Below are 57,671 nucleotides of genomic sequence, written 5' to 3'. Positions count from 1 at the left end.
GAAGTCCCGACCTATTCCAGCGACAAGGGCTTGGTCTGGACGGGTAAACAGCAGGCTTTCCGCGCTGCGGATCCAGACCAATGGAACCAGCAGTTCCTGGCCGCCATCGATCTGCTCTTGTCGCCGTCATATGCCGTGTCGGGATCCTCGGACAGTAAGGTCGCCGCCAATATTGCCGACGTGATTGCCGCTAAAGGTGGGATCGCGACCGGCATGTCCGGGATCGTCGCGCCGATTCTCGGGACCGACGGCACGGGGCTTGATGAGGCTCAGGCCACGCTCAAGCAACAGTTGCTGACGACCTTGAGCTCTGCATACTCAGTGCAGACGTTGGTCCAAATCGATCTCGATGTTCAGGGCAGGGGGGCTGGCGATGATCCAACCACGGCGCCACAGCTCTCCGGCAACCTGGTAGCCGGGGTCATCCGTACGCCGGATGATGCGGCTTCGGTCGCCAATCCGAACCAACCGTTCGCACCGCTGGCTGCCCGGGCCCAGGTTTCCCAGAGTTTCCTCGCGCAGACCATCTTTTATGTCCCAAACATCATTCGTCCGGGGCTGACAGTCAGTTATACCGGTGCCCCTGATACCTACACGACCACGGGCTCCGATACGCTCAATACGATTGCCGGGTTCTTCAAAGTCAAGCTGCCCGGGGATCTACCTGCCGGGATGACGCTGGCCGCCACCGATGAGTCGCTGTTCCTGGGTTCTACCGCGATCAACGTGACGTCTTATGGGGTGCCTGCCTCGCTCGCCACGATCACGGACGTGGCTGCATGGATGAACGTAGAGATTGCGGATGTGGTCGACGCCAACGCAGAGCGCACGGGTTTCTTCGCCGCAGGCAGTACGGTCACCATCGACAGCACCGCGTTCACGCCGAGCGCTACCGATACACTGGAAGTGATCGCCAACCATTTCGGTGGTCAGGAACAGTTCTCGGACAACCTGGCCGATATTGATGCGGGAACACTGCCTGGCAGCTACACGCTGAACAGCTTGGCGCCCCCGCGTGGCATTCAGAACGTACCGCAAATGAGCATTGCCACTGCCAAGGGTGCGCTTTCAACCAGCGGATCAAGAATTACCACGCTGTTCGGGGTCAAAGACCCGGCCATTCAGAAGTCGGTCGTGCTCAATCTCGACTATCAGGTCAGCCAGATGGAGTTCGATCTTCATTCGGTGGACGGTATCCAGGGATACAAGAGCTCGTCCTGGCTCAACTTCATCGTTCCCATTGTCAACGGTGCGGACACTGATGGAGAGGTCGGCCAGATCCAGGTACCGGTCCCCTTACGTGGTTATCCAGGGCCGGCGATCATCTCGGATCAGTCTGCGAGCAACGCGACGACGACCCCGGAACCGACCAAAGTGCTGGCCCAGTGGGATTACGGCTTCACTACGAAGCGGCAGTACGCGGCTCAGGATCAGATGACGCTGGAGGTTCGTTTCAACCAGACCAGCGATGACAGCGCCGACGCCCTGAGCTATGCGAACGCGCCTAAATACGAGAGCGTTATTGAAGTGTTGGCGGCTTTCTCGGCGGTCTGGCCGGCTATATCGGCTGACCTTGCGCAACTGCCGGATACGTCGGTCGGGACTGCCAGCCCGGCCGCTGCGAACGCGGTTGCCGCGCTCGCAGACCTGGCGGTCAGGCTCCAGAATGCCTGGAGCGGCGTGCCGGCCATGAAACTGTTCGCGGGCCTGCCCGAAAAGACTTTCACTTATCTGATGTCGACGTTGACCCGCGGGGTGCCTGCCCACATCAGCGGCGTCACACTGGATCGCACGGGGCAGATGACAGATTTTTCGGTAGACCCTGACGACTTCCTGTTTGTGACCGATGCAAGCTATCAGTTCGATCTGAACAATGGGGTTGTTCCAGCTGTGCTGGCGACCGAGTTCGAGGGGTATGGCTTCAAGCTTAGTGGCAAGCAGACGATCAAGCCTGCGGTCGCCGGGAGCGGTAACACCGACTGGTTGATTGTCGATCCGCAGGGCACGCAAACAATAATAGACGGGCAACAGAAGCCTCAAGTCTTTACCGCACCGCAGACCTACAGGCTGACGTTGTCGGGTACAGGGGCATCAGCGGTGATCAAGGTATACCGCCAGATACTGTGGCCGGGCCTGAAGTATGTGCCTGCCGGCAATGGGGAGGGGGCCTGGCTGAATGCCTCTCAGGCTGGAACCCGCTTGGCATTTTCGCTGGAAAAAGAGCAGGCGCTGGTCTCGGATCAGTTGGAACTCGATTACGACTTCTACCGGCTCAACCTGCTGTTGCTGCAAAACGCCAGCGGCGGAACGTCGATATCGCGCAACGCCAACTTGATTGCCGGTGCCCAGATAAACCCGCTGTTCATCTACAAGACACCGGTGGCGAAGTTTCCGACACGGATCACCCCGCTGCTCAGTCATATCGAAACGGTGCCGATGACGGGGCCAGACTTGACTTCCGCACTCAGCAATTTTTTCGAGACGCTCGTGGCATCACAGGCCCAGGCTCTGCCGGGGACGATACGCCAAATGCGCATCGGCGCTGCTTACTGGCAGTCGGTAGATGGCAAGACCGATCCGACAACGCCAGGCAGCCTTTCCTTCCGTAATCCTTTGGTGTTGGTACCGACCGTCCAGTTCAACGTCGACACCGACTGGCAGGCCTCTGGTCTTGTTGGGGCACTGGCTTCGGCGATGACAAACAGCGCCGCGCAAATGGGCATTACCGCCGCGGCGCCAGGGCAGTGGGTACTCGATGTGCTGGTTTACAGCTACGTTGATGGTGCCGACAAGCTCACCGGGATTCTGGATATTCAAAATCAGATCTACCCTGCCTGAGTAGCGCGCAGTTCAGGTGCAGCAGCTTTGTTTCACTTGCTGGAGAGCCGTTAGGTAGTAAATAAAGGGCCTTTCAGGGCCCTCGACTACTTGATGATCAGATTACGCAACATGCGGATCACCCATGAAAGGAAGGATCGAAAATGGAAACTTCGGACACTGTATTTGGAGTGGTATACAGCCCGACATGGACGACATGGTCTCCACCATATTCCAACTCCGGGGCACAAGCGCAGTTCTCTGATTCCGACTTCTTTAACGACAGTTTCCAGGCGCTTTGGAATACCGGGCAGGACACAAGCGGCAACGCCTACCGAAACGATATCGGAGTGATCGGCAGCTTCGGCTTTAACTTGGTTCGCCTCTATGACTGGGGCGCAACACGCGGCTGGAACGGAACGTATGGCACCGCGCATATCAACTTTCTGGACTATGCGCATCAAAGTGGCGTAAAGGTTGTGGTGCCCATATCCAATTATTTCCTGTCTGACGACACTTATGCGTGGAACGGTAATGACCCTGACGCCTCGTACAGCTTCGACAGCGCGCCGTCCGACATACAGAGCGCACTGAAGCAATTTGTCAGTAGCGTGGTGGTCAGCGGCGATATCCATCCGGCCGTCCATAGTTTCTCCGTTGGCAACGAGATCGATATCAATACGTTTGTCGGTCAGGGAAGCAGTGGGGCGGTTGGTCCGGGATCACGCCTGGCCAGGGTGATATGGTGGATCGTTAACCTGCAGCTGCAGATCAGTGCCGCCAAATATCGCTACGTGTTACTGACCAGCCCCATCTCGAACGCAGACCAGGGCGACCCATCGTCGGGTAATCCGCCGTTGAGCTACTGGTTTCAGGCTTTCCTCAAGGGTGTGACGACTAACACTAATCTGCCGGAGGGCACCACTGGCGGCGATGGCGCGACTTTCTCGGGCACCTGGGCCGGCATCGGCGATATCATCGGTTATAACAACCTCTGGTACTTCAACAGCGTCAATATCTATCAAGTCGGGGAGGGCTTGACCACGACGTTGGGGCAATACGACAGCTGGTCCAGTAACGCGACGACGAACAGCCTGAACTGACCCGGTCAGCAATTCAGCGTTCCCCTGCTGCTCAGTGAAATAGGGGTAACGCGGTCGGACAATGGAGCAAGCGGGCAGCAAGCACAGTTCACCACGGTCACCCTGGACATCGTACAGACCATTGTGAGTTATCTTGCCACCAATACCGGTAGCTACCTGATGGGCTTCTGTCTCTATGAGTTCAGCGACGAGGTGACTCTGAGTGCCAATTGGGGACTCTACATGGTAGAGCCGACGACTTACCCCAGTGGTAACGTGTTATTTAGCGATATGACCGGCGAGACGGCCGTCAGTTACGGAGAGTTTCCTAGCGTTAGCTATGCCGTGGACCAGCTTTTTCCTGTGCAAGATACATCGGGTACCACTCTGATGGCGGCGCTTCAGAGCATCATTACCTAAACCAAATGATAAGACACGATGACACCAACGATTAAGCAGACCCTGGTTGAATTTATAGAACGCTGGATGCAGATCACGTCATCATCCTGAATGGCTTCGTTAGCAGGACCAGCAAATCATTCACTCGGTGATTCGGACATGGAAAAGTACGATTCGATAGTCAGTATCCGTCTTGGCTCTCAACCCTCAAGGTCAACTCCATCAGGGCTGCCTCTAAGGCCAGCTGACGGGCAAACTCTCGCAATCGATAGATCGGTTTCGTCTCTGAAGCATTGGCTGGTGCTGGTCTTCGGATCAGCATCCGCCAGCCACTTCAAGTGTCCATCGGACGGACTTCCAGTGCCGGATAGGTATCGAGAGTATCCGGTGCCCAGGACACCGCTGCACCTTAGTAATGAAGGAAAAACAAGAATACTTCGTGCAAAATTGTCGGAAAAGCCTGTGTGAAGATTAATAATTAATTCATAAAAAAGTGCACTTCCCCTAACCTTTCAGTATCAATTACGGAGGTGCATCTATGTTGATTTTCGTTAAGTCAATGGTCATTGGGCTTTGTATTGCAGCCCCTGTGGGGCCCATTGGGCTGTTGTGCATACAGAGGAGCCTTATGCTGGGATGGAGAGCAGGTTTCGCGACAGGATTGGGGGCGGCTACAGCTGATTCGATCTATGGATTTGTCGGTGCGCTGGGGATTACAGCTATCATAGCGACGCTCATTAGCTTCAAACCATGGTTGTGTATTTTCGGGGGAGTGTTCCTCGCGTACATTGGTTATCAAACAATAAGATCGAAAGGGAGCACAACAGCCCTGGCGGGTGAGCGAGCCAACATGTTCAAAGCCTACTCGACTACACTGTTTTTGACACTGTCAAACCCAATGACCATCTTGTCGTTTATTGCGATATTTGCCGCCATGAGTGACGGCATGGTCAATGATCAAAGCAGTCAGCACTCAGTGTTGCCTATGGTGATCGGTATATTTCTAGGCTCGGCTGTCTGGTGGCTGGGGTTGAGCGGATTCTCCTCCATATTCAAGACCCGGATCTCCCAATCAAAGCTTAGGTTGATCAACTATTTTTCCGGGTCAACCATAAGCATCCTGGGTGCCTATCAGGTAGCCACTGGCGTTATGCTTGCCACAGGTACCTGAGCGGAAAGTCATACAAGGCTTGTTTCTCATTGACTGATCAACACGCCTTGGCATCAATCCCCAAGGCCCACGGGAGGATGCTTTACTGCATTCTAAATTCAATGTACGCCCTGAGGCGGCCTATCGCTTGTTGGATTTCTGATTCTGTCGCATTACTAAACGACAATCTGACCTGAGTAACAGCCTCATTCGTCAGTGAAAACAAGGAAGTGGGAAATACAATAACCTTGAAATTCCTGGCGCACTCGCACATTTCAGAATATTCAAAGGTGAAAGGCAACTGTACATTGATGAAAAAACCACCTGTCGGATGGTTCCAGGTGACAGTTCTTCGAGAATTATCCTTGAACGGGAATTCACGTTCAAGGCATTCAATCATGCAGTTTCTTTTTTTCGTGTAAGACAACACTCTTGGTTGGTTCAGGTTTTTTAAAGAGTAATTGTTCTCTATCAACAAACCTCCGACAACCGCTTGACACAGGGCAGGTGTATTGACCGTGATCAAGCTTTTGGCTTTGCATAATCTACTGCTAAAGGACATCACCCCGGCGCCCTCCGGAGCGACTAGATAGCCCATACGCAATCCCGGAAAAATCGACTTTGCAAAAGAGCCAAGAAGGAACACTCGACTACTGTCGATCGACTTCATCGAAGGGATTTTATCTCCCTCGTACCTGAAGTAGCTGTAGGCATTGTCCTCCAGGATTAAAAAGTCAATTTCATTGGCCAAGGAGAGCATAGCCTTCCTGTCTTCATAGGAAAGGCTGTCAGCAGTAGGGTTACTAAAATCTGAAATCGCGTACAGCGCTTTTATCTTTTCCCCCCTGGACTCCAGCTCCTTGGCGACCTTACGCAGGGCAGAGGGATCGAGGAAGGTGTCCATGGGGACGGGTACAATTTTTATTCTTAATAATTTCGCAATACCGGTTATCCCGGAAAACACAGGGTCAGGCACTAATAAAACACCGCCCCCTTCAAAAATGGCTAACAGTGTCAAGGTGGCAGCTTCTTGAAACCCCATACACACGACAATACTTTCAGGGGTGAAAATTTTTATCCCTTCATCCACCTGCAAATATTTGGCGATTATCTCATTGATAATCCCGGCGGTTTTTCCATATTGGCAAAGGAGTGTCGCAAGTGAATGTTCCGTATCGGCGATGTATCGTGCATAGCTGGCCAGCCCCTTATCGATGAGGGCGTGGTCGCATTGCTCATCATCAGGTCGACCGGAAGCCAGAGAAATAGCCTCTGGATTTTCATTGGAAATGGAGTTTAGAAGATGGATAACGTTCAGAGTAGGGTCTTCGAATATCGTTTTTTCGAATGCAATGGACAATTTCGCTTCTCCATAAAAAAAGCAACGAGCCGTTGAAAGCTCGTTGCTCATGATTAACATCAACTACGCAGGTTTAAGTGCACGTTCTCGATTCGCCATGTTTTCCATGTTTTCCATGGTTTCGAATGCTTGAAGCAGATCCTCTTTAAGATCCTCAAGGGCTTCTAAACCAAAACACAATCGAACCAAACCCTTTTCAATCCCCATGTCCGCTTTTTCCTGCTCAGTCATTGAGGCATGGCTCCCACTAAAGGGTTGAGCAACCATCGACGTGACACATGCCATTCCCGTGCCCGTTCCAAACCATTTGAGGGCGCTGGTGAAGATTTTGTAAAAGGGAACCAGATCGGGCCGAATATCAACAAACACAATGCCACCATATCCGGTCAGTTGTTTGCCATCGACTCGCGGATAATAAACATGCTCAATAAAGGGCAGTTCCTGCAGGTAGTTGAGCATGCTGGAGGTAGTGTTACTGTGTTTCTCCATGCGTAGGTTAAACGTCTGCATGCTTCTGCGAAGCAACCATGCGCTATAAGGGGCTAATATTGAGCCTGAATAAAAACGACCTTCGAGCAGGCGCTTATAAATCATTTCACTGTTGATAAGCACCAGGCCGCCCATGACATCGCTGTGCCCGGAGAAATACTTCGTTGCACTGTACAGAGAAATGTCGGCGCCAAAGTTTAGAGGTTTTTGAAAGATCGGAGTGGCCCAAGTGTTATCAACGACTACCAGGGCCTGTGGGTTGTTTTGCTTAACCGCCCTGCTGACCGCATGAATATCAATATCTTTCAGGAAGGGATTGGTCGGCGTTTCGAAAATGACCATATCCACGTTCGATGGCAACGCTTCCAACCCACTTTCTGTGGTGAGATCCAGAATCGTAAGTTGCGCACCGATACGTGCAGCATATCGCTGAAACAGTTTATAAGAACAGCCATAGATGTATTTGTTGATCACCAGCGACCCACCCGGTTTCAGCAGCTCCAAAACCATGTAGATGGCACTCATTCCGGTGCTGTAGGCCAAGGCGTATTCGCTGCCTTCCAAGGAAGCGACAACCTGTTCCAGCTCAGTCACGTTGGGATTGGCTTTTCTCGAGTAGAAGAACGCCGAGTCAGCGCTAAAAGCGCTGCACTGATAAATAGGCGTCACAGATGGATGGGCCTCTCGGTCATCGACCTTGATATGGAGTATTTCAGTAGACACATTCATGACTTGTTGACCAGTTTGATAATCTGCTCATACATGTTCTGTTTGCCTTCATAACCAATTGTCGGCGTGATGTCATTTTGCGAAATACCAATCTCTTCAATCGACTCGGTTGGGAAGTGAGCCCTGTCGAATACTTCATGAAGATTTGAGTTAACTCCCTTGGGAAGCCAGACCTCAGGGCCTGATTCATCAATTCGCGCCTTGGCGACAATGAATCGATAGCTTTCGTACGGCCGCAATGTCAGTGATTTCCAATCACTGTTAAGCCCATCGGTATAATTGCGCCGCAGGTAGACGGTCTGTTCAAAGCCTTCAGTATTCAGTACTTGGGCATGCAGCGATACGATATCCCCATGCCACTCGAACTTTCGCTTCTCGTAAGCGGTCAACGCATCCTCTTGCAGTTCAACAGGAATGTTCACTTTGTGTTCGCCAAGTAACTTGAAATGTGCATCGTGCCCACACTGAGTACAGCAACCATTGCTATCCAGTCCGATGATGTCAGCATTCAAACCGTAGCGGGTAACGAGTAGAGCGTTACAGTTATTGCAACTGGTATTGGTGCCCTCGACATCATTCACGTTTCCCAGATAAACATGCTCAACCCCCATGCTCCGAGCGATGTCTCGAGCCTTCAGGAGTCTGTCCACGGGGGTCCGGATGCTATTACTCATTTTATAATCGGGGTGAAACCTTACAAAGTGGAGCGGTACATTCGGGCCCAGTTCATCCAATACCCACTGGCTAATCTTCCTGGCGGTATCCTCATCGTCACTGATGTCGGTCACCATCAAAGTGCTGACTTCAACATATTTACCCGCATCGTATACTTTCTTGATGCCGGCCAGAACGGGCTCTACCCAGCCTGTTGTGACTTTTCGGTAGTATTCAGGGGAAATGGATTTTAGCGAAATGGAGAATATATCAATGACCGGCAATAGTTCATCAATGGCTTCTTCACTGATAAAAAATGCAGATTTATATAAGTTGATCAACCCCGCTTCCTTTGCCAGCTTTGCCGTGTCGAGGATGAACTCATGCCAGACAACAGGGTCGTTATAAGTCCAGGAGATGACGCGTATACCATGCTTTAGTGCAGTTTCCACCACCTGTTCAGGGGTATAGTAGTACACGTCTTTGTCTGTCACATATTTGGCCTGGGAGGTCTTCCAGTTGTGACAGTAGCCGCAGTTAAGCATGCAGCCGATATTGCCTAAGGAAAGGATTCGCTCTCCGGGAGCAAAGTGGAATACCGCCTCGGTTTCGATTGTCTCTTCGGTACTGTGAACGCCTTTACCATAATTCAATGTAACTAACCGACCCCCTCTGTTTCCGCGCACCTTGCAAAAACCTACCTTGCCTTCCTGGATGACACAGTTTCGAGGGGAAAGATGACACTTTACACTACCGTCAGGAAGTATTTCTTCCAGCTTTGCGGGCATGCTTTCCAAGGTCCAGTTTTTATTTTTTGTATTTTCCATTACTCACTCCTCATCTCGGAAGTTACTGTCAACATCACCGGTTAAAATAGTCGAGGCAAAATAATCCCACAGCCACGGTGGCCGCAATCCCTCTCGTCGTTATGGGTAGGCAGAAGAAGCGTTGGTTAATCCATAATTCTTAAGTGAAAAGCGCCTGGCATTTATATTCATGAATGGTTGTATGAGAGGGCCTATGACCAACAAAAATGCAATCGTTCCCACACCGAACGGCCCACCTAAAAGCCACCCGGTCGAAAAGATTCCAACTTCAATGATCATTTTAGCCTTGGTGAATGACCACGCCCATTTGGAAACCATGGTAAGCACCACAAGGTCCATGATTCTGATACCAATACCGCTCATGATGATCAGTGCGGATGAATAAGCACACACGATCAGTCCCATCGCTAATATCGTGTACTCATCCACTCTGACAATCAAATACTCTCCAAGCCCCAGCACAGACCAGAGGTCTATTAGCAGGCCGGTAAGCGTAGTTGTAATAAAGGGACTTATCGGAGGGTATTTCTTGTTCCACAGCATCCACCACAGCAGAAAGAATATAGCAACGATGCCCGAACAAACACCCATTCCGAGCATGAGTATTTTATTGATTGAAATGATCAGGACATCTAAAGGATCAGTTCCCAGTCGACTGACTATGAAAAACTTGGCACCGACCGAGAACAGGGTGACGCCAGCCAGATACATGAACACCTGATCCATCTTGAAGTTGCGAAAACCTAGGACTTCCGTTCCAATATACTTGGTGAATGATGGACAGGACTTTTTTGCACACTTTATTTTTTCATCTTCCATGCGAACACCATCCCTGAAGGAAATTTTTTATTATGCGGTGCGTAACGCTAAAGATTAGGGCTATTGATTTCCCTGATTCTTTTTAGGCTTTGTCGGGCTGTAAATAGACTAGCACTGCGCTTTATTTTGGTGCATTATTTTTTAATGAAAAACACATGCTTTTCATTAAAATTTATACTTTTTACTGGGGAAACGTACATGGATCGTATAGACACAAAAATCCTGGGAAAGGTGCAGGACTGTGGTCGCATTTCCATCACAGAGCTGTCCAGGCACGCGGGTCTTTCTATTCCCGCCACCACTGATCGGCTGCGAAAACTCGAAGACTCCGGGGTCATCAAGGGCTATAGCGCTCAGTTAGATCCAACCAAGCTAGGGTTTGGCATATCTGCTGTCGTCGGCATCACCACCCTCAAGCCGGCGAAATCCAAATTGATAGCGACGCTCAACGACATACCCGAAGTCGTTGAGTGTCTACACATCACTGGTAACGACTCCTACCTGATCAGGATCTATGCCAAGTCAATGGCCGATATCGAGAATGTCATTGCGAGGATCAACGCGTACGGTGAAACACGTACAAGCATTGTTTTGTCAGTCCCTATCGAGAGAAGAACGCTTACCCCTTGAGTTGCGCGACATCCTCTGACTATCTATTTTTTGCCAAGTAGAAGGACCTGCATCCGCCATTCCAGCCCAACGAATAGGCTTCGGCCATGTAGTCGTAGTTGCCGACGGTGCTGATCCAGCGCACCACCAGATCGCGACGCTCAGTGCTGAGGTTGGGCTGGCCCATCTCCTGGTGTTTGTATCCGGGCCGGCGTAGCGTTCGACCTATTTTTCCGCGTGAACCATCCTGACCCCCAGACCGTCCCTTATGCTCACCTTGTTGCAGGCCCGCGAGGCGGCCATGGCATTTTTCCGGCCGTTGCTCAATGAACATGATCTGACTGGACGCTGATGATTTCGCGGCTGGCGACGTGGCTTACGCGGGAGTTGATGCCGGCAGCCTGATGGTTGCTTCTGCGGCTGGATGTAGAAAGCACTCGGTAGCACGGTTTGGATTTGCCAATGCAAATCAGCCTGGTCTCAAATACCCCCATCACAAACAAAATCAATAAACGCTCGCAACTTCGGCGTCAGGTAGCGGCTTGACGGCCATACCACCTGGATGTCCAGCGTGCGCAGCACTTGATCGGGCAGTATCGACACCAGCTCTCCGGCCGCCAGTGCCTGGCGCACCGCAAACTCCGGGACGCAGGCAAGGCCCAGTCCTTGGCGGGCCATGTGGATCAGCATTTCAAGGTTATTGCAGACCATCGTGGCCGGTACTTTCAACTCGCTGCCTTCGGCAAGCCCCGACAGTGGCCATTTTTCCAGTTTGCCCGTGGAGGGCAGTTTGTAATGCAGGCAGTGGTGTTCCTGCAGTTGCTCGACATTCTGCGGGTAGCCGTGGTTCGCAAAGTAACTGGGGGCGCCAACGAGGTAGAAGCCGAAGCTGTCGAGTTTCCTGGCCATTAACCGCGAGTCGTGCAACTGGCCGGTGCGCACCACGGCGTCGAAACCTTCCTCGACCACATCCACCAGCCGATCGGTGAAGTCCAGTTCCAGCTGGATTTGCGGATAGTGCTGCATGAATCGCGAGAGCTGCATGAACAGGACGTCGCCCAGCAGCGGCAGGCTGATGCGCAGTTTTCCTCGTGGTGTCTCGCTGGAGCTGGAGAGTTCCTGCTCGGCGGCTTCCAGTTCGTTGAGCACCCGGCGGCAGCGCTCCAGAAACAACGAGCCTTCGCTGGTCAGGTTGATGCTGCGGGTATTGCGATGGAACAGGCGTGCGCCGAGTTTCTCTTCCATGCGCGCGATGCTCTTGCCCACCGCCGAGGCGGAGATCCCCAACAAGCGGCCGGCCCCAACAAAACTGAGGCTTTCGGCGACCTGCACGAACACCGTGATGCCATTGAGCTTATCCAACACTCACTCCTTTGATTGCGGACAAAAAGGTCCGTGGACCTCGGAATTGTAACCTCTGTTTCCCGACAACGGCCGGCTCTACCATCGAGACATCGAGTCATTCATTCAACTATTCAGGTCCGCCAATGTCAGTCAACGAACCGCTTCGCCCATTACAGTCTCTACGCTCGTTTGCACCCGTCCAGCTCGCTTCGCGCATCGACACGGTGCTGGAGCAGACCCTGCACGATCAGCGCCTGGTGGGCGCGGTGGTGCTGGTGGCTCACCGCGGCAAGCTCATTTACCAGCGCGCGGCCGGGTTGGCCGACCGTGAGGCGCAGTTACCGATGCGCGAGGATGCCTTGTTTCGGCTGTCTTCGGTATCCAAGCCGATCGTTTCGGTGGCGGCACTGGCACTGATCGGCCAGGGCAAACTCAACCTGGATGACGATATCACCCGCTGGTTGCCTTACTTCAAGCCAACGCTGAGCGACGGCCAGCCGGCGACGATCACGGTGCGCCAGTTGCTGAGCCATACCGCCGGCTTCACATATGGTTTTCTGGAAAGCGATCAAGGTGGCCCTTATCGCGATGCCGGTGTGTCCGATGGCATGGAGCGCAGCAACCTGACGCTGGAAGAAAACCTGCGCCGCCTGAGCCACGCGCCCTTGCTGTACAAACCGGGCAGCTCGTGGGGCTACTCGATTGCGACCGATGTGCTGGGCGGCGTGATCGCAGCGGTCACCGGTACTTCGCTGGCCGCCGCTATCGACACACTGATTGCCAAGCCACTGGGCTTGGGCGATGTCGGTTTCGGCGTGTCTGACGCCAGCCGCCTGAGCCCGGCATACCTGAATGATCAGCCACAACCGCGGCGCATGAAAGAACTGGAAGTGGTTCCGGTTTTTGAAGGCACTGCCGGCATCAAGCTGGAGCCGGGCCGAGCCCTCGATCCACAGGCTTTCAACTCTGGTGGTTCAGGCTTGATCGGCAGCGCCGGAGAATTCCTCCAGTTGCTCGAAACCCTGCGCAAAGGTGGCGCGCCGTTGTTGCCTAAAGCGCTGGTCGAGGAAATGACCAGCAACCAGACCGGCGAGCTTGAACTGGAAAACTGGCCCGGTCGCGGCTTCGGTCTGGGCTTTACCGTGCTCAAGGACCCGGCCGCCGCACAGACAGCCGAATCGGTCGGCAGCTGGCGGTTGGGCGGTGCCTACGGACACTCCTGGTTTGTCGACCCGGTCGAACAATTGACGGTCGTCGCCTTCACCAATACTGCTTTCGAAGGCATGTTCGGGCAGTTCACCGTTGACCTTTGCAACGCCGTTTACGGGGAATGACCTTCGCGCCGGTCCCTGCCCGGGGACCGGCCGCAAGCACAAGAAAAGCGGTTCTCCCAGCGTTCCGCCACTAGAAAAATGTCTGCATTCAGCCGTACCCCTGGGGTCAACGGACCCTCGCAACATTGCCTGCAATGCTCGCAACGCCGCTGAGACTGTCGTGTGTTTTTTTACAGGGAGCACGCCCCGGACACGCAGGTGTCTTGGGCGCGCCATGACTATTTGGGGATCGGGAAATGAAAAAAGCAGAGTTCTACCATTCGCATATCCACAGCAAACTCGACTCGCTCACCGGGATCCGTTTCTTCGCGGCGGCGATGGTGTTCATGTTTCACGCCTCACTGACCCGGATCATCGGTTTCAACCCCTATGCGGACACCGATGTGATCAATGCCTTCCAGCGGATCTTCAGCGGCGGTGGCTGGCTCGGGGTGTCATTCTTTTTTGTACTCAGTGGTTTCGTGATCACTTGGTCGGCCCGCAAAGGCGACAGCGTGACGGGCTTCTGGAAACGCCGTTTGTTGAAAATCTACCCAAACCATATCGCCACCTGGGTGTTGGCGATGGCGTTGTTTGCCGTGCCTGCCGCCAGCGTGGCGATCTGGTTGCCCAACCTGCTGCTGGTGCATTCCTGGATTCCACGGATGGACACCTTCCTCAGCGTCAACGGTCCGTCCTGGTCGCTGTGCTGCGAATTGTTCTTCTATTTGCTGTTCCCGCTGGTGCTCAAGCTGATCTGGAACATTTCCGAGGAGCGCCTGTGGCACTGGGCCTGGGCGATGGTCGCCGGCCTGGCCCTGACGCAAGTGGCGATACGCATGCTGGCGCCTGCGACACCACTGATCAATGAGTACCCGATTTCCCTGAGCCAATGGTGGTGGTCCTACTTCTTCCCGCCTGCGCGGATGTTCGAGTTCGTGCTGGGCATGCTCATGGCGCGCATTCTCATGGCCGGGCGCTGGATCGAACTGAGTGTGCCCTGGGCTTTCGCGTTGATGGTCGGCGGTTACCTGGCGGCCATGTGGGTGCCGTTCCAGTACAGCCTGAATCTGGTGACGCTGGTGCCGATCGCCGCACTGATCACGGCGATTGCGGCCAGTGACCTGAATGACCGCAAGGGGCTGCTCAACAGTCGCTGGATGATCTGGCTGGGGGAAATCTCCTTCGGTTTCTACATGATCCATTTGCTGATCATGACTTACGCGACGCAGCTGCTCGGCGGCCGACTGTTCGATAGCGCGACGGCCACGTTGATCGTCGCGGTCACCTTCGCGCTCTCCATCTTCGGTGGCTGGGTGTTGTTTAACTTTGTCGAGCGACCGGTCATGCAGCGCTGGGGCCGGACCGGGAAAGCCAAGGTGCCGGGCAGCCGTTTGGGCAGCCCCGAAACCGCGCCTTGATGCACCTTCGACAGACCGTTGCACCCCACGTCGCTTAATAACAGGGAAGTTGTTTTATGGACTCGAACCGACCCAAACGCTCGGGCAGTGCGCTCATGCTCCGTGCCAGTCTTGCTTGCGCTATCGTCGCCGCCCTGGTGGTCGTGCTACGCGGGGAGCCGTCCACTATCGCCAAGGCCAGCGTGGCGCCAGCGGCCGCCGAAGTCGATGTGGCCATGGCGCTGTCCAGGCCGGTGACCGACTGGCAGAATTATTCCGGGCGCCTGGAGGCGGTCGAAAAAGTGGTCATCCGGCCGCTGGTGTCCGGGACGATCGTTGCCGTGCATTTCAAGGACGGCGCGATCGTCAAGGAAGGCGACTTGCTCTTCGAAATCGACGCCAGACCGTATACCGCTCAGGTCGAACAGGCCCAGGCCAGTCTGGCGGCGGCGAAGTCACGAAGCCTGTACACCGCCACCGATCTGGGGCGGGCACAACGGCTGATCAACTCCAATGCCATCGCCATGCGCGATCTGGACGAGAAACAAAACGCTGCCAGCGAAGCGCAAGCCAATGTCCGGCAGGCCCAGGCGATACTCGACAGCTCCCGGTTGGATCTGGCCCACACTCGCATCACTGCGCCGGTCAGCGGACGCATGTCCCGTGCCCTGGTGACGGCGGGCAATATCGTCAGCGCCGGTGAAAATGCCGCGCCGTTGAGTACCCTGGTATCGCTTTCGCCGATCTATGCCGCTTTCGACGTCGACGAGCAAACGTTCCTGCGCTACCTCAATCACGGCAGTGCGAAGGGCAATGAAGTGCCGGTCATGCTCGGGCTGTCCAATGAAACGGACTATTCCCGCGAGGGCAAACTGGCGTCGATGGACAATCAGCTCGACGTGCAGTCGGCTACGTTGCGGGTGCGCGCCAGCTTCGACAATACCGACGGCCTGCTCAGGCCCGGCATGCTGGCCAGAATCAAACTCGGAGGCGGCCCGCCGCGTCAGGCAGTGCTGATCGACGACAGCGCAATCGGTACGGACCAGGACAAGAAGTTTGTGTTGGTGGTCACCGCCAATGATCAGGTCGAATACCGGCGCGTCAGCCCCGGCAACCTGGTGGGTGACCTGCGAATCATCGATTCCGGCCTGCAAGCCGGCGAGCGAGTCATGATCAACGGCCTGCATCGGGCGCGGCCGGGTGACACCGTCAGACCACTGCTCGCCCAACGCGTCGATGCGAGGGAAGGGCAATGAACTTTTCGCGCTTCTTCATTGACCGACCCATTTTTGCCGGAGCCCTTTCGACTCTGATTTTGCTGGCCGGGATCATCTCGCTGTTTCGCTTGCCTGTCTCGGAATACCCCGACGTGGTCCCGCCGCTGATCGTGGTCAATGCCCAGTACCCCGGCGCCAACCCGGCAGTGGTGGCGCAGACTGTGGCGGCGCCGCTCGAGGAGCAGATCAACGGCGTCGAGGACATGCTGTACATGCAGTCCCAGGCCAACAGCGACGGCAACCTCACGCTCAGTGTCACGTTCAAGGTCGGTACCGATCCGGACAAGGCGCAGCAACTGGTGCAGAACCGTGTCTCGCAAGCCTTGCCACGCCTGCCGGAAGACGTGCGTCGGCTGGGGGTGGTAACGATGAAGTCATCGTCGACCCAGACCCTGGCAATTCACCTGATCTCGCCGGATGACCAGTACAACGCCACCTACCTGCGCAACTACGGCATTCTCAACATCAAGAACCAGTTGGAACGCATCCCGGGCGTCGGTGAAGTCCGGATCTGGGGCGGCGGCGACTATGCGATGCGCATCTGGCTTGACCCGCAAAAAGTGGCCCAGCGCGGATTGAGCGCCAACGATGTGGTGGCGGCAATCCGCGAGCAAAACGTGCAGGTCGCGGCCGGTGTCATCGGCGGTCAACCCATGCGTACAGATGTGGCCCAACAGTTGTCGGTCAACACTCAGGGCCGGTTGAAAACGGAAAAGGAATTCGGCGACATCATCCTCAAGAGTTCGCCAGGCGGGGCGGTGACTTTTTTGCGCGACGTTGCCCGTGTCGAGCTGGCGGCGTCGGATTACGGTTTGCGCTCACTGGTCGACGGTAAGCCCGCTGTGGGTTTCGGCGTGTTCCAGATGGCCGGTGGCAACGCCCTGGCGATTTCCGATCAGGCGCGCGACATCATGCGCCAGGCCAAGCAAGACATGCCGGCCGGGGTCGACTATACGATTGTTTTCGACCCGACCCAGTTTGTCCGTTCGAGCATTTTGGCGGTGATCCAGACCCTGCTCGAATCCACGCTGCTGGTCGTGCTGGTGGTCATCCTGTTCCTGCAAACCTGGCGGGCCTCGATCATTCCGCTGCTGGCGATGCCGGTGTCGATCATCGGCACACTCTCACTGATGCTCGCGTGTGGTTTTTCGATCAATGCCCTGTCGTTGTTCGGCATGGTTCTGGCCATCGGTATCGTCGTCGACGATGCGATCGTGGTGGTGGAAAACGTCGAGCGCAACATTGCCCGGGGGCTGAGCCCCAAAGAGGCCTCCTATAAGGCCATGGAGGAAGTCAGCAAGCCGATCATCGCCATCACCCTGACGCTGGCGAGTGTGTTTGTACCTCTGGCGTTCATGCCCGGGCTGACCGGACAGTTTTATCAGCAGTTCGCGTTGACCATCGCTATCTCGACCATCATTTCGGCGTTCAACTCCCTGACCTTGTCACCGGCGCTGTGCGCGCTGTTGCTCAAGTCCCACGACGCACCGCGAGATCGCCTCAGTCGTGCTATCGATCGGCTCCTGGGGCCATTGTTCAGCCGCTTCAATCGACTCTCGGCGGGGGGCGAGCAATCCTACGGCAGCAATCTGGGCCGGGTGATTCAGCGCAAAGGCATGACCCTGGGTTTTTACGCAGTATTGCTCGGGCTCACGGCCTGGCTTGGTCATTCGTTGCCCGGTGGTTTCGTGCCAGCCCAGGACAAAGAGTTTCTGGTCGGCCTGGCCCAACTGCCCAACGGCGCTTCACTGGAGCGTACCGAGCAAGTCATCCAGCGAATGAACGACATCGCCCTCAAGCAACCTGGCGTGGCCCACACCCTGGAATTTCCCGGCATGTCGGTCAACGGCCTGATGAACTCGTCAAGCGCCGGCATCATCTTCGTGATCCTCGAGCCGTTCGCCAACCGGCAGGGTTCGGACATGAGTGCCGCAGCCATCGCCTCGGCGTTGAACCAGCAGTTTTCCGCGATCAAGGAAGCTTTTACCGGCGTGTTCCCGCCGCCTCCGGTGTTGGGGCTGGGCACCTTGGGCGGATTCAAGTTGCAGTTCGAAGACCGTGGCGCGCTGGGGTTTGAAAAACTCGATGAAGCGGTTCGCGCGTTCCTCAAGCAAGCCGCGCTGGCGCCTGAACTGGGGCCGAGCTTTTCCAGCTATCAGATCGATGTGCCGCAATTGAAGGTCGATCTTGACCGGGTCAAGGCCAAGCAGTCGCAGGTTGCCATGACCGACGTCTTCGATACGTTGCAGATCTATCTGGGCTCGTTGTATGTCAACGATTTCAACTTGCTGGGCCGGGTCTATCAGGTCCGGGTGCAGGCCGATGCGCCGTTCCGCGCCCACGCCGATGACATCGGGCAACTGAAGACCCGCAATGCCGACGGCAACATGGTCCCGCTGGCCAGCCTGGTGGAGGTTCACCCCACCTATGGGCCGGAAATGGTCGTGCGCTACAACGGCTACACCGCTGCGGATCTGAACGGCGGCCCCGCGCCGGGTTATTCATCCGGTCAAGCTCAGGCCGCGGTGGAGCGAATCGCGGCCGAGACGCTGCCCAAGGGCATCAAGTTCGAATGGACCGAGTTGACCTACCAGCAAATCATTTCCGGCGACTCCACGTTGTGGATCCTGCTGATCTGCATGCTGCTGGTGTATCTGGTGCTGGCCGCCCTCTATGAAAGTTTGCTGCTGCCGGTGGTCATCTTGCTCATCGTGCCCATGAGCATCATGTCGGCGCTGCTCGGGGTGTGGCTGACCCAGGGCGATAACAACATCTTTACCCAGATCGGCCTGATGGTGCTGGTGGGGCTGGCCAGCAAGAACGCGATTCTGATTGTCGAGTTCGCCCGTGAGCTCGAGCAGCAGGGCCATAGCATCGTGCGCGCCGCCATCGAAGCCAGTCAGTTGCGTTTGCGCCCGATTCTGATGACCTCGATCGCTTTCATCATGGGGGTCGTGCCCCTGGTGCTCTCTACCGGCGCTGGTGCCGAAATGCGTCACGCCATGGGCGTCGCGGTGTTCTTCGGCATGCTCGGGGTAACCCTGTTCGGCCTGTTGTTCACCCCGGTGTTCTATGTCGCGCTGCGGCTGCTCGCGACACGGCGATCACGCTCGCTGACGGACGACTTTGCGCCGTCGGTTGCGGACATAACTGTCCGTTAAGAATGGAACAGCGGCTTGTTTTTCAGTATTCGCACTCACTTTACAGTTACCGTCAATCAACGAAATAAAGGGACAGTCAATGACGCGCGTCGTGCGGTTTAGCCAATATGGTGGCCCGGAAGTACTCAGGATTGATGACATCAAGGTACCTGAACCAGGGCCTGATGAAGTACGGATCACCGTCAAGGCGATTGGTCTGAACCGGGCAGAATCCATGTTCCGCTCCGGTCAGTATCTGGAAGAGGCACAGTTTCCTTCACGTCTGGGCTACGAGGCGGCAGGTATTGTCGAGGCCGTCGGCGCACGCGCCGGGCAGTTTGCCGTCGGAGACATCGTCAGCCTGATTCCTCCGGCCTCGATCGCGCAGTGGGGCACTTATGCCGAACTGGCCGTGGTGCCGGCGGCGATGCTGGTCAAGCATCCTGCCAGCCTGTCATTCGCTCAGGCCTCGGCGGTGTGGATGCAATACATCACGGCGTGGGGCGCGTTGATTCATGTCGCGGTATTGCAGCCCGGCGAATTCGTTCTGATCACGGCGGCCTCAAGCAGTGTCGGCCTGGCGGCGATTCAGATCGCCAATCAGGTTGGCGCCATCCCGATCGCCGTCAGCCGCACCCTGGCCAAGCGCGAGCAGTTGTTGTCTGCCGGAGCCGCGCACGTGGTGGCCAGCGAGTCGGCGGATTTCAATCAACAGGTTGAGCGGATTACAGCAGGCAAGGGCGCCCGGGTGATCTTCGATCCGGTGGGCGGGCCGTTTCTGGAACATCTGGTCGACGTTGCCGCCACTGCCGGGATCGTTCTCGTGTATGGCGCTCTGAGCTCCGAGCCCGCGCCGTTCCCACTGTTCAAGGTGCTGGGCAAGAGCCTGGCATTGCGCGGCTATCTGCTGCACGAAATCACCTCCCAGCCAGCATTGCTCGAGGCCGCCAAGGCGTATGTCATTGCCGGTCTGGAGGAGGGGACGTTGCGTCCGGTCATTGCCAAAACCTTCGACTTTGAACAGATCGTTGCCGCCCATCAGTACCTGGAAGCGGGCGAGCAGTTTGGCAAAGTCGTGGTCACGCTGGAGTCCGAATCATGAAAATGCTCCATCCGATCTACTTTCTCGCACTGGGCCTGTTTGGGGTTTACACCATCGAGTTCGGCGTCGTCGGGATTCTTCCGGTGATTATCGAGCGCTTCTCGATCAGTGCATCCCAGGCCGGCCTGTTGGTGGGGTTGTTCGCGCTGATCATTGCGGTATTCGGCCCGATCATGGTGCTGCTCCTGTCACGCTTCAACCGTAAAAAAATCCTCACCATTGCGTTGTTCATTTTTGCCGGCACCAGTGTGTTGTCGGCCTATGCGCCCAACTTTGAGTCGCTGATGGTGTTGCGCATCATCCCGGCGCTGTTTCACCCTGTGTACTTTTCCCTGGCCTTTGTCGCAGCCGTTTCGCTGTACCCACCCCAGGAATCAACCCGTGCAGCCGCCAAGGCCTTTGTCGGTACCAGTATGGGCATGGTGTTGGGGGTGCCGTTGACGACGCTGATCGCGGCGCAGTTTTCCTATGAGGCCTCGTTTCTGTTCTGCGCGGTGGTCAACTGCATTGCCGGCCTGGGGATCATTGCCCGGCTGCCGGACGCGCCTGACAAAACCCGCATTTCCTACAAAGAGCAGTTGGCTATTTTGCGTAAATTTCCACTCTGGCTGAACATCACCGCCTCGACGCTGATTTTCGCCGCGATGTTTTCCGTGTACAGCTACTCGGCCGAGTACCTGGCCAAGGAAGCGGGCATGAGTGCGCAGATGATCAGCATCCTGTTGGTGATCTTCGGTATTGGCGGCGTCGCGGGCAATCTGTATGCCGGCAAGCTGATCGGGCAGAACATGGTCCGGACAACGCTCCTGCACCCGATCCTGCTGGCCGGTGCCTATGGGCTGTTGTACCTGTTCGCCGGTCCGTCCCTGATGACAATGTTGATTATTGTGGTGATCTGGGGCGCGACTCATACCAGCGGGCTGATCGTCACGCAGATATGGCTGACCTCCGAAGCGCCGGAAGCGCCGGAATTCGCCACCGGCATTTATATCTCGTTCATCAACCTGGGGGTGACGATCGGGTCAACGACGGGTGGGTGGTTCCTGGCGCGCATGGGTTTGCAGGGCACCCTGTACAGTGGTTTGCTATTTGCGGCGCTGGCCGTATTTGTCATCGTGATCAAAGTTCTGTTTTTCAGTGCCGAGCCGCGCAAGGGAGGAGCGCAGATCGCCGCAGACTGAGTTGAACGATGCATCGCAGCCCGCACGGATGGGGGTGTATTTTCGTCAGTGCGTGGCCGCCATCGCCCAAACAAGGATATCCAGGAAGGAAGCCTTTGGGTCGACACCCTGGATTGTCATTCCATCGAGAATCGATCGAGGCCACATGAATTCGTTACCTTTGCACAATGCTTCCTGCAACTGGCCCGTGGGCCTGGAATCGCGCGACATCAGCATGTTCGACTGGGAGAATCTGCGCCATTACGTTACCTTCGCCCGCACGCAGTCGCTTAGCAGCGCGGCGAGGGAGCTGGGCGTGGAACATGCCACCGTCGCGCGGCGGATCGCGGCGCTGGAGTCATCACTGAACCTCAAACTCGTTGACCGACGCAAACGCAACTATGAAATGACGCCGTTTGGTCACCGCATCGCCGAAATCGCCGGGCGAATGCAGAAAGATGCCAAGGCGATTTCCAAGGTGGCGCTTTCGGTGCAAACGGAAATGGTCGCCGACCTCTCGGTCAGTGCGCCACCCCTGCTGACCTCCGAGTTCATTGCCCCACACCTGGGGCGCTTGCGTCGTGAACACCCCTCGATCAATGTGAGCCTGCTGATGCAGGACGATATCGGCACCCTGTGCAGCCCCGAACCGGACCTGATGATTCGTTTGTGCCGCCCGACCCAGATGGACCTGGTGGCGCGCAAGATCGGCACCGTGTCGTTTGGGCTGTACGGCAGCGCGCAGTACCTGGCAGAGCACACCAGCGATCAGTACGAGTACATCGTCTATGACGACAGCATGGAACACTCCCGACAACAGGTATGGCTGCGCGAGGTGGCTGCGGAGCGTCCCGTGGTGTTGCGCGCCAGAAGCCTTGAAGTCCAGGCCTCGGCGGCCCGTGCCGGTGTCGGTATCGCATTGTTGCCCAATTTTTATGGTCTTAAAGACCCGGTGCTGGAAAAGGCCCAGTTCCATAATTCGGACCTGATGATCGATATCTGGCTGGTGGTGCATGAAGATTTACGCAAGGAAGCCCCTATTCGTTCGCTAATGGACTTCCTGGTTAGTTGTTTTCCGACTGAGCATTATTTCTGAGACATCTTTTTGAGAGGGGGGGGTGTAGTTCACTATTGAATTAACACAAGGTGAATTTTTTAACCCCCTGGGGTGAATACGGGGAGTTTACAAACAAGCGGGCAGCTTCCAGTATCAGTCCAAGAATAAGAAACACGCTTCCTTCGACGATTGAAAACCTTTGCCAGGGTTTTCAATAGTCCTCCCACCGGACACGGCACACGCCTCTCCGATTGCGGACATTGCATAATAAAAAAACAGCCATGATTCCATTTGCCCATTGAACGTGTTCGATGGCAGCTGGAGCATCTGACGCTGAAAAAACCATGTTTGACTTTCTGTTTTCGGCCTTCGCGGCCCTCGACTCATGCCTCGTAAAAACCTGTTCAGGAATAATCCTGCATTACGGCCTCGTTACTACTGGATAAAACCGGAGCGTACTTGCGTGCGTGTCCAGAGTTTTAAGAGAACCCACAGAAGGAATTGGATCATGAGCAAAGTAAAAATTATTGATGTAACGCTCCGTGATGGTGGTTATCGTAATAATTTTGAATTCACTGCCGACTATGCCGCTAATGCAATCGGGCACTTGACTGATGTAGGTGTAGTTCACGCCGAAGTGGGCTATTGCAATGGCTCTTTCATTCGCAAAAAAGAACATGGCCTGAGCAGTTCGGTCAACCCTGAATATCTGGATTCATTACGCCGCGCCGCACACGGCCAATTAGGGCTGTGTGTCATGGTTCACCCGCGTAATGTAGCCAGCGAAGACTTTGAAATGCTGGCCGAACATGGCGTCGGAATGATTCGGGTATGCCTGCGTGCCGACCAACTTGAACAGGGGCTGGACACCATCAAGTTGGCCAAGTCGTTCAACTTCCTGGCCAGTGCCAACATTACCCATATCACCACACAAACACCGGGTGCTGTTACCGACATTGCATTGCGTGCGGAAGGGGCCGGGGCCGATATCATTTATTTTGCCGACTCCAACGGCAACATGATTCCCGATGATGTCGAACTGCTGATCAGCCGGATCTCCAGAAGAGTGCATGCGCCATTGGGCTTTCATGCGCACAACAATCTTTCCCTGGCACTTTCCAACTCCATCGCGGCGGTCGATGCCGGTGCGGAATACATCGATACCTCGATTTGCGGCATGGGCAAAGGGGCGGGCAACTTGCACCTGGGCATGTTCATCGCCTATCTGGAACGCATCGGCAGTGCCAATGGCTATGACTTGGTCAAGGCCCTGCAATTGTCCGAGTACACCGCTGAAAGCGTGCCACTGAGCAGTCTGCCAGCCCCGCTCATGGATGTGATGCTGGGCGCTTACAACCTGCCGTTCGATGTGTCGCAACGGCTGGAGGACACTATGTCCCGGTTGCAGATCAACTCGATCTTCCAGGCGCTCAGAGCGATGCACGAGCAGGACCTGTTTGCGCGGCACGCTGCACGGCCGACGGTGATTTCCCGAGCCAGTTTCCCTGCTCGTCTTTCCGCTGAAGGAAAAATGTGATGACGGTACTTCATTCATCGGCGTTGCCGGGGCAGCCGTCGCGTCATCGAGTCTGTGTGCTGCCCGGCGATGGCGTCGGCGTGGAAGTGGTCGAGGCTATCCTGCCGATCTTCGAGGCGCTGGCGTTGCCCATCGATCTGGATTTCGGCCAGATCGGTTGGGAGTGCTGGCGAACCGGCGGTGACCCGGTACCGGCCGAGACCTGGGAAAAAATCGCCGCAGCCGATGCCACGTTGCTCGGCGCCATCACCAGCAAGGCTTTGCAGGAAGCCGAGGCCGAGCTGCCGGAGCACTTGCGCAACACCTCGCGGGTTTACGTCTCGCCGGTGATTCAGCTGCGTCAGCGTCTGAGTCTGTACGCCAATGTGCGGCCAGTCACCGATGTCCTGGGTGAAGGCCGGTTTCGCTTCACGGTAATCCGGGAAAACACCGAAGGGCTCTACGCGGGGCTGGACTTTGCCGCGATACCCGCCGAGTTCGAACCGGTGCTCAAGGCGCGGGAACTGGCCGGGGCGCCCTGGCACCGCGACTCGCCCGAGGATGCGACGATGACGGTGCGATTGCAGACCCGGGCCGGTTTGACCCGACTGTTTCGCTACGCCTTCGACTACGCCCGCAAGCACGGCTACCCGCGTGTGACCCTGGCGGACAAGCCCAATGTATTGCGTTACAGCGGCGCGTTTGCCAAGGGCATCCTCGAAAGCGTTGCCACGGACTACCCGGACATCGCCTACAACATCGACAACGTGGACGCCGTCGCCCTGTGGATGATCCGTCGTCCGGAGCGCTTTGGCGTGATCGTCGCGGAGAACATGTTCGGCGACATCCTTTCCGATCTCGGTGCCGGGGTCATGGGTGGCCTCGGTTTCGCGCCCAGCGCGAACATCGGTGATGCCGGGGCCTACTTCGAACCGGTACACGGCAGCGCCCCGGCGCATGTCGGCCAGAACAAGGCCAACCCCAGCGCGATGTTTCTGTCTCTGGCATTGCTGCTCGAACACCTGGGCTACCACGCCCAGGCCCTGGCCATCGAGCAGGCGGTGGCGCAAGTGGTCAAGCACGACTGCCAGACCTACGACAGCGGTGGTCACGCAACCACCCGGCAATGCGCCGCGGCCATCATCGAAAGAAGCGTGCTCAACCTTCGTCCACTCAACCCGCAAACCGACAACGGCCGGGCTTTGCCCGCAAGGAGTCATGCATGAGCCACCTTTCACTCTCGGTGCAACAACGCGCCTCCCTGCTGGAGCAATGCGCTGCTCTGGATACGGCGTCACTCAGTGATGCCCTCGATAGTCTCGGTATTGATGCCGGGTTGCAAGGTATCGTCCAACAAGTCCCGGGTACCCGTTGCTCAGGCTTTGCCTTCACCGTGCTCTACGAGCCGGTCAACCAGAGCGACGGGTTCAAGAACGCCGCCAACTACATTGACGACGTCCCCCCGGACTCCGTGGTGGTGTCCAGCAATGCCGGGCGCCTGGACGCTACCGTTTGGGGCGACATCCTCACCCATGTGGCCTTGAGCCGGAACATCCGCGGCACGGTGATCGACGGTGCTGCCCGCGACATCGACACCGTGACCCGACTCGGTTACCCGTTGTTCAGCCGTGGGCGGTTTATGCAATCGGGAAAGAACCGCGTGCAACTCAAGGCCACCCAGGTGCCGGTGCAAATCGGTGCGGTGACGGTCAACCCGGGGGATTTGATCGTCGGCGATGCCAGCGGCTGCCTGGTGATCCCCATCGACAAGGCCGAGGAAGTCATCAAGCGCGCCCAATCGGTGGAAAAGACCGAGCGCGACATCATCGAGTCGGTGGCGCAAGGCCTGTCGCTGGCCGAGGCGCGACGCCTGCACCGCTATGACCAGCCGTGGCTTGCGGCTGAGGCCAAGAGCCCGAGCGCCGCCTGAGCGGCCTATCTGCGTGCGATGAACAGGCGTCGTGCGAGACGGCACATGACGCCCACTTAAGGAGAAGAGAGATGACTTCGAACCATTTGGTAAAAACCAATCCGATGCGCAGCAGCACCAACAAAATCAAGCTTGGGGTGTTCGCGCTCAATATCGAAGGAGGTTGCACCCTGACCACCGTCCCGGAGCGCTTGAACGCCAGCGACTGGAGCGGCAACCTGGAAATCGCCCAAAAAGCCGACAAGGCCGGCCTTGAGTTATTGCTGCCGGTAGGGCGTTGGCGCGGCTGGGGTGGCGCGAGCGACCCGATGGGCGTGTCTTTCGAAACCTACACCTGGGCCGCGGGGCTGGCGTCGGTGACCGAACAGATCGCCCTGTTTACCACCTCGCACCTGTCGACCGTGCACCCGTTGTTCGCGGCCAAGCAGGCCGCGACCATCGACCATATCAGCGGTGGCCGCTTCGGTCTGAACATGATCTGCGGCTGGTACGGTAAAGAAATGGGCATGTTCAATGGCGGTGTGCAGCTGGAGCATGACCGGCGCTATGACCATGCCGATGAGTGGCTGAAAGTCGCCCGGCTGGCCTGGAACGAGCCGGCCAATTTCGACTTCAAGGGCGACTTCTTCAACATTGCCCAAGGTTTCGCCCAACCCAAACCACTCAACCAGCCGTTCCTGATGAATGCCGGTGGTTCCGAGCGCGGTCGCCGGTTTTGTGCCGAGCATTGCGACGCGGCGTTCCTGATCCTCAAGCACGAAGATGACGACGACACCATTCGCGCACAGATCAAGGCCTACCGCGACCTGGCACGCCTGGAGTATGGCCGCGAGATCCAGATCTGGGTCTACTCCTATGTCGTGCAGAAAGACACGCTGGAGGAAGCCGAGAAGTACCTCGACTACTACGTCAATCAGCATGGCGATGAAGTCGCACTGGATAACGTCACCTCGGAGATCGGCATTCAGAGCGGGATGTTCGCCAGCACCGAAGACGCCGAACGCTTCCGCTTCCACTTCAAGGCCGGTTTCGCCGGGGTGCCATTGGTAGGTACCGCTGAAATGATCGCCGAACAATTCCAGCGTTACAGCGACCTGGGCATCGACGGTATCTGCCTGACCTGGCTCGACTACAAAAGTGGCCTCGACGAGTTTCTCGAAGACGTCTTGCCACGCATGGAAGACGCCGGTCTGCGCCAGCCCCACAACAGCGCCCGGCGGATCATTGGAGCGGTGGCATGAGCGCCCGAAGCGCTTTGGCGCTGGCCGTCGAGCCGTTGAGCACGGAGCCGGCCGAGGACTTCAAGCGGGCCATGCGGCGCCTGACCAGCACGGTTTCGATCATCGCCACCGGCGTTGGCGACGCACGCAGCGGCATGGTCGCCACGGCGGTCAGCTCATTGTGTACCGATCCGCCTTCGCTGCTGATCTGCATCAACCGCTCGGCCAGTCTGTGTGAGCCGTTGCTGACCAATCAACGGTTCAGCGTGAACCTGCTCGATGCGGCGCAAAGCCAACTGGTCGGCGTATTTGCCGGCCAGCTTAAGGGGCATGCGCGTTTCGAACATGGTGACTGGGCGGCGTTCGACGACTTGCCGTATCTGCCTGACGCCCAGGCCACGCTGTTTTGCAGCGTGGATGCCCGACTGACCTACGCCACCCACGAGGTGATTGTCGGTCGGGTCGAGCGTTCGCTGGTCACTGAACGCATTTCACCGCTGCTCTGGCAGGACGGTAAACCGGCACAGTCTTGCGCGCTGATTCACTGAGCCACGACATCTTTTCAACCTACGTTTGCCAGGAGGCAACCATGAACAACCTGACTGAATTCGAAGCACCGACCCCTGATGAGAGCGACGCGATTTTCCTGGTCAACGTCGTGCATGTCTTCGAAGGCCAGCAAGACGCCGCCCTCGATGTACTGCGCTCGGCAGTGAGCTATGTGGCGCAGGCTTATCCGTCGTTCCAGTGGAGCCGCCTGTTCAAAAGTATCGACGGCAAGACGGTGATCAACCAGGCGCAATGGAGCAGCAAAGAAGAGTTCGATTCGCTGTTTTCCGACGAGCAGTTCCTGAGTCGCTACAACCGATTGAAAGAGACCGGTACCTGGGAGTTCCACTTGTACAAGGTCAACGACTACATCCCGGCAGCCTACGCCCCGGTGGCCGCGGCGCACGTTTAAGCGAGGTGCAGGCCCGTGCATGTCGCGGGCTTGCCGCTCGGCGAATTCTTTTATCGGTACATCAAGGAGATAAACCGTGAGCAATTTTGACTCTGCGCTGACTCGACTGCTTAAAACCACCAACCCGGTGGTCCTGGCGCCCATGGGCGGTGCTTCCGGCGGACGATTGGCCGCTGCGGTTTCACGGGCCGGCGGGCTTGGTCTGGTGGGCGCCAGCTATGGCGATCCGGACTGGATGAAAACCGAGCTGGAGCTGATGAAGGACGTCAAGCAACCTTGGGGCGTTGGGTTGGTGATGTTCACCGTGGCCAAGCGCTTCGAACTGCTGGAGCTGGCCCTGTCTTATCGGCCCAGCGTGGTTGCCTTGTCGTTTGGCGATGCCCGGCCTTTTATCGCTCCGATCAAGCAGAGCGGGGCGCTGGCCATCGTTCAGGTGCACGACGTCGATCAGGCGCTGGCAGCTCTGGAGGCCGGTGCCGATGCGCTGATCGTGCAAGGCGCCGAAGCCGGCGGGCACAGCCTGCGGCGGGCATCGTTGCCATTGATCCCGGCCGTGCGCGATGCGGTGGGCGACGAGGTGGTACTGATCGCCGCCGGCGGTATTGCCGATGGCCGGGGTCTGGCCGCTGCCCTGTTGCTGGGCGCCGATGGAGTGATGATGGGCACGCGATTTCTGGCCAGTGAAGAGGCGCTGCCGTCCAACAAACTCAAGCAACGTCTGGTTCGGGCCACCGCTGGCGATACCGTGCGCACTCGCGCGTTTGACCTGGTGCGGGGTATCGAGTGGCCGGAGCAGTACAGCGGTCGTGCGCTGGCCAATGATTTCACTGCTCGCTGGCTGGGTTTCGAGCACGAACTGGTGAAGGCTCCGGCCAGTGTCGGTGAGGACTACGCCCAGGCGCTGCGCGAAGACAACACGCAAGTCCGCGCGATCTGGGCGGGTGAAGTCGCCGACCTGGTCAACGATGTCTTGCCCGCCGCCACAATCGTCGAGCAGACCTTGCGTGGCGCGGAACAGGCGCTGCGTGGCGCCCGCACACTGTTTGATTGACGCGATCTGCGCGTGTTCTTCTGGAAAGGAATCGATATGAACAGCAAAACCCCCGTACATGTGCAGTTTGGTCTGGGCCCGGAACTGGTCGTGGTGATGTCGCCGGTCATGCCCGCCTGGGACCAGGGACAGTTTTTCGCCCCATTGACCCAGTCGCTGGTCGATAAAGGCTATCGGGTCATCATCTTTGACACGCTCTCGCTACTGGCCGAAGACCACGAGGATTTTGTCAGCTTCACCCAACGCTGGGCCGCGGTGCTCGAGCCGCTTGGGCCCATTGCCCTGATCGCCGGTTCGGCGCTGGGCGGGGCAGTGGTGCAGGGGTTGCTCGCCACCACAGTGGGCCAGCAAGTGGCGCGGGCGCTGCTGATTTCTTCACCGACCAAGGCCGACAAAGTCCTGGATCGGCGACTGGGGACGATGGCCGAGCTGGCCAGCGCCGGTGATGTCGACACCGCGCTGATGCTGCTCGATCAATGGGTGCTACCGGCTCATGTGAAGCCACCGGTGGGCCGGCCCGATGCGCCGGCGAGCGCCGACGAACAGGCCGGGCGACGTCTGGATCAAGGTTTTCGTTTGTTGAGCGAGCTCAACGTGGAGTCTCAAGTGGCGGCCTGGCCGGGGCGCCTGTTGAGCATCTTCGGCGCGGACTCGCAATTGGTCAGGGCCACCAATGTCAGCTTCAATACCTCCGCGCAACATCTGGCCATCAGCATTCCCGGAGCCGGGATGCGACCGCTGCTCGATGATCTCGCGCGAGTGCGCGCCGGTGTGCGAGCCCACCTGGGAATCGATCTGGAGGCTCATGCATGAGTGCTTCGACCGCCGCCCCGGCCTCCCGCGCACGCTTTATTGATGTTCATTACCACGCCGGCCCTGATGCTTATTTACGTCGCCATGGCGCGCTGCAGGCCGGGCACCATTACCAGGCACTGGACGGTTGGGTGGTGCTCAAAAATCACCTCGGTTGCACCGCCGCCCAAGCCTGGGAGGCCCGCGAACAAGGATTGCCGGTGTCCGGTTCAATCGTGCTCAATGAAATCGCCGGCGGTCTTGATTGGCGGGTGGTCGAACGTTCACTGTGCCAGCACGGTGCCGTCGACCTGCGTTTTGTCGTGCACCTGCCCACCGTGACCGGCCGTTCGCATACCAGTCGCCTGGCCCGGTCGCTCAGTCACTCGATCCTGACTGAGCGACCGATCAAGCCGCTGACCGTCAGCGATAGCAGCGGTCAGCTGAACCTCGCCACGCTGGACCTGCTGCGCATGAGCCGTGACTACCCGGTGGTGATCTCCACCGGGCACGCCAACCGCGAAGAAGTTCTGCGCCTGGTGGAAGCGGCCGATCGGCTGCAAGTGCCACGCCTGATGCTCAATCAGCCAGCAAATCCACTGACTGGCCTGAACGCGCAAGACCTTCTGGACCTGGGCAGCCTACCTGCGCTGTACATCGAGCAGACCGCGCTGACCTACCTGCTCGGCTATCAGAGCAAGGAAGACTTTTCTAAAGTGCTGCGCGACGTTCCCCGTGTGATCTACAGTTCGGACCTGGGTCAGACCAGCCAGCCAGACGTCCGTCCATGGTTGGAGATGAGCAGGCAATGGTTCAAGGAGTTTGAGGTGAGTGCCGAGCGAGTCGAATCGATCACCCGTAGTTGCCCGTTGGAGATGCTCAGTCATTGATGGTCGGGGGAGGGGATTGTTGAAGTCATGCTGAAATCCTGATCAGGGCCGGGCTCTGGCCCGGACCTTCTCGGAAGCGCTCGGCCGTACTATTGGCTAACGGGTTTCCAGATCTCTACATCGTGGGCATCTACCGCCTTGGGCAGTAAGCCCGCGGCAAAAAAGGCATCGGCAATTTTCTGCTGTTCGCCCAACTGATCGGCTTTCACCGGTTGTATCTGGTAACTGCGATGGGCGTTGGCTGCTTCGACTGTTTCCACATCGAGGTTGCCCCACAACGGCCCCAGGACTTGAGCCGCATCACGGGGATGGTTTTTAACCCAATTACCGGCTTCATGCAGCTGCTCGTAAACCAGCTTGAGGACTTCAGGGTGCGCCTTGGCGTAGCTCGTGCTGGTCAGGTAATAACGCTTGTAGCTGGCCAAGCCACTGCCGTCGGCCAGGGTGCGCGTCGGTAGTTGACGCTGCACGCCGCTGAGGAAGGGTTCCCATGTGACCCAGGCGTCGACCTTCTGATTTTCGAAAGCCGCCCGGCCATCGGCGGGTGACAGGTACGCAGGTTGTATGTCAGAAAACTTCAGACCCGCCTTATTCAGGGCAGCGATCAGTAAATAGTGGGCTCCGGCCGCCTTGGTTACCGCGACTTTTTTGCCTTTTAAATCTGCCAGTTGCTGCAACGGCGAATCCTTGCGCACGACGATTGCCTGGGCTGAAGGCGAGGGTGCCTCTTGCGCAAAGTAAGTCAGCCTGGCCTGTGCAGCCTGAGCAAATACCGGCACGGTATCCGCCACGTCGGCGCTGACATCAATATTGCCGACATTCAACGCCTCCAGCAGTGGCAAGCCACTGGGGAACTCATGCCAGCTCACGTCGATATTCGCCTGGGCGAGTGCTTTGTCCAGCTTGCCTTGGGATTTCAGCAGAGTGATCAGGGTCGATGACTTCTGGTAACCGATGCGCAGCGTTTCCCGGGCCTGTGCCGGGAGTGTCAGGGACGACAAGGCCAGCGCAACGACCAGGCCGGCCAGGACAGGACGACGGAATATCGCCCCGGGGTTCTTGATGAGTTTCGACATGGCATGCTCGACAATTAGTAAGGGAGGGGTAACCACCTATGAATCCTATTGTTCTAAAAACCGATTTATAAATATTTTTTGAGTATTAGCTTAGGCGACTTTGCAGACATCAGAACGCGTATTGCACGCGGGTGTAGTAGTAACCGCCGGTGAAGCCGAAGGGTGAAAAACTGCCCCAGTTATCGCCGAACGAAGAGTTGCTTACACCGATATGGTCCGGGTACTTGTCGAACAGGTTCTGCGCGCCGACGGCGACGGTCAGTTGTTTGTTGAGCGCATAGGCCACGTCCAGGTCGGTGATCCATTTGGCCGAATACTCGCGATCCAGGCTTGGATCGCTCGAGCTGTTGACCTCGGTGTAGGTGCCATAACGGGTCAGCCGCAGGTTGACGTCGAAGTCGCTGATCGCCCAGTCGGCGGAGAAGATCATCTTGCTGCTGGGGGAGGTTTTGGTAATCAGTGCACGCGATTGGCGTCCGAGCAGCTGGAAGTCGCCCAGGGCGGTCAGTTGTGACGGTGTGTCGTTGACGCTGAGGATTTTCGTGTGGTTGTAGTTCAGTGCCGCAGTCCATCTCACCGAGCCGAACTGGTTCAGGTTCTGCCGGTAATTGCCGACCACATCGACCCCGGACGTCCGGGTATTGGCGCCGTTGGTGAAGTACTGCGCGCCAGCGGTGGCCGGCACACCAATGCTGTCGAGCAGGGCGGCGACGCCCGGGCCCTGGAAACGTTCGCTGAGCACCAGACGGTCGCGCAGGTTGATGACGTAGCCGTCCACGGTCAGGCTCAGGTCTTCACTGGGAGTCAGGGCGAAACCGAGACTGAAGTTGGTCGAGCGTTCGGGTTTCAACGACTCGGCCCCAAGGGCTTGGGCGCCGGCTGAATCCACCGGCAGAATCACGTAGTTGTAAGACTGGTAGACACCATTGATGGTGTCGAACCCGGTCGAGCGCGCGGTGAAAATCTGATTGGCCAGCGACGGCGCGCGAAAACCATTACTGATGGTGCCGCGCACCGAAAACACCGGGTTGAATTCGTAGCGGGTGCTGAGTTTGCCGCTGCGGGTGCCACCGACGCCTTCGTTGTAATGCTCGTACCGTGCGGCGACGCCGAGGTACCACTGCTCGACGGGGTAGAAGCCCAGGTCGATGTAGCTGGCGACGCTGTTGCGGCTGACTTTCTGTGCGTCTTCAGGCGTAATGCCGTTGGTGACCTGGGCGCCCGGATCGGGACGCTGCCCGGCGCGCGGATGGCCGGCGGGGAACACGTAGCCGCCATCGATATACGAGGCTTCGGAGCCGGCGCGGGTCTCGTAGCTTTCACGTCGGTGCTCGAAGCCGAAGGCGACATCCAGCGGCTTGGCCAGGCCGATTTCGTAGCTGTTTTTAAGATCCAGATTACTGGTCAGCTGGTCCGCGATGTAAATGCCGGAGGTGAATTTGTTCGGGGTGTTTTCGCCCAGCGACGGGTTCTGGTTGTTGTAGGTGCGTTGCTTGGCGTAGTTACGCCCGTAGGTGCTGCTCAGGTCCCAGGCCCAGCCGCCGAAATCCTCGCCCTTGGCGCCGAAGGCGGACTGGAAGTCGGTTTCATTGATCAGCCAGTAAGGACTGTAACCGTCGGGATAGCCATTGGGGCCGGTGGTGATGGTGTTGCGGCCGCTGGGCAGGCGGAAGTTCTGGCCGTCGTTGTTCTCCCGTGTGGCCAGGGTCGAGAACGAGTAGAGCGTGACGGCATCGTTCAACGGCAGGTCGAGGTTGTAGGCGACATCGGCCAGTTGGCTGCGGGGCAGCCCGTAACCCTTGTAAGTGTGGTGGCTGGCATCGGCCTCACGCGGGTCGGGCGAACCGTCGGCCTGCGGATAGTAATGCGCACTGTAGCCGTTGCTGCCGGCCTTGTTGTCGCGTTCCTGATAGCGGGTGTCGAGCGAGACATTGAGTACACCGGCTTCGCCGACCTGAAAACCATAATTGAGCGCCTCCTGCGCGGTCCCGCGTTTGCCGTCATAGCCCTGGCCGAGGGTGGTGTCGGAACTGCCACCGGTGGTCTGCTTGAGGATGATGTTGATCACCCCGGAAATGGCATCCGAGCCGTACTGTGCCGCCGCGCCATCGCGCAGCACCTCGATGTGATCGATGGACGCCACCGGGATCAGGTCGAGGTCGCTGGGTGCCGCGCCGCTGTTGATGCCATTGATGTTCAACGTGGCGCTGGTATGCCGGCGCTTGCCGTTGACCAGCACCAACACATGGGACGCTGTCAGCCCCCGCAGGGTGGCCGAGCGCACTACGCCGCTGGCATCCCAACCGGCGCGGTCGGGCAGGTTGAAGGATGGGATGAACTTGCTCAGCGCCTCCAACAGGCTCGGTTTGCCCACCGAACGCAATTGTTCGCCGGTCACCACGTCGATCGGAGTCGGGCTGGTGGTAACGGTGCGTTGGACGGTGCCACGGTTACCCGTGACGACTACCGTGTCGAGAGTCGGTGAGCTGCTTTCGGCGGCCTCGATGTTGAACGAGGCCAGGCCACAGGCAATCGACAGCGGCAGCAATAACGGGCGGTAGGCAGGCGCGGCGCGTGTTTGGCAGTTGAGCATGAGAGTGAAGCTCCTGAATGTCGGCTAAGGTCCGTGTCACTTCTTGCGAGCGGCGACGGCTTCGATTTCGACCAACCCGCCCGGTAGCGGCAGGGCGACTACCTGCACGGCGGTGCGTGCCGGTTTGTTCGGTTGCGCGGCGCTGCCGAAGAACGGCGTATAGCCTTCCTGCAGTCCGGCGAAATCGAGCTTGCCGCCCTTGGCCGGATCGCCCACCAGAAACACCCGAAGTTGCACCACATCACCCAGGTCCAGGCCTTGGCTTTGCAGTACGCCTTTGAGCTTGTTGAGAATCGAGGTGGTCTGCGTCGCGGTGTCGCCATAGGCAGCGAAGGAATCCTTCGGTGCTTTCGGGTCGTGCAGGTCGGCGAGCAGGCCGCTGACAAACAGCAGGTCGGTCTGTGCCGGCACCGACACCGCCAGCGAAATCGGGAAACTGGAGTTGGGCAGGGCGATGCGTTTGATCTCGTCGGCGTGGCTGCTGAGGGCGGTGGCGGTCATGAGGAGTCCTGTGAGCAAAGTCATGGTTTTCATCGGTCAGTCCTTTATTGAAAAAAGTCAGGCGGCAACGCCCGGTTGCTGGCGTTCGGCATGGCGGCCGATCAGGGAAACGATGCGTCGAGCCGAGTCGGCGGCGCTGTTCTGCCAGATGCCGACGCCGCCATGGGCGAGGGCGTCGCTGGCCAGGTACGTGCGGCCCTGAGGCTCGTTGAGGATCTGGTAAGCGCTCTCGCCGACCTCGTCGTTGACGATCCACGGGCCTTTGCTGAAGGGCACCTTGGCCCAGTTGATGGCCACCGGTTTTTGCAGCTTGGTGCTGTGGCCGGGGTGCAGCAGTTCGACCGCTTGCCGCGAGGAGGCGAACTGTTCGGCGAGGGATTTCTTGCTGAAAGCCTGGGCCGACTCACTGGTGTTGTAGGCCGCGACCAGAATCCCCTGGGCGCTGTTCAACCGGTCGCTGGGGTACCACAAACCTTTGACTTCATGGTCCAGGTACGACAATCCGCCGTAGATGTTGAAGTCGGTTTCCCAGAAACGCGGCGACTGCCAGGCGACTTTGTTGGCCTGATCGCTTTGCGCGCTGAGAATCGCTTGCTTGAAGGGCGCACTGAAGTTACTCGGCAACTTGGCCAGTAACGGCAGGGGGACCGTGACGATGGCGTAATCGGCGCTCAGCGTCTGGGTGGTGCCGGTCTTGCGGTCCCGGTAGGTGATGCGGCTGCCGTTTTCGGAGGTCTGAATGTCGCTGACCTCGGCGTTGAAACGCACCGTATCCTTGAGCTTGTCGTAGAACGCGTAGGGAATTCGGTCCATACCGCCAACCGGTTGGAACATGGTCGAGGAAAACTCCGGGATTTCATCGAACACCAACGCGCCCCAGAGCTTGGGATTGAGCAGGGTCTGTAGCTCCAGCGGTGCACGGGTGATGCCGGTTTGATCGCCGGCACCTGGAATGCGGGTGTATCCCGAGCGCACCGAGCCCTTGTATTTGAAGTCGGCGTTGAGATCGCCATAGACCTTGAGGAAATTGAGCAGCGCCTTGCGATCATCGACGCTCAAGTCCTGGTCCAGGGCCTTGCGGCTGACGGTGCGCGCCAGCAGTTCAGACAGTTGGCCGCGGGTGTCGTTGACCGCCTGGCGTAACTGGAATGCCGGTTTGCTCGGATCGGGCAAGGCCAGCGCATTGCGGCTGCTGTTGACCAGCACTTGCAGCTCGACACCCAGTTCGCGGCAGTAGCCGAGAATCGTCTGGTGATGGCTGGGAATCCGCGCGGGACCGGCGTTGAAAAACTGCCCGTCATCGAAGTCGACGGTCTGGCTGATGCCATCGTCGAAATCGACCTTGGTGCCGCGTCGCAGCGTCCAGTTGCGTCCACCCACTCGCTCGCGCGCTTCGAGAATGGTCACGGTGAAGCCAGCCTTGCGCAGCTCGTAGGCGCTGACCAGCCCGGATATACCGGCACCGACCACCACCACGTGCTTGCCTTTGCCACTGCTGCCCAGTTGCAGCGGATTGAATGTTGCCGCCACGGCCTGAGGCGTGAGCCCCAATGCACCGAGGGCGCTGACAGCGGCGGAATAGCCACCGACGGCGGCAATGCGGGAAATCAGTTCTCTACGGGTAACAGCCATCGTGGTGCTCCTTGCGTTCAGCGGTAAGGAATCCGGTGTAGGGGCGCGTCAGGGATCAGAGGTCGTAGCGCACGGACAACAAGAGGGTTCGCGGGTCGTTGATGGAGTAGAAGCGGGCACCGCTGGAGGGCACGTAGCCGACCGATTGCGGGTAGGCGCGATCGAGCAGGTTTTTCACGGCCAGCGTGGTGGTCCAGTGACCGTCGCCGGAGAGGTAACGGGTGTTGGCGTTCCAGAAGGTCTGCTGGGGGATTTCCTGGACGTCGTCGTTGAGTGCGTTGGCGTAGGACTTGGTCTGGAACTGCGCATCGGTGCCCGCCAGCCAGGTGCCGGGCAATCCGGCCGGGATGGTGTAGTTGAGACCGACGCTGGCGTTCCAGCGCGGCGAGAACACCAACTGCTTGCCGTTGGCATCGACACCGGCACCGCTGGCATTTTCGAAGTCGTCGTACTGGCTTTCCAGGTAGCCGACGTTGGCGGTCAGTTGCAGATCGCGGGTCAGCGCAGTCAGGGTTTCCAGTTCTACGCCATAGGTGTGTGCCTGGCCGACGTTGGTCCGTAAGCTGACACCCAGCGCCGGGTCGTAGGCGTTGGTTTGCAGGTCTTTGTAGTCGTTGTAGAACAGCGCGACGTTGGCCCGCAGTCGCTGGTCGAAGAAGTCACCCTTGAAGCCGGTTTCCCAGGTCGTCACGTCCTCGGGCGAAAACGCCTGTTCGGCGGCAGCCTGGGTCGGCGCACGGTTGTCGTAGCCGCCGGCCTTGAAGCCTTTGGCGACGTAGGCGTACTGATTGAGGTGCGGCGTCCAGGCGTATTCGAAGCCGAGTTTGGGGCTGGTGGACTGCCACGATTTGCTCGAATTGGCGCTGAAGTTGGTCCCGGTGATCTGCCGGTTGGTGTTGATCGCGTAGTTGGTGTAGTCGAAGTTCTTGTGTTCGCGGGTGAAGCGCAGCCCGGCGATCAGCGACAACTGCGGGGTGATCTTGTAACTGCCCTGGCCGTACAACGCGTAGCTTTCAGTGTTGGTCGTGCTGTATTGACCCTGGCCAATCACCCGATTGCGCGCCACGGAATAGGTGAGGTTGTCGCGGTCGGCTTCGAATTTTTCGCGGTACAGGTACAGGCCGGTGCTGAAGCTGAATTTGTCGTAGTCGCCGTTGAGCTGGAATTCCTGGGTAGCGTAGTCCTGCTTGTAGGTGATCAGGTTTTGCTGGATCAGTGCCGCCTGGCCCGAGTTGTCATAGTCCACCGGCTGGTTGAACGCCGAATAAGCGGTCACCGATTTGAAGTTCAAGTGGTCGTCGATGGCGTAGATTGCGCGCAGTACCGAGCTGCCTTGGTCGAGTCGGTTCTTCGGATCGAGGCTGCTGTAGCTCTTGAATTTGTCGAAGTGGCCGTCGGCATCAAACGGTGTATAGCTGGTGGTGTCGCCACGGTCGAAGGTGCCGGCCAGGGTCAGTTGCACATCCCACGGCGAATCGATCGGGTTGAAGCGCAACTTGCCGCGGTAGGACTGGATGTCGACGTTGTTCACATCCTCGCCACGGGTCGGGTTGGAGACGGTGCCGTCACGGGTCAGGCGAATCGCCGAAAAACTGCCGAACAGCGCGTTGTCCACCAGCGGGCCACTGATCAGCAATCGGCCGTTCCGGGCGTTGTAATTGCCGGCGCCGAGCTCGAAGAAACCCCGGGTTTCCTGGTTCGGATCGCGGGTGATCACGCGGATCGCGCCGGCGCTGCTGTTGCGTCCATACAGCGTGCCTTGCGGGCCGCGCAACACTTCGACGCGCTCGACGTCGTTGAAGTCGAGCATCGAGGAAATCGCCCGTGGGATGTACAGGTCATCGGCGTACACCGCGACGGCGGATTCCTGGATCGGGTCGGTTTCGCCGATGCCACGAATCCCGTAGGTCTGGGCGCTGTAGGAGATCGACTGGCGGCTGAGGGTCAGGTTCGGCACTTGCCCGGAGAGGTCGCGGATGCTTTTGATCTGCTTGTCTTCCAGGGCTTTTTCGTCGAACGCGGAAATCGCCAGCGGGGTTTTTTGCAGGTCTTCGCTGTGGTGTTCGGCGGTGACTGTGACAACGGGGAGGGCACCATCCATGGTGTTTTCTTCGGCGTGGGCCGACAACCCGAACATCGCCAGCGACACGGCCAGCGTCAAACGGTTTGCAGTGAAGGTGTTGTGCATGGTGAACCCCAAGTGTGTAAGCGCAGCGTTGGCGTCGTTATGTTTTTTTGGGCAAAGCGTTGCCGGGGCCATGTTTCGAAAGCCATGGCGGCGGGGGGCTTGAGCCGTTTTCAGGTTGTGGGTGTGGCAGTTGACCGTGGAGTGGTGTCGGCCGGAAAAACGTGCAGTTCCGAGGGCCTCCACCTGGTCAGGGGTCGGTGATGGTTGTAACAGTATTTGTATAATACGGCGCTGTAAAAGTCCGATTGGTTATAAGTTAATTATAAAAAATAGACATTAAAAATCTTCTATAAATGCGCAAAGCTGATGTTATTTTCTTCCGGATGCGCAGAACCAATGTGGGAGCGGGCTTGCTCGCGAAGGCGGTGGATCAGGCAACATTGATGTCGCCTGACACTCCCTCTTCGCGAGCAAGCCCGCTCCCACATTGGATTGCGTTTGAGTGACGGGTGTCGGGGTTCAATACCCGCGTTGTACGTTCGCCTGATTCTGCAACGCCAAACCGTTGAGATAACGCTCAAGGTTGGCCAGGAAACTGTCAGCTATCTCATGGCCACTGTTGGTGGAAATCGCCGAGGTATGGGGTGACAAGCGCACCCGTGGATGGGTGTAGAACGGATGTCCTTCGGGCAGTGGCTCGGGATCGGTGACGTCCAGCGAAGCCAGGCCGATCGTTGCGCTGTCCAGTGCTTCAAGCAACGCCCCGTGATCCAGCAGACCGCCGCGGGCGATATTGATCAGATGCAGGCCGGGTTTGGCGCTGGCGAGCACCGCGCTGTTGACGATATGCCGGGTCGCGCCGGTCAACGGCGCGGCCAGCACCAGATGGTCGGAACGGGCAAACAGGTCATGGATATCGCGCGCGGCTTCGACGCCTTCCACCTCGAACGGCGTCTGACTCTGACGCAACGCCAGCACATTGATGCCCAAGGCGTGGGCCTTGCTCGCCAGGCTGCGGCCAATCGCACCGAAGCCGAGAATCCCCAACGTGGTGCCCTTGAGCGGCGTCAGTGCGGTGAAATTCCATTGCGAGTCATGCACCCAAATGTCCGGCAGACGCTTGGCGGCAGCGAAGATCGCGGCCAGGGCGAACTCGGCGATGTTCTCGGCGGCGCTGCCCCGGGAAGTGCTCACCGGCGGGCCGTTGAACAGCCATTGGGGGTAGAAGTCGATGCCGGAAGACACCACCTGAATCCACTTCAAACCGTAGGGCCAACCCGGCGGCGGTGTGTCCGGCGCCAGATAGCCGCGCACATTGATCGGCCGCGCCAGCAAAATACTGACTTCAGTCGGCAGGTCGCTGGGTACGCCGCTTGGCACATCGATTAATCGGGCGTCAGGATGCGTGTGTGCGAGGCGCTGACGAATCACATCGTTGAAGTCTTCATCCAGTTGGCTGGCGATAATGAGCTGGCTCATGGGCGTTCCTTTTGCTGGCGCTGGGCGAAGACCGCTTTGCCGACGCCTTGCAGCACGGCATCGTTCTGCGGCGTGTGAACACGGCTGCACAGCACATCGCGGTAATGCCGTTGCAGCGGATTTGTGCGGGACAGGCCGGGGTTGCCAGACGCCTCGATGGCCAACTCGACGGCGCGGATGGCGTTGCCGGTCACCAGGTACTTCAGTTGCGCGGCGTTAATGGCCGGCGTGCGTCCTTCGGCGGCGCAATCCAGCAGGCTGCGGTTGGCGAACAACAGCGTGTCGATGTGCCCGACGGTTTCCTGAAAGCGCGGAAGGGTGGAGAGCGACGCGCCGAGGTTGGATGGCTTGCGTTGTTCCAGCCAACCCACCAACCAGTCGCGAGCGGCTTGGGCGACGCCGTCGTAAACCGACGAGAGCAACACCGACATCCACAGGAAGCCGTCGCCATCGAGTTCGGGTTGCGGCGCGCTCCAGGGGCTGACGCTGACGGCATGATCCAGCGGCACCAGCACATTGTCGAACACCACTTCGTGGCTGCACGTCGCGCGCATGCCCAGATGGTCCCAATCCTCGATGATGCTGATGCCGGGTGTGTCCTTGTGCACCAGCCAGGCACCGACCAGTGGATCTTCATCGGTGCTGCGTGCCCAGACGCTGAACCATGTCAGGCCATGACTGCCGGTGGAGTAGATTTTTCGGCCACTGATGCGCCAACCGGCGGAGGTGCGCCGGGCAACGGTCGCTGGCAAACCACCGCGAGCCGGGGTGCCGAGGTCGGGCTCGACCCGCAGGGCGTTGATCAACGCGCCTTGCTGGACGGCGTCTTGCGCCACTTGCAGGCGCAATGCTTCGGGCCAGGTTTTACTGTCTTGCAGGCGCGCGTGCTGGATGTACTGCATCACCAGGATCAACGCCGTCGAGGGTTCACCCTTGGCGATTGCGCTGATCGCCTTGCGCGCCTGGGCCAGATTCGCGCCACCACCGCCGAGGGCTTTGGGCACGGTCAGCGCGACCAGGCCGTGCTCCTGCAGCAGCTTGAAATTGTCCTGGGGGAAGGCGCCGCTTTCGTCATAAAGGTGCGCCGTGGCGCCGAGTTGTGCGCCGATGGTTTCCAGCAAGGCTTCGAAATTCGCCGCCTCGATGGATCGCAGTGGCGGAGCGTGTTGAGAGGAAATGCTCATAGTGGATTCACTCGATCATGAAGTGTAAGTAGATCCAGGCTTTGAAGATTCATTGTGGCGAGGGGGCTCGCCCCCGCTCGGCTGCGAAGCAGTCGCATAACCTGCTGGCACGGTGTAGCTGAACGAATGCCGGGGCCGCTTCGCGACCCAACGGGGCGATGCGGCGTTCCGACAAGCCCCCTCGCCACGGACAAGCCGTCTTGCCACAGGGTGGGGTGCTCGACTTTAGGGCTCATATCGGCAACAACTTGAACTGCCGGTCCCACAACGGACTGACATCCAGCCGTTCGCTCAACACACCCGCAGCGAAGAACAAATCCGCGACCTCCTGTTGCGAGGCAATCGCCTGGTCGTCCACTTCGATGACTTTCCACGGCTGGCTGCGGCTGTTGTACATGTCGAGAAACACCGCTTTGTCGACGCCCAGTAGCTGCGCGGATTTGGCGGCCCAGGGTTCGGGGTTGTTATTGATCCATTCCAGCGTGCGCGCCGTGCGCTGCAAGTAGTCCTGAATCGCTTGTTTGCGCAGCGGGTCTTCGAGGGCCGCGGGGCGCGCCGCCATCAAGTAGTTGCCGGACAAATAACCCTCGGCGGTTTTCAACACCCGGGCGCCACTGCGGAATTTCGCCAACTGGATAAACACCCCATAAATCACCCAGGCATCGAGCTGACCGCTCTGGAAAGCACTGAAACCATCCTGCGGCGTGAGCGCCACGGCGGTGATGTCGTTCATCGTCAGGCCCTGTTCTTTCAGTGCCTTGATCAGAAAGTAATGCGAGGTGGTCGAGCGCACGTACCCGACCCGTTTGCCGCGCAACTGCCCGACCGATTCGAGTTTCGAGTCCTTGGGAATCAGGAACACCTGGTTGTTCACGTCGCCTTGTATCACTGCGATGAGTCGCGGTTGGCGATGGCTCTGAATCGAGAAAATCGGTGGGATCTCGCTCATGGAGCCGATGTCCAGGCTGCCCGAGGCCAGCGCTTCGACGATCAGGTTGCCGCCGGCAAACTCCGCGTAATCGACTTTGTAAGGGCGGTTAGCGGTGCCGGCGTCTTCGGTGAAATACGACTCCTGGCCGCGATAAGTGGCGACGCCCAGGGTCAGGTCCGAAAGCGAGGTGTTTTGCGCGAACGCACGCGAAGCCAATCCCATCGAGGACAGCCCCAGCGCCCCGAGGGCGATCGAACTGGCCGTCAGGAAGCCGCGACGATTGAACTGCCCTGGCAGGTGATTAAAGGATTCGCTCATGCCAGTGCCTCGCTCTTCTGGTGAACCTGGGCGGTTGTGTAACGGTTGGCGGGTGCCTCAAGCCCGAGGTTGTCGCGCAGGGTCGTGCCGCTGTATTCATCGCGAAACAGACCGCGCTGTTGCAGCACCGGCACGACGAGCTCGGTGAAATATTGCAGACCGTCCGGCAGCACCGAATTAATGATGAAACCGTCAGATGCGCCTTCTTCGAACCAGGTCTGAAGGGCGTCCGCAACCTGCTCAGGCGTGCCGACGAAGTCGCGCCGTGGCCGGGAGAAACGCAGGGCCACTTCGCGCAAGGTCAGGCCTTCGTCTTTGGCCAGTTGTTTGATCCGGTCCGAACCGCCTTTCTGGCTATTGGAGCCTAAGTCACCCAGCTCGGGGAATGGCGCATCCAATGGGTACTGGCTGAAATCATGGTCATTGAACGGCCTGCCGAGGGCGACAATCGCATCCTCAATACTCACCAGTTCCACCGCTTGCTGATAGCGGCTTTCAACTTCTGCTTCATCGCGGCCAACGATCGGACGGATGCCCGGCAGGATCGACAGCTTTTGTGCATCCCGGCCGAAGCCGCTGGCGCGTTTTTTCAGGTCCTGATAATAGGCGCGTGCTTCGTCGAACCCCTCGGGGCTGACGAAAATCGCATCGGAATTCTCCGCGGCGAAATTACGTCCGTCCTCAGAGGTGCCGGCCTGGAAAATCACCGGCTGACCTTGCCGGGAGCGGGCGATGTTGAGCGGGCCTTTTACCGAGAAAAATTCACCTTTGTGCTCCAGCGCATGCAGTTTGCCGGGGGTGAAAAACTCGCCGCTTTGCTTGTTGTAGGCGAAGGCGTCGTCTTCCCAGGAGTCCCACAACCCCTTGACCACATTCACATGCTCCTTGGCGATGCGGTAGCGCACCGCATGGGGCGGGTGCTCGGCCTTGCCGAAATTATCGGCGGTGCCGCTGAGCCAGGAGGTCACCACGTTCCAGCCGGCACGACCGCCGCTGATGTGGTCCAGGGACGCAAACTGGCGCGCCACCTGGAACGGTTCGGTGTAGCTGACGGTGACGGTTGCCACCAGGCCGATGTGGCGAGTGGTCGCGGCCAGCGCCGAGAGGATGGTCAGCGGCTCGAAGCGATTGAGGTAGTGCGGGCTCGACTTCTCATGGATGTGCAGGCTGTCGGCGATAAACACGAAGTCGAACTTCGCCGCTTCAGCCAGTTGCGTTTGCTGCTGATAGAAACCGAAATTCACGCTGGCATTGGGCAGGGCTTGCGGGTGGCGCCATTCGCCCCAACCATGGCCGACGCCATGGACCATCGCCCCGAGTTTGAGTTGGCGTTGCTTGCTCATGGTTCTACTCCTTTAGCGCGAAGCCTGGGTAAGTGGGGGACGTTTGGTGTTGAAGCTCTTGTCGAAGCCTTGGGAGACGTCGATGTGTCGGGTCAGCAAGCCTTCTTCCTGATAGATGTCGGCGGTGGCCTGCAAGCCGCTGACGACCGCGTCGTCAATCACCACCGGTTGCATGTGGGTCGCCTTGGCCACGGCCACATGCACCGCCAGGGGCAGGCCGGTGATTTTGGCCTGGGCGGCGGCGTACTCATTGGGGTGCTCGTTGCTCCAGCGGTAGGCCCGGTCGACCCGGGCGACGAAGTCGTCCAGTTGCTGGCGCTTATCGACGATGGCCTTGTCGGTGGCTGCGAGATAAAGGTGATTGCTCAGCAGGTTGCTGCCGCTGACCAGGATCCTGGCCTGACTCTGAGAGGTGACGACGGTGGTGTAGGGATCCCACGTGGACCAGGCATCCGCGGTGCCGTTATCCAGCACCAGTCTTGACTCGCTGGGCAGCAGGAACACGAACTGCACATCCTGGGTGCTCAGGCCGGCGTCGCGCAGGGCCTTGATGGCCAGGTAGTGCCCGATCGAGCCGCGCGTGGTGACGATGCGCTTGCCCTTGAGGCCTGAGACATCCTTGATCGGTGAATCCTTGGGCACAAGAATGGCAGTGGTATTGCGCCCCTCGGCATGAATGATGCTGACCACTTTGAGCGGCGCACCGGCGCCGAGGGCGAACACATAAGGCGCATCGCCCAGGGCGCCGATGTCCACCGCTCCAGCGTTCAACGCTTCACCTAACGGCGCGGCGGCGGGGAACTCGGAGAACTGGATCTGGTAGGGCACGTTTTTCAGTTCACCGGAGACCTCCAGCAGTACCTTGATCGTGGACTTTTGATTGGCCACCAACAGCGGTTGCAGGTCGGCGGCGTAAGTGACGGCGCCAAAGGTGAGGGCGGTGGCGATCAGCAGATATTTGAACGGCTGGGTGAAACTCATAATTGCATGCTCCAGGCGGGTCTTGATGCTTCTTGTCACCTCCGCCTGGAGAAAGGGGTCGGGCTGAATTCAACGTTGGGCGTATCAAACGGCGCTGCCCGGTATACGGCGCAGAAGCCTTAAGGGCTCAGATCACAAAAAAGCCGTGGGTGGCGTCGCGGGCCAGTTGCGCTACCAATCCATATTCCCAGTCCAGATAGGCTTGCATTGCTTCGCGAGGACTGTCGGTGCCTTCATAGGGGCGGCGATAGCGATCAATGCGCGGTGAAGCCAGATGAGTTTCACCGTCTTGCAGTGGCAGTTGCGCAGCGATCCAGCTGGCCGTGCCGCCCTTGAGCAGGAACACGGGTTTGCCGGTCAGGGCCTCGACATCAGCGACAGCCAGCCGTGCCAATTGGCTGCTGCCACAGGTCAGCACGTAGCGTTGTGCGGCCGGTACGTTGGCCAGGGCTTCGCGCAATTGCCCGCGCAGTGCCCACCATGCACCGGGGATATGGCGTTTGACGTAGTTGGCGCTGCTGGTGAAATCCAGCACCACACTGTCGCCATGGGTCAGCCATTCGGCCAGGGTTTCGGGGCTGATTTCCTCGGCTTGCCGCGGCGTGGGGACCGGCGCCTGCCAGGCACCTTTCTCGCTGAAATGCGCAGGCTGAACGTCATCCAGCACATGCACCTCCCACCCCAATTGCGAAAGCCAGGACGCCGACATGTTGGCCCTCACGCCATCGTCATCGACCAGCACCAGGCGCGCGCCGCGCACGCTGGCAAAGTGATCGGTTTCCTGCACCAGTTGGCCGCCCGGTGTCGAGCGGGCGGCGGGCAGGTGGCCGGTCTCGAATTCTTCCGGGGTGCGGACGTCGAACAGGTAAGTGCTGCGGGTTGCTTCCTGTTGCCAGCCTTGCAAGTCGGCCAGGGTTGCGCGGCCGACCAGCGCTTTGTCGGCGACGCGACGGGCATCCTGGGCGGCGATGTGTCGGTGTTCTTCGCTGGTCGGCGCGAACCGGCGTGACTGGCCGTGTTGCAGTTTTTGACCGGCCAGGGTCCAGCCGATGGTGCCGTTGCGCAAGGCTGAAACCGGGTTGGCGATACCGGAATTGATCAACGACTGAGTGCCGATGATGCTGCGGGTGCGACCGGCGCAGTTGACGATTATCCGCGTTGCCGGGTCCGGCGCCAGTTCCCGAGCGCGTAAGACCAATTCGGCCCCGGGTACGCTGATCCCGGTGGGAATGCTCATGGTCTGGTATTCATCAAAACGCCGGGCGTCGAGCACCACCACATCGGCTTCGCTGTCGAGCAGTGCCTGCACTTCTTCCGCCGCCAGGGATGGCGTGTGACGCTGGCTCTCCACCAGTTCGCCAAAGGCTTTGCTCGGCACGTTGACGTCGATAAACAGCTCGCCACCGGCACGGCGCCAACCGTCCAGGCCACCCTCCAGCAAGCCGACATTGATGTAGCCGAGCTCTTGCAAGCGCTGAGCGGCGATCTGTGCGAGGCCTTCGCCGTTGTCGTAGACGGTCACCGGGGTATCCAGCCGCGGGATCCGCGAGTACACCTCCAGCTCAAGCCTGGACAGTGGAATGTTGGCGGCGAACAACGGGTGCGCCTCAGCGAAAGGCGCCTCTTCACGCACATCGACGAGGGCCAGTTCTTCTTTGTTCAACAGTGCCTTTCGAATCTCGGCGAAGGAGCGGATCAGCTCTTTTTTTACAGGGCTTGTACTCATAAGGCTTGGCTCTCTTTGGACAGATCCCAGATGTTGGGGAGAAAGGCGTTGGAATAACCGGAGATAAACAGTTTTTCGCTGCCGTCGGGCTGATACACCGCGCGGCGCACGGCGCCGATGTTGGCGCCATAGACATGGATGCTGATGGACACCTGATCATCAAAGGCATTGCTGACTTGATGAATGTCGCCAATCTTGGGCGACACCGCTTCGACCTGACCGGGTTCCAGCTGAATCCGGTTGCCCTCGGCCACCAGCGTGCCGTCGGTGTGGCGGGCGAAACCTTGGGAATATTCGGCACCGCGCAACATGCCGATCAGGCCCCAGACCCGATGATCGTGGATCGGTGTGCGTTGCCCCGGCCCCCAGACAAAACTGACGACGCTGAAGCGCTGCCGTGAATCGGCATGCAACAGGTATTGTTGATAATGCCGCGGATCAGGGCGGGCAAAGTCTTCCGGCAGCCAGTCGTCGTGGCTGACCAATTGGCTGAGCAACTTGCCACCGCGATGCAACAGGTCACCCTCGCGCGGGTGGCTGTCGATCAGTTCAGCCAGGGCGCCTATGAATGCTCTGAGTCTCTCTGGGTGTCGGGCCTGGGTCATGGCGATTCCATCGTTCGTTTCGAAGGTTGTTGTGATTATCTAAGCATAATGATTGTTCTTAATATGCTATTTTTTAATGATTAGGTTATAGCTGAAAGGAATTAAGAACTCGATTGAATAGCGTTAGACGTTATCGATAGGGGCAGGGGAGCGCTCCGGGCTATCCAGATTCCGGCAATAGAACTATGCTTTTCAGACATTTTATTGACTGTTCTCTATGTGCGGGCCAAATGAAAATTGATGATATCGATGCCTTCGTCGAAGTGATTCGTTGCCAGTCCATCAGCCATGCGGCCGAGTCGTTGCAGTTGACCCAGCCGGCCATTACCCGGCGTGTGCAGAACTTCGAGCAGGCGTTGGGCGTGGAGCTTTTCGACCGCAACACCAAGCCGCTCAAGCCCACGTTGATCGGCACGCGGGTGTATGAACAGTGCCGTTTGATCCTGCGGGAAATGGACGCGTTGCGCGAACTGGTGGCCACCGATGCGCCGCCCACCGGGCTGTTGCGCCTGGGCGTTCCGCAAACCATCGGCGATGTGGTGCTGCTCGATGCCCTCAAGCATCTGCGCGTCGAATACCCCGAATTGCGCGCGCAGGTGGCAACAGGGTGGGGCAGTCAACTGGTCGGCAAGATCGAGCGCGGTGAACTGGATGCTGCGGCGGCGCTGTTCCCGGCGGGCAAGATTTTTCCGGACAACATCGTCGGTGAGTCCATCGGCAAGATGGAACTGGTGGTGGTCTGCGCCAAGGCGCAAGTGTCCAAGCGTGCGTGCAAACTCGCCGACGTTTACCAGAGTGGCTGGATTCTCAACCCTGACGGCTGCGGTTTTCGCGCCGGGTTGCAACGCACTCTGTCAGATCAAGGACTGGCTCTGCGGGTCAATCTGGAAACCTTCGGTACCGAGTTGCAGTTGGGCCTGGTCGCCGACGGGATGGGGCTCGGCCTGGTACCGCGTCCGTTGCTGGAGCGCAGTGCGCATTTCGATCAGTTGGCGGTGATGCCGCTCAAGGATTTCAAACCGCTGATGGACCTGTGGCTGATCTACCCGCACTTTCTCGGCAACCTGCAAGGGCCGGTCGATGCCTTTGGCAAACTGGTCGCTGGATCGTTGCAGAAGATCAAGAATGCGGCATGACCAGCAACTGAAGACATAAAAAAAAATGATAATTAGCTTAGATTAAAATGTGCTTTTTATTATTTTTTGGCATCCCCTAGGCTGGCTGGAAATCCTTAAGGCCATCCAGGAAGTTTAGCCATGAGCAGCGTCAGCCCGTTATCCAGCGTCTCGAAAAATGTTCGCCAGCGCGTCACTCCCGAAGAATGGGAAGTGCGGGTCAAACTGGCCGCAGCCTATCGGTTGGCGGCGTTGTTCAAGTGGACTGACCACATCTACACGCACTTTTCCGCGCGAGTGCCGGGACCTGAGGAACATTTCCTGATCAATGCCTTCGGGTTGTTGTTCGATGAAATTACTGCGTCCAACCTGGTCAAGGTCGACATCGACGGCACCATCGTCGATGACCCGACCGGCCTGGGCATCAACTACGCCGGGTATGTGATCCACAGCGCCATTCACGGCGCGCGTCCCGACCTGCAAGCGGTCCTGCATACCCACACCCGCGACGGCATCGCGGTATCGGCGCAGCGCGATGGGCTGTTGCCGATATCGCAGCATTCCATCGGTTTTTCCGGGCGGGTGGCCTATCACGGTTACGAAGGCATCGCCCTGGACCTGGACGAGCGTGAACGACTGGTAGCGGACCTGGGGGACAAAAGTGTGCTGATCCTGCGCAACCACGGGCTGCTGACCGCTGGTGTCAGCGTTGAACACGCCTTCCAGCAACTGCACGGCCTGGAGCGTGCCTGCAACATTCAGATCGCGGCGCAGGCCGGTGGCAATGCCGAGCTGGTCTTCCCGCCGGCCGAGGTGGTGGCCAAGGTCGAGAAGCAGGCCGAGGTGTTCAAAAGTGGTGACGGGCCGGGTGTTGCGCGGCACTGGGATGCGCTGATTCGGCAGTTGGAGCGCAGTGATACCGATTACAAGAACTGAGCCAGATATCCCAGGTGAACACAGAGGTGATGTGTCAGACACCAAACTTGCGATCACTGCCGATCAAAATGTAGGAGCGAAGCTTGCTCGCGAAAACGGTCTGTCAGTCAACATCTCTGTTGAATGTGCCGCCGTCTTCGCGAGCAAGCTTTGCTCCTACAGGGATTGGTGGTGAACACAATCCTTGCGAACACCCTACATGCTCAGTGCTTTACGCGACTTTTTCCGCCGCTTGCCGTTCACGCTCGGCCACCAATTGGCGGGTCAGCGGGATCAGGCGCTTGCCATAATCGATGGCATCGTTGAGTGGGTCAAAGCCGCGGATCAGGAACGTGGTGATGCCCAGGTCGTAGTAGTCGAGCAGGGCTTCGGCGACTTGTTCCGGGGTGCCGACCAGCGAGGTCGAATTGCCTTGTGCGCCGAGCAGGCCGGCGATTCCGGTCCACAGGCGCTTATCCAGACGCGAGCCTTGGGCTGCGGCCGCCAGCAAGCGTCGGGAGCCTTCGTTCGGTGGTTCGCGACGAACAAAACCGTTCTGTTCGGCCAATGCTGTGGCTTGTTGCAGGATGCGCTCGGCACGTTCCCAGGCTTGCGCTTCGGTGTCGGCCAGAATCGGTCGCAACGACAGGCTGAAACGAATGCTGCGCCCATGTTTGGCCGCCTCGGCGCGCACCTGATTCACCACTTCGCGCACCTGTTCGTAGGTTTCGCCCCACAGCGCGTAAACGTCCGCGTGCTTGCCCGCCACCGCGATGGCCGCCGCCGATGAGCCACCAAAATACAGCGGAATGTGTGGTTGTTGTGGCGACTTCACTTGCGAGTGCGCACCCTCGACCTGGTAATACTTGCCCTGATAGTCGAAGGGTTTTTCGCGGGTCCATTCCTGACGTAGCACGTCGAGGTATTCATCGGTGCGGGCGTAGCGCTCGTCTTTGCCGATGTAGCTTCCATCGGCGCGCAATTCGCGATCATCGCCGCCGGTGATGATGTGCACGGCAGTGCGCCCACCATTGAACACGTCGAGGGTGGTGAACTGTCGTGCGGCCAGGGTAGGGGCGGCGAATCCCGGTCGATGGGCAATCAGGAACTTCAGTTTTTTCGTCACACTGGCGGCATGGGAGGCAATCAGCGTGCTGTCCGGACTGTTGGAGTGGAACGCCACCAGGGCGCGGTCGAAACCGGCTTCCTCATGGGCGCGGGCGACGGTCTCCACATATTCGGGCTGCAACACCGGGCCGCTGCGCGGCTGGGTTTCCGAGGATTGGTGGCCACCGATGTAACCGATAAATTCGATGCTCATGCTGGGTTCCTTGTCTTTGGATAGGCGTGATTCAAGCCTCCACCGGGCAGGGGGTCGGTCTGTGACGTCGAAAGTAGGCGCCGCGGGGCAGGGCTGTGAAATGCCGTTTTGTTCTAAGTTAATTATTAATTAAATGAATCATACAAAATTGCAGATATCAGCAATGCGCATTTTAATCGGCGTCAGGAATGCATCCGCCACAGGACGTGCGTTGCAGGGTTTAATTATGCAAATAATTTATCTGGATTATTTTATATCTGATTTTTAATCATATTAGGTTATTCCCAAAAAGAATTTCACTGGCGTTTTTTATGCGAATAGCATGAATCCGAAGCCATATTCTTGATGAGGAAGGAAGCCTGATGACCGAAAAGACCTTCGATACGCAGAGCACTAGTAGCTCGTTTTCCGTCAGCAAGGCTGTTGAAAACCAGGGTGCGTCGAAGCTGATCCCCAGCTGGCTACACAACTGGCGAACCCCCGAAGTCTTTCTGCGCTTGCTCAGTCCGATTGCGTTGCTGCTCTTGTGGGAACTGGCGTCGCAGCTCGGCCTGATCCCACAACGGATCATCGCCGCGCCCTCGCAAATCGGCGGCACGCTCTGGGCGATGATCGTCTCCGGGGAGCTGGGCAAGCATTTGCTGGTGTCGCTGCAGCGTGCGCTGCTGGGCCTGAGTATCGGCGTCAGCGTCGGCGTCGTCGCGGCACTGATCACTGGTTTGTCCAAGCGCGGTGAGGTAATCCTCGATTCGCCGATGCAGATGCTGCGCACCATTCCTTCCCTGGCGCTGGTGCCGTTGTTCATCCTCTGGTTCGGCATCGGCGAGTTCACCAAGATCGCGCTGATCGTCACCGGTACGACCTTCCCGGTGTACCTGAACCTGTTCGCCGGGATTCGCAACATCGACCCCAAATTGATCGAGGCCGCCAACACCCTGGGCCTGAATCGTCGCGAGTTGATCTGGCATGTGATCCTGCCAGGGTCATTGCCCTCATTCTTTGTCGGCCTGCGTTACTCGCTGGGGATTTCCTGGCTGGCCCTGGTGTTCGTCGAACAGATCAACACCACCGCCGGCATCGGTTTTCTGGCCAGTGATGCGCGGGACTTCATGCGCACCGACGTGATCGTTATCTGCCTGCTCATTTACAGCGTCCTCGGCTTATTGATCGACGGACTGATCCGCACGCTGGAGCGTTTTGCCCTGGCCTGGCGCCCATCTTTTGTGAGGAACTGACATGTCGACTATCGCCGCAAAAAACCTGCAGTCAGAAGCACCGGTACAACTGCGCAATGTGGTGCGCCAATTCGGCCAGCAGCGGGTCATCGATGGCCTGGACCTGGACATCGCACCGGGCGAATTCGTCGCGCTGCTCGGGGCCAGTGGTTCGGGCAAGACCACCTTGCTGCGCAGCCTGGCCGGCCTGGACAGTATCGACAGCGGTCAGCTGCTGGTGCCCAAGGCACGGGCCGCGGTATTTCAGGAGCCCCGATTGATGCCGTGGAAGCGCGCCTGGAAGAATGTGATTCTCGGTCTGCACACCCCGGACGCCAAGGCTCGTGCGCTGCAGGCGCTGACGGAAGTGGGCCTGGCCCATAGGCTTGAAGCTTACCCGGCCACGCTCTCCGGTGGCGAAGCGCAACGCGTGGCACTGGCCCGTGGGTTGGTGCGCGAACCCAAGCTGTTGCTGCTCGACGAACCCTTCGCCGCGCTCGACGCACTGACGCGGATTCGCATGCATCGGCTGATCATCGAGTTGTGGCGCAAACACAACCCGGCGGTGCTGCTGGTCACCCATGACGTGGACGAAGCCATCCTGCTGGCCGACCGGGTGATCGTGCTGGCCAACGGCAAGATCGCCGAACAATTGTCGATCGATCTGCCGCGAGCTCGAGACACCGGTCAGGAGGGGTTTCAGGAAATCCGCGCGCGCTTGCTGAGTTTGTTGGGGGTTGAAGTGGAAACCGTTGCCGTGGCTGAACGTCAGCTCACGAACAGCACTGTCCGGCGTTTTGCCCATGGCTGACGCAGCTTCCAATTCATTGATACGGGAATGTTCTGTTATGCCGATCCTCGTTCGGAAATCCGCGTTGGTGTTGTTGTCCAGCGTCGCGTTGTTGCTCGGCGGTTGCGGTGACACGGTTGCGCCTCAATCTTCATCCGCTGCCAAGTCAGACTTGTCCGGCGTGAAGCTGATTCTGGGCGATCAAGCCAAGGGCTTGCGCACCGTGGTGGAGGCGGCGAATGCGTTGGAGGGCATCGACTACAAAGTTGAATGGGCGAACTTCCAGGGGGCCGCTCCCTTGTTCGAAGCCTTGCGTGCCGGTGCCGTCGATCTGGGGCCGGCCGGTGATACGCCGGTGCTTGCCGCCGCGACCGGGGGCACGCCACTGCGCATCGTCGCGGTACGGCGCAGTCAATCAAGGGGCATTGCGATTCTGGTTCCGGCTAATTCGGATATCCGCACCGTTGCCGACTTGAAAGGCCGCAATGTCGTGGTGTCTTCGGCCCGCGGCAGCATTTCCCAATACCTGTTGATTCGCGCGCTGGCCAATGCCGGTGTCGATGAGAAGGACGTCAAGGTCGGGTTCGTCCTGCCGACCGATGCCTTGTCCGCATTCAACGCCGGCAAGATCGAAGCCTGGGCCACCTTCGGTATCTATCAGGCATTTGCCGAGCAGCAGGGCGCACGGGTGCTGATCAGCGGCGAGGGGATCAACACCGGGCTGACCTTCATCACGGCTTCCGATGAAGTGCTCACCGACCCACTCAAGCGCAAAGCACTTAGCGACGTGTTGCAGCGTTTCGCCAAGGCTTTCGAATGGGCCCGGCAACACCCCGACGAATATGCGCGGGTGTTCGCCAAGGTCAACGATATTCCCCTGGAAGTCTCGCAGCGATTACGCAGCTGGGGTGACGAAGCGTTGTTGCCGCTCGAGCCACGGGATGTTCAGGCGCTACAGCAAGTCGATGACTTGTTCGTGGAAAAGAACATTTTTCCCCATCGTGTCGATGTGCAAAAGCTGACGGATGATCAAGTGTTTTCCCTGGTGCCTTTGACATTGACGCAATCGGAGCCGGCACGTTAGTCCGGGGCCAGGCGCGTGTTCAATTTGAATGTTTACAGGAGTCAATGAATGGGCAATGTCCAGAGCGCCGCAAGTGCCCTAGAGGTGTTTCGGCACCCGGCAGCCGGTGGCGAGCTGCTCGACCTTGGCCGGGTTTTCCGCGAACCCCTGGCACTGTCGCGGCTGCACAGCACGCCCAAGCGTGTGTTGAGTCGTCGTGAAGGGGTCTTGCTGGGCGTGTTCGCGCTGGTGCTGCATGGCGCGGTGATTGTCTGGGTCAACCAGACACCGCCGCCGACATTGCCAGTGGTGCCACCGGAAATTCCGCCGATGACTATCGAGTTCTCGCAGCCGGCACCACCGGTGGTGGTGCCGCCACCGCCCGAGCCAATTCCCCAGCCCAAGGTCGAACCACCGTCGCCGGTTGAAGATGAGCTGGCTGTGAAACCGCCGCCACCCAAGCCCATTCCCAAACCAAAACCCGTGGTTAAACCGCTGCCTAAACCCGTGGCCAAGCCGGTAGAGCAAGCACCGGCGCCGCCCGCGCCGCCACAACCGGTCGCCACGCCTGCACCTCCAGCACCACCAGCACCAGCACCACCGGCACCGAAACCGGTGACCCCGGCGTCGGCCAGCGCCGGTTACCTGAAGAACCCGGCGCCGGAATATCCCTCGCTGGCGATGCGTCGCGGCTGGGAAGGCACCGTGCTGCTGCGGGTGCATGTCCTGGCCAGCGGCAAACCCGGTGAAATCCAGATCCAGAAAAGCAGTGGCCGAGATCAACTCGATGACGCCGCACTGGCTGCGGTCAAGCGCTGGAGTTTCGTGCCGGCCAAGCAGGGCGATATTGCCCAGGACGGCTGGGTCAGCGTGCCCATCGACTTCAAAATCAAGTAACTCAACCCCATCGATAGAACCGCGGGCCACCTGACAAAAGGCGCATCGCTACAACCGATCCATAGCCTTGTTGGAGAGCCTGAGCATGAACCTGATCGCATCCCCCTTCGAATCCATCGAACATACCGTCATCTGGCTGTTGATCCTCTTTTCCGTGGCCACCTGGGGCCTGGCCTTGCTCAAGGGCGTGCAGTTCACCCGGCTCAAGACGCAGGATCGAAAATTCCATAAACACTTTTGGGCGGCCTCCAGCCTCGACTCGGCAGCCGAACTTGCCCACAACCAACCCGGCGCGGCAGCCCGCGTCGCGCTGGCCGGTTATGCGGCGATTCAAGTCAGCGATAACCAGAACACCGATCTCAGTCAATCGATCAACCATCAAGACCGTCTCGAACGCGCGCTGCGCCAGCAGATCGTGCGGGAACGTCGCTCGCTGGAAAGCGGCCTGGCGATCCTCGCCAGTATCGGCAGCACCTCGCCCTTTATCGGTCTTTTCGGCACTGTGTGGGGGATCATGTCGGCGTTGAAAGGCATCAGTGCAGCGGGCTCGGCGAGTCTGGAAACCGTGGCCGGGCCCATCGGTGCCGCACTCGTCGCCACCGGTGTCGGCATTGCCGTCGCGGTACCCGCGGTGCTGGTCTACAACTACTTTTTGCGTCGCCTGAAGCTGACCGCTGCGGATCTGGACGACTTCGCCCACGACTTCTACAGCCTGGCGCAAAAAAACGCGTTCCGCGTGCTACTGCACCCGGTGCTGAGCAAGTCAGGCGCGACCGTCGCCGGACAGCAAGTCAAGGAGGCTTCCTGAAATGGCCTTCTCCACACAAGACAGCGATGAAGTGCTCAGCGAGATCAACGTTACGCCACTGGTGGACGTGATGCTGGTGCTGCTGGTGGTGTTCATCGTCACCGCGCCACTGCTGACCAACGCAATCCCGATCAACCTGCCGAAGACCGAGTCGGTGGCGCCGGTGGAGCAGAAAGACCCGCTGGTGGTGAGCATCGATGACAAGGGCAAGGTGTTCATCAACAAAGACGAGATCCAGGCGGATCTGCTCGAGTTCAACCTGCAGGCGGCCAAGGCGAAAAACCCCGATGTGCGCGTGCAGCTGCAGGCGGACAACGGGGTGAATTATGGCGAAGTAGCGCGGGCGATGGCCTCAATCGAGCGGGCGGGGATTACCAGGCTGTCGGTGATTACGGCGAAATAGGATTCGGGTTTATTGCATTGGATGTGGGGCGGTGAATTATGGAGGAGGCCGCGTTTGGCGAGCGAACTCCGCTTGCGCATGGAACCCCGACGGCCATACCGCAACTGCATGGGTTGAGATGCATCCATCCATGCCTGCATTGCTCAGCTCAAAACGTCTGTCCCAAGGAAAACTGAAACACCTGTGTATCAGCATTTTCGGGTGTGCGCACCGGGAATGCCACGTTCGCGCTCAATGGCCCCAACGGGCTATACCAAGTAACCCCAACCCCTACCGAACTGGCCATCTGGTCGAGGTCGACCCCGTCGCAACCCTGGGTGGTGCTAAGGTGGCATTTGTTGGAGTAGACGCTGCCAACGTCCCAGAACACCGAAGTGCGCACCGATTTGTTGTCTTTGATGAAGGGCATCGGAAACAGGTATTCAACGCCGCCGGTGATGAGGATGTTGCCGCCCAGCGAATCGGTGTCCCGGTCGGAATAATACGCCTGCCCGGCGCTGGCATAGGTGCCAGTGGCAGGCGTGTTGCGTGGGCCGAGGGTGCCGCTTTCGAAGCCGCGCACCGAACCTTCGCCTCCGGCGGTGTAGTTTTCATAGAACGGCAGGCCGTCTGTCGAGCCGTAGCTGTTGCCGTAGCCGAGCTTGGTATGGAATCGCAGCGAGGTGGCGTCGGTGACCGGGAAGAAAGCTTGCCCGGTGTAGTCGAGCTTGTAGAAATTCAGGTCGCTGCCGGGCACTGTCATCATCAGGTTCAGGTTTTGCGAATGGCCGCGGGTGGCCAGTACGCTGCGGTTGAGGGTTGACTCCGACCAACCGAGGTTAGCCTTGAGGTTGTTGAATTCTTTGCCTTCACGTTCGATGAAGTCATAGATCTCATCGGCGCTGTAGGTGCCTGGTTCGATGCTGTCATGTTGCACTGTCACGCCGAAGCTCAGCCGTGAGGTTTCATTGATCGGGTAGCCGACTGTTGTTCCGGCGCCATAGCTATTGATGGAATAGTACGAATAATCGTCATCGTAATATTCGTTGTAGTCGGTGGCGTTGTAGAACAGGTTGTAGCCCAGGCTCACGCCGTCCGGCGTGAAGTAGGGGTCGGTGAAGCCGATGTTGTACTTGCTTTGGTAAGACGAGCGAGTCAGGCCCAGGCTGGCATAGTTGCCGGTGCCGAGAAAGTTGTTCTGGGTGATCGAACCACCGAGGATAAGACCGGAGCTCTGGGAGAAACCGACGCTGGCGGTGATCGAGCCGGACGCCTGCTCTTCAACGCTGTAGTTAACGTCTACCTGGTCATCCACACCCGCTACCGCTGGGGTTTCGACGTTGACTTCCTTGAAAAAGCCCAGACGCTCCAGACGGATCTTGGACTGGTCGATCAGGTAGGTCGAAGCCCAGCCACCTTCCATCTGACGCATCTCACGGCGCAGTACTTTGTCGTCGGTCTTGGTGTTGCCCCGGTAGTTGATGCGGTTCACGTAGGCACGCTTGCCCGGATCGACAGCGAACGTGATGTCGACGGTGTGGTCGTCATTGTGCGGGGTCGGCACGCCGTTGACGTTGGCGA

47 protein-coding genes and 2 pseudogenes (1 of these 49 running past the window's edge) are annotated in these 57,671 nt (G+C 58.5%); 29 read left to right on the top strand and 20 right to left on the bottom strand.

Annotated features, from left to right (window positions below; genetic code table 11):
* From PMI30_RS25640 to PMI30_RS25650, 3 genes are all read left to right on the top strand, one after another.
* Positions 1 to 2,838 carry the final stretch of a LysM peptidoglycan-binding domain-containing protein gene (locus PMI30_RS25640; RefSeq protein WP_008006193.1) on the top strand. It extends 10,179 nt beyond the left edge of the window, so only the last 2,838 of its 13,017 coding nucleotides appear in the window; the start codon falls outside the window, past its left edge; the stop codon is at positions 2,836 to 2,838.
* A gap of 143 nt (positions 2,839 to 2,981) precedes the next feature.
* A complete protein-coding gene (locus PMI30_RS0129405; protein WP_008006191.1) occupies positions 2,982 to 3,920 on the top strand; it encodes a hypothetical protein in 939 nt (312 codons plus the stop codon).
* Between the two features lie 916 nt (positions 3,921 to 4,836).
* Positions 4,837 to 5,469: a LysE family translocator gene (locus PMI30_RS25650; RefSeq protein ID WP_008006188.1), complete on the top strand. Its 633-nt coding sequence runs from the start codon at positions 4,837 to 4,839 to the stop codon at positions 5,467 to 5,469.
* A gap of 82 nt (positions 5,470 to 5,551) precedes the next feature.
* Here the strand turns inward: PMI30_RS25650 and PMI30_RS25655 are convergent, their stop codons facing one another.
* The 4 genes from PMI30_RS25655 to PMI30_RS25670 all read right to left on the bottom strand — a co-directional run bounded on the left by PMI30_RS25655 (position 5,552) and on the right by PMI30_RS25670 (position 10,326).
* The gene (locus PMI30_RS25655) at positions 5,552 to 6,808 is read right to left on the bottom strand and encodes an aminotransferase-like domain-containing protein (protein ID WP_008006186.1); all 1,257 of its coding nucleotides are present in this window, start codon (positions 6,806 to 6,808) and stop codon (positions 5,552 to 5,554) included.
* Between the two features lie 63 nt (positions 6,809 to 6,871).
* Positions 6,872 to 8,026: a trans-sulfuration enzyme family protein gene (locus tag PMI30_RS25660; protein ID WP_008006185.1), complete on the bottom strand. Its 1,155-nt coding sequence runs from the start codon at positions 8,024 to 8,026 to the stop codon at positions 6,872 to 6,874.
* Positions 8,023 to 9,507, bottom strand: coding sequence for an AmmeMemoRadiSam system radical SAM enzyme (amrS, locus tag PMI30_RS25665; protein ID WP_007896262.1), 1,485 nt, complete (start codon positions 9,505 to 9,507; stop codon positions 8,023 to 8,025). Before amrS ends, PMI30_RS25660 begins: the two co-directional genes overlap by 4 nt.
* A 99-nt stretch (positions 9,508 to 9,606) precedes the next feature.
* On the bottom strand, positions 9,607 to 10,326 hold the full coding sequence (locus tag PMI30_RS25670) for a YczE/YyaS/YitT family protein (protein ID WP_008006183.1): 720 nt from the start codon (positions 10,324 to 10,326) through the stop codon (positions 9,607 to 9,609).
* A 198-nt stretch (positions 10,327 to 10,524) separates the two neighbouring features.
* On the opposite strand from PMI30_RS25670, the gene PMI30_RS25675 reads away from it, so the two are divergent.
* The gene (locus PMI30_RS25675) at positions 10,525 to 10,956 is read left to right on the top strand and encodes an Lrp/AsnC family transcriptional regulator (protein WP_008006181.1); all 432 of its coding nucleotides are present in this window, start codon (positions 10,525 to 10,527) and stop codon (positions 10,954 to 10,956) included.
* 85 nt (positions 10,957 to 11,041) lie between these two features.
* Here PMI30_RS25675 and PMI30_RS32035 read toward each other — a convergent pair.
* Positions 11,042 to 11,157: pseudogene (locus tag PMI30_RS32035) on the bottom strand (copper amine oxidase); the annotation flags it as partial.
* 22 nt (positions 11,158 to 11,179) lie between these two features.
* Between PMI30_RS32035 and PMI30_RS31480 the strand changes: the two are divergent.
* Positions 11,180 to 11,278, top strand: a pseudogene (locus PMI30_RS31480) (homoprotocatechuate degradation operon regulator HpaR); the annotation flags it as partial.
* A 137-nt stretch (positions 11,279 to 11,415) separates the two neighbouring features.
* On the opposite strand, the gene PMI30_RS25680 reads toward PMI30_RS31480, so the two are convergent.
* Positions 11,416 to 12,297 carry a LysR family transcriptional regulator gene (locus PMI30_RS25680; RefSeq protein WP_008006175.1) on the bottom strand — a complete coding sequence of 294 codons (882 nt, stop codon included), beginning with the start codon at positions 12,295 to 12,297 and terminating at the stop codon, positions 11,416 to 11,418.
* 125 nt (positions 12,298 to 12,422) lie between these two features.
* On the opposite strand from PMI30_RS25680, the gene PMI30_RS25685 reads away from it, so the two are divergent.
* The 16 genes from PMI30_RS25685 to PMI30_RS25760 all read left to right on the top strand — a co-directional run bounded on the left by PMI30_RS25685 (position 12,423) and on the right by PMI30_RS25760 (position 31,088).
* Positions 12,423 to 13,613, top strand: coding sequence for a serine hydrolase domain-containing protein (locus PMI30_RS25685; RefSeq protein ID WP_007896257.1), 1,191 nt, complete (start codon positions 12,423 to 12,425; stop codon positions 13,611 to 13,613).
* 236 nt (positions 13,614 to 13,849) lie between these two features.
* Entirely contained in the window at positions 13,850 to 15,013 is a 1,164-nt protein-coding gene (locus PMI30_RS25690; protein ID WP_008006172.1) for an acyltransferase family protein, read from the top strand.
* A 56-nt stretch (positions 15,014 to 15,069) separates the two neighbouring features.
* Positions 15,070 to 16,248, top strand: coding sequence for an efflux RND transporter periplasmic adaptor subunit (locus PMI30_RS25695; RefSeq protein WP_008006170.1), 1,179 nt, complete (start codon positions 15,070 to 15,072; stop codon positions 16,246 to 16,248).
* The gene (locus PMI30_RS25700) at positions 16,245 to 19,430 is read left to right on the top strand and encodes an efflux RND transporter permease subunit (protein WP_008006168.1); all 3,186 of its coding nucleotides are present in this window, start codon (positions 16,245 to 16,247) and stop codon (positions 19,428 to 19,430) included. Before PMI30_RS25695 ends, PMI30_RS25700 begins: the two co-directional genes overlap by 4 nt.
* Before the next feature lie 79 nt (positions 19,431 to 19,509).
* Positions 19,510 to 20,511, top strand: a complete 1,002-nt coding sequence (locus tag PMI30_RS25705) for a zinc-dependent alcohol dehydrogenase family protein (RefSeq protein WP_008006166.1) — start codon at positions 19,510 to 19,512, stop codon at positions 20,509 to 20,511.
* Positions 20,508 to 21,692: an MFS transporter gene (locus PMI30_RS25710; RefSeq protein ID WP_008006164.1), complete on the top strand. Its 1,185-nt coding sequence runs from the start codon at positions 20,508 to 20,510 to the stop codon at positions 21,690 to 21,692. The genes PMI30_RS25705 and PMI30_RS25710 overlap by 4 nt, the downstream gene beginning before the upstream one ends.
* A gap of 145 nt (positions 21,693 to 21,837) precedes the next feature.
* Positions 21,838 to 22,767, top strand: a complete 930-nt coding sequence (locus PMI30_RS25715) for a LysR family transcriptional regulator (protein WP_008006162.1) — start codon at positions 21,838 to 21,840, stop codon at positions 22,765 to 22,767.
* A gap of 469 nt (positions 22,768 to 23,236) precedes the next feature.
* A complete protein-coding gene (locus PMI30_RS25720; RefSeq protein ID WP_008006160.1) occupies positions 23,237 to 24,265 on the top strand; it encodes a nucleoid-structuring protein H-NS in 1,029 nt (342 codons plus the stop codon).
* The gene (locus tag PMI30_RS25725) at positions 24,265 to 25,470 is read left to right on the top strand and encodes an isocitrate/isopropylmalate dehydrogenase family protein (protein WP_008006159.1); all 1,206 of its coding nucleotides are present in this window, start codon (positions 24,265 to 24,267) and stop codon (positions 25,468 to 25,470) included. The genes PMI30_RS25720 and PMI30_RS25725 overlap by 1 nt, the downstream gene beginning before the upstream one ends.
* Positions 25,467 to 26,174 carry an RraA family protein gene (locus PMI30_RS25730; RefSeq protein WP_007896246.1) on the top strand — a complete coding sequence of 236 codons (708 nt, stop codon included), beginning with the start codon at positions 25,467 to 25,469 and terminating at the stop codon, positions 26,172 to 26,174. Before PMI30_RS25725 ends, PMI30_RS25730 begins: the two co-directional genes overlap by 4 nt.
* 71 nt (positions 26,175 to 26,245) lie before the next feature.
* Positions 26,246 to 27,415, top strand: a complete 1,170-nt coding sequence (locus PMI30_RS25735) for an LLM class flavin-dependent oxidoreductase (RefSeq protein WP_008006156.1) — start codon at positions 26,246 to 26,248, stop codon at positions 27,413 to 27,415.
* Positions 27,412 to 27,942, top strand: a complete 531-nt coding sequence (locus tag PMI30_RS25740; protein ID WP_008006154.1) for a flavin reductase family protein — start codon at positions 27,412 to 27,414, stop codon at positions 27,940 to 27,942. Before PMI30_RS25735 ends, PMI30_RS25740 begins: the two co-directional genes overlap by 4 nt.
* Before the next feature lie 41 nt (positions 27,943 to 27,983).
* Complete coding sequence (locus PMI30_RS25745; RefSeq protein ID WP_007896242.1) at positions 27,984 to 28,355, top strand: antibiotic biosynthesis monooxygenase; 372 nt, start codon at positions 27,984 to 27,986, stop codon at positions 28,353 to 28,355.
* Positions 28,356 to 28,431: 76 nt separating this feature from the next.
* The gene (locus PMI30_RS25750) at positions 28,432 to 29,406 is read left to right on the top strand and encodes an NAD(P)H-dependent flavin oxidoreductase (RefSeq protein ID WP_008006152.1); all 975 of its coding nucleotides are present in this window, start codon (positions 28,432 to 28,434) and stop codon (positions 29,404 to 29,406) included.
* 36 nt (positions 29,407 to 29,442) lie between these two features.
* The gene (locus PMI30_RS25755; RefSeq protein ID WP_008006149.1) at positions 29,443 to 30,219 is read left to right on the top strand and encodes a hypothetical protein; all 777 of its coding nucleotides are present in this window, start codon (positions 29,443 to 29,445) and stop codon (positions 30,217 to 30,219) included.
* A complete protein-coding gene (locus PMI30_RS25760; protein WP_008006148.1) occupies positions 30,216 to 31,088 on the top strand; it encodes a DUF6282 family protein in 873 nt (290 codons plus the stop codon). Before PMI30_RS25755 ends, PMI30_RS25760 begins: the two co-directional genes overlap by 4 nt.
* Positions 31,089 to 31,177: 89 nt before the next feature.
* On the opposite strand, the gene PMI30_RS25765 is transcribed toward PMI30_RS25760, so the two are convergent.
* The 12 genes from PMI30_RS25765 to PMI30_RS25820 form a co-directional block, all read right to left on the bottom strand.
* Positions 31,178 to 32,164, bottom strand: coding sequence for an aliphatic sulfonate ABC transporter substrate-binding protein (locus PMI30_RS25765; protein WP_008006146.1), 987 nt, complete (start codon positions 32,162 to 32,164; stop codon positions 31,178 to 31,180).
* 109 nt (positions 32,165 to 32,273) lie between these two features.
* Positions 32,274 to 34,757, bottom strand: a complete 2,484-nt coding sequence (locus PMI30_RS25770) for a TonB-dependent receptor plug domain-containing protein (protein ID WP_008006144.1) — start codon at positions 34,755 to 34,757, stop codon at positions 32,274 to 32,276.
* A gap of 36 nt (positions 34,758 to 34,793) precedes the next feature.
* Positions 34,794 to 35,291 (bottom strand): RidA family protein, encoded by a 498-nt coding sequence (locus PMI30_RS25775; protein WP_008006142.1) that lies wholly within the window; start codon positions 35,289 to 35,291, stop codon positions 34,794 to 34,796.
* Between the two features lie 24 nt (positions 35,292 to 35,315).
* A complete protein-coding gene (locus PMI30_RS25780) occupies positions 35,316 to 36,890 on the bottom strand; it encodes a flavin monoamine oxidase family protein (RefSeq protein ID WP_008006140.1) in 1,575 nt (524 codons plus the stop codon).
* A gap of 55 nt (positions 36,891 to 36,945) precedes the next feature.
* Complete coding sequence (locus PMI30_RS25785) at positions 36,946 to 39,078, bottom strand: TonB-dependent receptor (RefSeq protein WP_032834822.1); 2,133 nt, start codon at positions 39,076 to 39,078, stop codon at positions 36,946 to 36,948.
* Positions 39,079 to 39,537: 459 nt separating this feature from the next.
* Positions 39,538 to 40,497: a D-isomer specific 2-hydroxyacid dehydrogenase family protein gene (locus tag PMI30_RS25790; RefSeq protein WP_008006135.1), complete on the bottom strand. Its 960-nt coding sequence runs from the start codon at positions 40,495 to 40,497 to the stop codon at positions 39,538 to 39,540.
* Positions 40,494 to 41,681, bottom strand: coding sequence for an acyl-CoA dehydrogenase family protein (locus PMI30_RS25795; protein ID WP_008006133.1), 1,188 nt, complete (start codon positions 41,679 to 41,681; stop codon positions 40,494 to 40,496). Before PMI30_RS25795 ends, PMI30_RS25790 begins: the two co-directional genes overlap by 4 nt.
* 232 nt (positions 41,682 to 41,913) lie before the next feature.
* Positions 41,914 to 42,930, bottom strand: a complete 1,017-nt coding sequence (locus tag PMI30_RS25800) for an ABC transporter substrate-binding protein (RefSeq protein ID WP_008006131.1) — start codon at positions 42,928 to 42,930, stop codon at positions 41,914 to 41,916.
* Positions 42,927 to 44,273: an LLM class flavin-dependent oxidoreductase gene (locus tag PMI30_RS25805; RefSeq protein ID WP_008006129.1), complete on the bottom strand. Its 1,347-nt coding sequence runs from the start codon at positions 44,271 to 44,273 to the stop codon at positions 42,927 to 42,929. Before PMI30_RS25805 ends, PMI30_RS25800 begins: the two co-directional genes overlap by 4 nt.
* A gap of 12 nt (positions 44,274 to 44,285) precedes the next feature.
* Positions 44,286 to 45,254 (bottom strand): ABC transporter substrate-binding protein, encoded by a 969-nt coding sequence (locus PMI30_RS25810; protein ID WP_008006127.1) that lies wholly within the window; start codon positions 45,252 to 45,254, stop codon positions 44,286 to 44,288.
* A gap of 127 nt (positions 45,255 to 45,381) precedes the next feature.
* Complete coding sequence (locus tag PMI30_RS25815) at positions 45,382 to 46,980, bottom strand: rhodanese homology domain-containing protein (RefSeq protein WP_008006124.1); 1,599 nt, start codon at positions 46,978 to 46,980, stop codon at positions 45,382 to 45,384.
* Complete coding sequence (locus PMI30_RS25820; RefSeq protein ID WP_008006122.1) at positions 46,977 to 47,585, bottom strand: cysteine dioxygenase; 609 nt, start codon at positions 47,583 to 47,585, stop codon at positions 46,977 to 46,979. Before PMI30_RS25820 ends, PMI30_RS25815 begins: the two co-directional genes overlap by 4 nt.
* A gap of 230 nt (positions 47,586 to 47,815) precedes the next feature.
* Between PMI30_RS25820 and PMI30_RS25825 the strand changes: the two genes are divergently transcribed.
* Positions 47,816 to 48,721 carry a LysR family transcriptional regulator gene (locus PMI30_RS25825; protein ID WP_008006119.1) on the top strand — a complete coding sequence of 302 codons (906 nt, stop codon included), beginning with the start codon at positions 47,816 to 47,818 and terminating at the stop codon, positions 48,719 to 48,721.
* Between the two features lie 120 nt (positions 48,722 to 48,841).
* On the top strand, positions 48,842 to 49,636 hold the full coding sequence (locus tag PMI30_RS25830) for a class II aldolase/adducin family protein (RefSeq protein ID WP_008006117.1): 795 nt from the start codon (positions 48,842 to 48,844) through the stop codon (positions 49,634 to 49,636).
* Between the two features lie 211 nt (positions 49,637 to 49,847).
* Here the strand turns inward: PMI30_RS25830 and PMI30_RS25835 are convergent, their stop codons facing one another.
* Entirely contained in the window at positions 49,848 to 50,936 is a 1,089-nt protein-coding gene (locus tag PMI30_RS25835) for an LLM class flavin-dependent oxidoreductase (protein ID WP_008006116.1), read from the bottom strand.
* A gap of 362 nt (positions 50,937 to 51,298) precedes the next feature.
* Here PMI30_RS25835 and PMI30_RS25840 point away from each other — a divergent pair, with 362 nt between their 5' ends.
* From PMI30_RS25840 to PMI30_RS25865, 6 genes are all read left to right on the top strand, one after another.
* Complete coding sequence (locus tag PMI30_RS25840; protein WP_008006113.1) at positions 51,299 to 52,171, top strand: ABC transporter permease; 873 nt, start codon at positions 51,299 to 51,301, stop codon at positions 52,169 to 52,171.
* A gap of 1 nt (position 52,172) precedes the next feature.
* On the top strand, positions 52,173 to 52,961 hold the full coding sequence (locus tag PMI30_RS25845) for an ABC transporter ATP-binding protein (protein ID WP_008006110.1): 789 nt from the start codon (positions 52,173 to 52,175) through the stop codon (positions 52,959 to 52,961).
* Between the two features lie 37 nt (positions 52,962 to 52,998).
* On the top strand, positions 52,999 to 54,024 hold the full coding sequence (locus tag PMI30_RS25850; RefSeq protein ID WP_008006108.1) for an ABC transporter substrate-binding protein: 1,026 nt from the start codon (positions 52,999 to 53,001) through the stop codon (positions 54,022 to 54,024).
* Positions 54,025 to 54,072: 48 nt separating this feature from the next.
* Complete coding sequence (locus tag PMI30_RS25855) at positions 54,073 to 54,900, top strand: energy transducer TonB (protein ID WP_008006105.1); 828 nt, start codon at positions 54,073 to 54,075, stop codon at positions 54,898 to 54,900.
* A gap of 85 nt (positions 54,901 to 54,985) precedes the next feature.
* The gene (locus PMI30_RS25860; protein WP_008006104.1) at positions 54,986 to 55,708 is read left to right on the top strand and encodes a MotA/TolQ/ExbB proton channel family protein; all 723 of its coding nucleotides are present in this window, start codon (positions 54,986 to 54,988) and stop codon (positions 55,706 to 55,708) included.
* A gap of 1 nt (position 55,709) precedes the next feature.
* A complete protein-coding gene (locus PMI30_RS25865) occupies positions 55,710 to 56,111 on the top strand; it encodes an ExbD/TolR family protein (RefSeq protein WP_007896211.1) in 402 nt (133 codons plus the stop codon).
* A gap of 148 nt (positions 56,112 to 56,259) precedes the next feature.
* Here the strand turns inward: PMI30_RS25865 and bamA are convergent.
* Positions 56,260 to 57,671: outer membrane protein assembly factor BamA (gene bamA, locus PMI30_RS25870; RefSeq protein WP_008006100.1), on the bottom strand; the 1,412-nt coding region annotated here is incomplete at its 5' end.

Origin of the sequence: Pseudomonas sp. GM50 (genome assembly GCF_000282375.1) — a bacterium.
In the GTDB taxonomy this organism is placed as follows: Bacteria; Pseudomonadota; Gammaproteobacteria; order Pseudomonadales; family Pseudomonadaceae; genus Aquipseudomonas.
The sequence above is the reverse complement of the archived record's forward strand: the minus strand, read 5'-3'. Positions and strand labels throughout refer to the sequence as shown.

Bases quoted from the DNA above. Each gene is read 5' to 3' on its own strand.
- PMI30_RS0129405 (WP_008006191.1), top strand. From the start codon at position 2,982: ATGGAAACTTCGGACACTGTATTTGGAGTGGTATACAGCCCGACATGG.
- PMI30_RS25650 (WP_008006188.1), top strand. From the start codon at position 4,837: ATGTTGATTTTCGTTAAGTCAATGGTCATTGGGCTTTGTATTGCAGCC.
- PMI30_RS25660 (WP_008006185.1), bottom strand. From the start codon at position 8,026: ATGAATGTGTCTACTGAAATACTCCATATCAAGGTCGATGACCGAGAG.
- amrS (WP_007896262.1), bottom strand. From the start codon at position 9,507: ATGGAAAATACAAAAAATAAAAACTGGACCTTGGAAAGCATGCCCGCA.
- PMI30_RS25670 (WP_008006183.1), bottom strand. From the start codon at position 10,326: ATGGAAGATGAAAAAATAAAGTGTGCAAAAAAGTCCTGTCCATCATTC.
- PMI30_RS25675 (WP_008006181.1), top strand. From the start codon at position 10,525: ATGGATCGTATAGACACAAAAATCCTGGGAAAGGTGCAGGACTGTGGT.
- PMI30_RS25685 (WP_007896257.1), top strand. From the start codon at position 12,423: ATGTCAGTCAACGAACCGCTTCGCCCATTACAGTCTCTACGCTCGTTT.
- PMI30_RS25690 (WP_008006172.1), top strand. From the start codon at position 13,850: ATGAAAAAAGCAGAGTTCTACCATTCGCATATCCACAGCAAACTCGAC.
- PMI30_RS25695 (WP_008006170.1), top strand. From the start codon at position 15,070: ATGGACTCGAACCGACCCAAACGCTCGGGCAGTGCGCTCATGCTCCGT.
- PMI30_RS25700 (WP_008006168.1), top strand. From the start codon at position 16,245: ATGAACTTTTCGCGCTTCTTCATTGACCGACCCATTTTTGCCGGAGCC.
- PMI30_RS25705 (WP_008006166.1), top strand. From the start codon at position 19,510: ATGACGCGCGTCGTGCGGTTTAGCCAATATGGTGGCCCGGAAGTACTC.
- PMI30_RS25710 (WP_008006164.1), top strand. From the start codon at position 20,508: ATGAAAATGCTCCATCCGATCTACTTTCTCGCACTGGGCCTGTTTGGG.
- PMI30_RS25715 (WP_008006162.1), top strand. From the start codon at position 21,838: ATGAATTCGTTACCTTTGCACAATGCTTCCTGCAACTGGCCCGTGGGC.
- PMI30_RS25720 (WP_008006160.1), top strand. From the start codon at position 23,237: ATGAGCAAAGTAAAAATTATTGATGTAACGCTCCGTGATGGTGGTTAT.
- PMI30_RS25725 (WP_008006159.1), top strand. From the start codon at position 24,265: ATGACGGTACTTCATTCATCGGCGTTGCCGGGGCAGCCGTCGCGTCAT.
- PMI30_RS25730 (WP_007896246.1), top strand. From the start codon at position 25,467: ATGAGCCACCTTTCACTCTCGGTGCAACAACGCGCCTCCCTGCTGGAG.
- PMI30_RS25735 (WP_008006156.1), top strand. From the start codon at position 26,246: ATGACTTCGAACCATTTGGTAAAAACCAATCCGATGCGCAGCAGCACC.
- PMI30_RS25740 (WP_008006154.1), top strand. From the start codon at position 27,412: ATGAGCGCCCGAAGCGCTTTGGCGCTGGCCGTCGAGCCGTTGAGCACG.
- PMI30_RS25745 (WP_007896242.1), top strand. From the start codon at position 27,984: ATGAACAACCTGACTGAATTCGAAGCACCGACCCCTGATGAGAGCGAC.
- PMI30_RS25755 (WP_008006149.1), top strand. From the start codon at position 29,443: ATGAACAGCAAAACCCCCGTACATGTGCAGTTTGGTCTGGGCCCGGAA.
- PMI30_RS25760 (WP_008006148.1), top strand. From the start codon at position 30,216: ATGAGTGCTTCGACCGCCGCCCCGGCCTCCCGCGCACGCTTTATTGAT.
- PMI30_RS25765 (WP_008006146.1), bottom strand. From the start codon at position 32,164: ATGTCGAAACTCATCAAGAACCCCGGGGCGATATTCCGTCGTCCTGTC.
- PMI30_RS25770 (WP_008006144.1), bottom strand. From the start codon at position 34,757: ATGCTCAACTGCCAAACACGCGCCGCGCCTGCCTACCGCCCGTTATTG.
- PMI30_RS25775 (WP_008006142.1), bottom strand. From the start codon at position 35,291: ATGAAAACCATGACTTTGCTCACAGGACTCCTCATGACCGCCACCGCC.
- PMI30_RS25780 (WP_008006140.1), bottom strand. From the start codon at position 36,890: ATGGCTGTTACCCGTAGAGAACTGATTTCCCGCATTGCCGCCGTCGGT.
- PMI30_RS25785 (WP_032834822.1), bottom strand. From the start codon at position 39,078: ATGCACAACACCTTCACTGCAAACCGTTTGACGCTGGCCGTGTCGCTG.
- PMI30_RS25790 (WP_008006135.1), bottom strand. From the start codon at position 40,497: ATGAGCCAGCTCATTATCGCCAGCCAACTGGATGAAGACTTCAACGAT.
- PMI30_RS25795 (WP_008006133.1), bottom strand. From the start codon at position 41,681: ATGAGCATTTCCTCTCAACACGCTCCGCCACTGCGATCCATCGAGGCG.
- PMI30_RS25800 (WP_008006131.1), bottom strand. From the start codon at position 42,930: ATGAGCGAATCCTTTAATCACCTGCCAGGGCAGTTCAATCGTCGCGGC.
- PMI30_RS25805 (WP_008006129.1), bottom strand. From the start codon at position 44,273: ATGAGCAAGCAACGCCAACTCAAACTCGGGGCGATGGTCCATGGCGTC.
- PMI30_RS25810 (WP_008006127.1), bottom strand. From the start codon at position 45,254: ATGAGTTTCACCCAGCCGTTCAAATATCTGCTGATCGCCACCGCCCTC.
- PMI30_RS25815 (WP_008006124.1), bottom strand. From the start codon at position 46,980: ATGAGTACAAGCCCTGTAAAAAAAGAGCTGATCCGCTCCTTCGCCGAG.
- PMI30_RS25820 (WP_008006122.1), bottom strand. From the start codon at position 47,585: ATGACCCAGGCCCGACACCCAGAGAGACTCAGAGCATTCATAGGCGCC.
- PMI30_RS25825 (WP_008006119.1), top strand. From the start codon at position 47,816: ATGAAAATTGATGATATCGATGCCTTCGTCGAAGTGATTCGTTGCCAG.
- PMI30_RS25830 (WP_008006117.1), top strand. From the start codon at position 48,842: ATGAGCAGCGTCAGCCCGTTATCCAGCGTCTCGAAAAATGTTCGCCAG.
- PMI30_RS25835 (WP_008006116.1), bottom strand. From the start codon at position 50,936: ATGAGCATCGAATTTATCGGTTACATCGGTGGCCACCAATCCTCGGAA.
- PMI30_RS25840 (WP_008006113.1), top strand. From the start codon at position 51,299: ATGACCGAAAAGACCTTCGATACGCAGAGCACTAGTAGCTCGTTTTCC.
- PMI30_RS25845 (WP_008006110.1), top strand. From the start codon at position 52,173: ATGTCGACTATCGCCGCAAAAAACCTGCAGTCAGAAGCACCGGTACAA.
- PMI30_RS25850 (WP_008006108.1), top strand. From the start codon at position 52,999: ATGCCGATCCTCGTTCGGAAATCCGCGTTGGTGTTGTTGTCCAGCGTC.
- PMI30_RS25855 (WP_008006105.1), top strand. From the start codon at position 54,073: ATGGGCAATGTCCAGAGCGCCGCAAGTGCCCTAGAGGTGTTTCGGCAC.
- PMI30_RS25860 (WP_008006104.1), top strand. From the start codon at position 54,986: ATGAACCTGATCGCATCCCCCTTCGAATCCATCGAACATACCGTCATC.
- PMI30_RS25865 (WP_007896211.1), top strand. From the start codon at position 55,710: ATGGCCTTCTCCACACAAGACAGCGATGAAGTGCTCAGCGAGATCAAC.